The organism is Ruegeria sp. SATB045 (genome assembly GCF_059613525.1).
In genome coordinates, this window is record NZ_JBXWSR010000014.1 from 1 (window position 1) to 57,310 (window position 57,310).

Annotated in this window: 53 protein-coding genes (1 of these 53 cut by a window edge); 32 read left to right on the plus strand and 21 right to left on the minus strand. The window is 54.8% G+C overall.

Annotated features, from left to right (window positions below):
• Positions 1-71: 71 nt before the first annotated feature.
• Both AC2FNR_RS04205 and AC2FNR_RS04210 read right to left on the minus strand, forming a co-directional pair.
• On the minus strand, positions 72-962 hold the full coding sequence (locus tag AC2FNR_RS04205; protein WP_170625476.1) for an FAD:protein FMN transferase: 891 nt from the start codon (positions 960-962) through the stop codon (positions 72-74).
• Positions 959-3,004: a 4Fe-4S binding protein gene (locus AC2FNR_RS04210; protein WP_496848179.1), complete on the minus strand. Its 2,046-nt coding sequence runs from the start codon at positions 3,002-3,004 to the stop codon at positions 959-961. Before AC2FNR_RS04210 ends, AC2FNR_RS04205 begins: the two co-directional genes overlap by 4 nt.
• A 217-nt stretch (positions 3,005-3,221) precedes the next feature.
• Between AC2FNR_RS04210 and pqqA the strand changes: the two genes are divergently transcribed.
• The 13 genes from pqqA (at position 3,222) to AC2FNR_RS04275 (ending at position 12,877) form a co-directional block, all read left to right on the plus strand.
• Entirely contained in the window at positions 3,222-3,329 is a 108-nt protein-coding gene (pqqA, locus tag AC2FNR_RS04215) for a pyrroloquinoline quinone precursor peptide PqqA (RefSeq protein WP_170356425.1), read from the plus strand.
• Between the two features lie 26 nt (positions 3,330-3,355).
• Positions 3,356-4,243 (plus strand): pyrroloquinoline quinone biosynthesis protein PqqB, encoded by an 888-nt coding sequence (pqqB, locus tag AC2FNR_RS04220; protein ID WP_170356426.1) that lies wholly within the window; start codon positions 3,356-3,358, stop codon positions 4,241-4,243.
• Positions 4,240-4,968 carry a pyrroloquinoline-quinone synthase PqqC gene (gene pqqC / locus AC2FNR_RS04225; protein ID WP_480869914.1) on the plus strand — a complete coding sequence of 243 codons (729 nt, stop codon included), beginning with the start codon at positions 4,240-4,242 and terminating at the stop codon, positions 4,966-4,968. The genes pqqB and pqqC overlap by 4 nt, the downstream gene beginning before the upstream one ends.
• Entirely contained in the window at positions 4,965-5,252 is a 288-nt protein-coding gene (gene pqqD, locus AC2FNR_RS04230; RefSeq protein ID WP_170356428.1) for a pyrroloquinoline quinone biosynthesis peptide chaperone PqqD, read from the plus strand. The genes pqqC and pqqD overlap by 4 nt, the downstream gene beginning before the upstream one ends.
• On the plus strand, positions 5,249-6,343 hold the full coding sequence (pqqE, locus tag AC2FNR_RS04235; RefSeq protein WP_496848183.1) for a pyrroloquinoline quinone biosynthesis protein PqqE: 1,095 nt from the start codon (positions 5,249-5,251) through the stop codon (positions 6,341-6,343). The genes pqqD and pqqE overlap by 4 nt, the downstream gene beginning before the upstream one ends.
• 149 nt (positions 6,344-6,492) lie before the next feature.
• On the plus strand, positions 6,493-7,014 hold the full coding sequence (locus AC2FNR_RS04240) for a DUF4142 domain-containing protein (protein WP_480869920.1): 522 nt from the start codon (positions 6,493-6,495) through the stop codon (positions 7,012-7,014).
• Complete coding sequence (locus AC2FNR_RS04245; RefSeq protein WP_496848185.1) at positions 7,014-7,355, plus strand: plastocyanin/azurin family copper-binding protein; 342 nt, start codon at positions 7,014-7,016, stop codon at positions 7,353-7,355. Before AC2FNR_RS04240 ends, AC2FNR_RS04245 begins: the two co-directional genes overlap by 1 nt.
• A 139-nt stretch (positions 7,356-7,494) precedes the next feature.
• On the plus strand, positions 7,495-8,475 hold the full coding sequence (gene bioB / locus AC2FNR_RS04250; protein ID WP_480869924.1) for a biotin synthase BioB: 981 nt from the start codon (positions 7,495-7,497) through the stop codon (positions 8,473-8,475).
• A complete protein-coding gene (locus AC2FNR_RS04255; RefSeq protein WP_496848186.1) occupies positions 8,472-9,605 on the plus strand; it encodes an 8-amino-7-oxononanoate synthase in 1,134 nt (377 codons plus the stop codon). The genes bioB and AC2FNR_RS04255 overlap by 4 nt, the downstream gene beginning before the upstream one ends.
• Positions 9,602-10,222, plus strand: a complete 621-nt coding sequence (gene bioD, locus AC2FNR_RS04260; RefSeq protein ID WP_353394707.1) for a dethiobiotin synthase — start codon at positions 9,602-9,604, stop codon at positions 10,220-10,222. The genes AC2FNR_RS04255 and bioD overlap by 4 nt, the downstream gene beginning before the upstream one ends.
• Positions 10,219-11,505, plus strand: a complete 1,287-nt coding sequence (bioA, locus tag AC2FNR_RS04265) for an adenosylmethionine--8-amino-7-oxononanoate transaminase (RefSeq protein WP_496848188.1) — start codon at positions 10,219-10,221, stop codon at positions 11,503-11,505. Before bioD ends, bioA begins: the two co-directional genes overlap by 4 nt.
• Positions 11,502-12,122 (plus strand): pimeloyl-ACP methyl esterase BioG family protein, encoded by a 621-nt coding sequence (locus AC2FNR_RS04270; protein ID WP_496848190.1) that lies wholly within the window; start codon positions 11,502-11,504, stop codon positions 12,120-12,122. Before bioA ends, AC2FNR_RS04270 begins: the two co-directional genes overlap by 4 nt.
• Entirely contained in the window at positions 12,119-12,877 is a 759-nt protein-coding gene (locus AC2FNR_RS04275; RefSeq protein ID WP_496848192.1) for a methyltransferase domain-containing protein, read from the plus strand. Before AC2FNR_RS04270 ends, AC2FNR_RS04275 begins: the two co-directional genes overlap by 4 nt.
• 62 nt (positions 12,878-12,939) lie before the next feature.
• Here AC2FNR_RS04275 and AC2FNR_RS04280 read toward each other — a convergent pair whose 3' ends face one another.
• Together AC2FNR_RS04280 and AC2FNR_RS04285 are read right to left on the minus strand one after the other, a co-directional pair.
• Positions 12,940-15,729: a bifunctional aconitate hydratase 2/2-methylisocitrate dehydratase gene (locus AC2FNR_RS04280; protein ID WP_496848193.1), complete on the minus strand. Its 2,790-nt coding sequence runs from the start codon at positions 15,727-15,729 to the stop codon at positions 12,940-12,942.
• 139 nt (positions 15,730-15,868) lie between these two features.
• A complete protein-coding gene (locus tag AC2FNR_RS04285) occupies positions 15,869-16,714 on the minus strand; it encodes a Rossmann-like and DUF2520 domain-containing protein (RefSeq protein ID WP_496848194.1) in 846 nt (281 codons plus the stop codon).
• Between the two features lie 160 nt (positions 16,715-16,874).
• On the opposite strand from AC2FNR_RS04285, the gene paaA reads away from it, so the two are divergent.
• The 5 genes from paaA to AC2FNR_RS04310 are packed head-to-tail and all read left to right on the plus strand — an operon-like array spanning position 16,875 to position 20,469.
• Positions 16,875-17,870, plus strand: coding sequence for a 1,2-phenylacetyl-CoA epoxidase subunit PaaA (paaA, locus tag AC2FNR_RS04290; protein ID WP_496848196.1), 996 nt, complete (start codon positions 16,875-16,877; stop codon positions 17,868-17,870).
• Positions 17,871-17,873: 3 nt separating this feature from the next.
• Positions 17,874-18,164, plus strand: a complete 291-nt coding sequence (paaB, locus tag AC2FNR_RS04295; protein ID WP_170356441.1) for a 1,2-phenylacetyl-CoA epoxidase subunit PaaB — start codon at positions 17,874-17,876, stop codon at positions 18,162-18,164.
• The gene (gene paaC, locus AC2FNR_RS04300) at positions 18,164-18,928 is read left to right on the plus strand and encodes a 1,2-phenylacetyl-CoA epoxidase subunit PaaC (RefSeq protein WP_480869943.1); all 765 of its coding nucleotides are present in this window, start codon (positions 18,164-18,166) and stop codon (positions 18,926-18,928) included. The genes paaB and paaC overlap by 1 nt, the downstream gene beginning before the upstream one ends.
• Positions 18,929-18,930: 2 nt before the next feature.
• Positions 18,931-19,392, plus strand: a complete 462-nt coding sequence (paaD, locus tag AC2FNR_RS04305) for a 1,2-phenylacetyl-CoA epoxidase subunit PaaD (protein WP_170356502.1) — start codon at positions 18,931-18,933, stop codon at positions 19,390-19,392.
• Positions 19,393-19,401: 9 nt separating this feature from the next.
• Positions 19,402-20,469, plus strand: coding sequence for a 2Fe-2S iron-sulfur cluster-binding protein (locus tag AC2FNR_RS04310; RefSeq protein ID WP_496848198.1), 1,068 nt, complete (start codon positions 19,402-19,404; stop codon positions 20,467-20,469).
• On the opposite strand, the gene AC2FNR_RS04315 is transcribed toward AC2FNR_RS04310, so the two are convergent.
• The 3 genes from AC2FNR_RS04315 to paaI are packed head-to-tail and all read right to left on the minus strand — an operon-like array spanning position 20,448 to position 22,817.
• Positions 20,448-21,074 (minus strand): TetR/AcrR family transcriptional regulator, encoded by a 627-nt coding sequence (locus AC2FNR_RS04315; RefSeq protein ID WP_480869947.1) that lies wholly within the window; start codon positions 21,072-21,074, stop codon positions 20,448-20,450. The genes AC2FNR_RS04310 and AC2FNR_RS04315 overlap by 22 nt on opposite strands.
• Positions 21,075-21,078: 4 nt before the next feature.
• On the minus strand, positions 21,079-22,380 hold the full coding sequence (gene paaK, locus AC2FNR_RS04320; RefSeq protein WP_496848200.1) for a phenylacetate--CoA ligase PaaK: 1,302 nt from the start codon (positions 22,378-22,380) through the stop codon (positions 21,079-21,081).
• 11 nt (positions 22,381-22,391) lie between these two features.
• Positions 22,392-22,817 carry a hydroxyphenylacetyl-CoA thioesterase PaaI gene (gene paaI, locus AC2FNR_RS04325; RefSeq protein ID WP_170755955.1) on the minus strand — a complete coding sequence of 142 codons (426 nt, stop codon included), beginning with the start codon at positions 22,815-22,817 and terminating at the stop codon, positions 22,392-22,394.
• 370 nt (positions 22,818-23,187) lie between these two features.
• Here paaI and paaZ point away from each other — a divergent pair, with 370 nt between their 5' ends.
• From paaZ to AC2FNR_RS04345, 4 genes are all read left to right on the plus strand, one after another.
• Complete coding sequence (gene paaZ, locus AC2FNR_RS04330; protein WP_496848201.1) at positions 23,188-25,227, plus strand: phenylacetic acid degradation bifunctional protein PaaZ; 2,040 nt, start codon at positions 23,188-23,190, stop codon at positions 25,225-25,227.
• A gap of 83 nt (positions 25,228-25,310) precedes the next feature.
• Positions 25,311-26,048 carry a hypothetical protein gene (locus AC2FNR_RS04335; RefSeq protein WP_496848203.1) on the plus strand — a complete coding sequence of 246 codons (738 nt, stop codon included), beginning with the start codon at positions 25,311-25,313 and terminating at the stop codon, positions 26,046-26,048.
• A gap of 140 nt (positions 26,049-26,188) precedes the next feature.
• Complete coding sequence (locus AC2FNR_RS04340) at positions 26,189-27,043, plus strand: SGNH/GDSL hydrolase family protein (RefSeq protein WP_480869957.1); 855 nt, start codon at positions 26,189-26,191, stop codon at positions 27,041-27,043.
• A gap of 22 nt (positions 27,044-27,065) precedes the next feature.
• A complete protein-coding gene (locus AC2FNR_RS04345) occupies positions 27,066-27,950 on the plus strand; it encodes an SGNH/GDSL hydrolase family protein (protein ID WP_496848205.1) in 885 nt (294 codons plus the stop codon).
• 33 nt (positions 27,951-27,983) lie between these two features.
• Here AC2FNR_RS04345 and AC2FNR_RS04350 read toward each other — a convergent pair whose 3' ends face one another.
• The 4 genes from AC2FNR_RS04350 to AC2FNR_RS04365 form a co-directional block, all read right to left on the minus strand.
• Entirely contained in the window at positions 27,984-29,516 is a 1,533-nt protein-coding gene (locus AC2FNR_RS04350) for a sensor histidine kinase (RefSeq protein WP_496848206.1), read from the minus strand.
• Complete coding sequence (locus AC2FNR_RS04355; RefSeq protein WP_170755928.1) at positions 29,501-30,193, minus strand: response regulator transcription factor; 693 nt, start codon at positions 30,191-30,193, stop codon at positions 29,501-29,503. Before AC2FNR_RS04355 ends, AC2FNR_RS04350 begins: the two co-directional genes overlap by 16 nt.
• A gap of 12 nt (positions 30,194-30,205) precedes the next feature.
• Positions 30,206-31,732, minus strand: a complete 1,527-nt coding sequence (locus tag AC2FNR_RS04360) for a DUF4153 domain-containing protein (protein ID WP_496848207.1) — start codon at positions 31,730-31,732, stop codon at positions 30,206-30,208.
• Positions 31,733-31,876: 144 nt separating this feature from the next.
• Positions 31,877-32,254, minus strand: coding sequence for a DoxX family protein (locus AC2FNR_RS04365; protein WP_170356453.1), 378 nt, complete (start codon positions 32,252-32,254; stop codon positions 31,877-31,879).
• Between the two features lie 277 nt (positions 32,255-32,531).
• Here AC2FNR_RS04365 and AC2FNR_RS04370 point away from each other — a divergent pair, with 277 nt between their 5' ends.
• The 4 genes from AC2FNR_RS04370 to AC2FNR_RS04385 all read left to right on the plus strand — a co-directional run bounded on the left by AC2FNR_RS04370 (position 32,532) and on the right by AC2FNR_RS04385 (position 36,697).
• Positions 32,532-33,575 carry a zinc-dependent alcohol dehydrogenase family protein gene (locus AC2FNR_RS04370; protein ID WP_496848209.1) on the plus strand — a complete coding sequence of 348 codons (1,044 nt, stop codon included), beginning with the start codon at positions 32,532-32,534 and terminating at the stop codon, positions 33,573-33,575.
• 124 nt (positions 33,576-33,699) lie between these two features.
• Entirely contained in the window at positions 33,700-34,470 is a 771-nt protein-coding gene (locus tag AC2FNR_RS04375) for an AraC family transcriptional regulator ligand-binding domain-containing protein (protein WP_496848210.1), read from the plus strand.
• Positions 34,461-34,712, plus strand: a complete 252-nt coding sequence (locus AC2FNR_RS04380) for a helix-turn-helix transcriptional regulator (protein ID WP_496848212.1) — start codon at positions 34,461-34,463, stop codon at positions 34,710-34,712. The genes AC2FNR_RS04375 and AC2FNR_RS04380 overlap by 10 nt, the downstream gene beginning before the upstream one ends.
• A 365-nt stretch (positions 34,713-35,077) precedes the next feature.
• The gene (locus AC2FNR_RS04385) at positions 35,078-36,697 is read left to right on the plus strand and encodes a GMC family oxidoreductase (RefSeq protein ID WP_496848213.1); all 1,620 of its coding nucleotides are present in this window, start codon (positions 35,078-35,080) and stop codon (positions 36,695-36,697) included.
• Between the two features lie 64 nt (positions 36,698-36,761).
• Here AC2FNR_RS04385 and AC2FNR_RS04390 read toward each other — a convergent pair whose 3' ends face one another.
• The 5 genes from AC2FNR_RS04390 to AC2FNR_RS04410 all read right to left on the minus strand — a co-directional run bounded on the left by AC2FNR_RS04390 (position 36,762) and on the right by AC2FNR_RS04410 (position 43,208).
• Positions 36,762-37,229 (minus strand): acyl-CoA thioesterase, encoded by a 468-nt coding sequence (locus AC2FNR_RS04390; protein ID WP_496848215.1) that lies wholly within the window; start codon positions 37,227-37,229, stop codon positions 36,762-36,764.
• Positions 37,230-37,367: 138 nt separating this feature from the next.
• On the minus strand, positions 37,368-38,426 hold the full coding sequence (locus tag AC2FNR_RS04395; protein ID WP_496848216.1) for an acyl-CoA dehydrogenase family protein: 1,059 nt from the start codon (positions 38,424-38,426) through the stop codon (positions 37,368-37,370).
• Between the two features lie 3 nt (positions 38,427-38,429).
• Positions 38,430-39,617, minus strand: coding sequence for an acyl-CoA dehydrogenase family protein (locus AC2FNR_RS04400; RefSeq protein ID WP_496848218.1), 1,188 nt, complete (start codon positions 39,615-39,617; stop codon positions 38,430-38,432).
• 2 nt (positions 39,618-39,619) lie between these two features.
• Positions 39,620-41,680 carry a 3-hydroxyacyl-CoA dehydrogenase NAD-binding domain-containing protein gene (locus AC2FNR_RS04405; RefSeq protein WP_496848219.1) on the minus strand — a complete coding sequence of 687 codons (2,061 nt, stop codon included), beginning with the start codon at positions 41,678-41,680 and terminating at the stop codon, positions 39,620-39,622.
• A 376-nt stretch (positions 41,681-42,056) separates the two neighbouring features.
• Positions 42,057-43,208 (minus strand): porin, encoded by a 1,152-nt coding sequence (locus tag AC2FNR_RS04410; RefSeq protein WP_170755919.1) that lies wholly within the window; start codon positions 43,206-43,208, stop codon positions 42,057-42,059.
• A 488-nt stretch (positions 43,209-43,696) separates the two neighbouring features.
• Between AC2FNR_RS04410 and speD the strand changes: the two genes are divergently transcribed.
• Positions 43,697-44,095, plus strand: coding sequence for an adenosylmethionine decarboxylase (gene speD / locus AC2FNR_RS04415; protein ID WP_496848221.1), 399 nt, complete (start codon positions 43,697-43,699; stop codon positions 44,093-44,095).
• A gap of 76 nt (positions 44,096-44,171) precedes the next feature.
• Here the strand turns inward: speD and AC2FNR_RS04420 are convergent, their stop codons facing one another.
• The 5 genes from AC2FNR_RS04420 to AC2FNR_RS04440 all read right to left on the minus strand — a co-directional run bounded on the left by AC2FNR_RS04420 (position 44,172) and on the right by AC2FNR_RS04440 (position 48,860).
• On the minus strand, positions 44,172-45,584 hold the full coding sequence (locus tag AC2FNR_RS04420) for a polyamine aminopropyltransferase (protein WP_496848222.1): 1,413 nt from the start codon (positions 45,582-45,584) through the stop codon (positions 44,172-44,174).
• On the minus strand, positions 45,581-45,805 hold the full coding sequence (locus AC2FNR_RS04425) for a DUF350 domain-containing protein (RefSeq protein WP_170356464.1): 225 nt from the start codon (positions 45,803-45,805) through the stop codon (positions 45,581-45,583). Before AC2FNR_RS04425 ends, AC2FNR_RS04420 begins: the two co-directional genes overlap by 4 nt.
• Before the next feature lie 176 nt (positions 45,806-45,981).
• Positions 45,982-47,283, minus strand: coding sequence for a DUF4178 domain-containing protein (locus AC2FNR_RS04430; RefSeq protein WP_496848224.1), 1,302 nt, complete (start codon positions 47,281-47,283; stop codon positions 45,982-45,984).
• Entirely contained in the window at positions 47,283-47,798 is a 516-nt protein-coding gene (locus AC2FNR_RS04435; RefSeq protein WP_496848225.1) for a DUF4178 domain-containing protein, read from the minus strand. The genes AC2FNR_RS04430 and AC2FNR_RS04435 overlap by 1 nt, the downstream gene beginning before the upstream one ends.
• A gap of 171 nt (positions 47,799-47,969) precedes the next feature.
• A complete protein-coding gene (locus AC2FNR_RS04440; RefSeq protein ID WP_496848227.1) occupies positions 47,970-48,860 on the minus strand; it encodes a LysR family transcriptional regulator in 891 nt (296 codons plus the stop codon).
• Between the two features lie 112 nt (positions 48,861-48,972).
• On the opposite strand from AC2FNR_RS04440, the gene AC2FNR_RS04445 reads away from it, so the two are divergent.
• From AC2FNR_RS04445 to nadA, 5 genes are all read left to right on the plus strand, one after another.
• On the plus strand, positions 48,973-50,523 hold the full coding sequence (locus tag AC2FNR_RS04445) for a proton-conducting transporter transmembrane domain-containing protein (protein ID WP_496848229.1): 1,551 nt from the start codon (positions 48,973-48,975) through the stop codon (positions 50,521-50,523).
• Positions 50,524-50,537: 14 nt separating this feature from the next.
• The gene (locus AC2FNR_RS04450; protein WP_496848231.1) at positions 50,538-52,946 is read left to right on the plus strand and encodes a YbcC family protein; all 2,409 of its coding nucleotides are present in this window, start codon (positions 50,538-50,540) and stop codon (positions 52,944-52,946) included.
• Between the two features lie 229 nt (positions 52,947-53,175).
• Positions 53,176-54,207 carry an NADPH-dependent curcumin/dihydrocurcumin reductase gene (curA, locus tag AC2FNR_RS04455; RefSeq protein ID WP_496848233.1) on the plus strand — a complete coding sequence of 344 codons (1,032 nt, stop codon included), beginning with the start codon at positions 53,176-53,178 and terminating at the stop codon, positions 54,205-54,207.
• A 219-nt stretch (positions 54,208-54,426) separates the two neighbouring features.
• Positions 54,427-56,484 carry an adenylate/guanylate cyclase domain-containing protein gene (locus AC2FNR_RS04460; protein ID WP_496848234.1) on the plus strand — a complete coding sequence of 686 codons (2,058 nt, stop codon included), beginning with the start codon at positions 54,427-54,429 and terminating at the stop codon, positions 56,482-56,484.
• A 124-nt stretch (positions 56,485-56,608) separates the two neighbouring features.
• On the plus strand, positions 56,609-57,310 hold the 5' portion of the coding sequence (nadA, locus tag AC2FNR_RS04465) for a quinolinate synthase NadA (RefSeq protein WP_496848235.1). 351 nt of this gene lie beyond the right edge of the window; 702 of the gene's 1,053 nt are visible here — the first part of the coding sequence; the start codon lies at positions 56,609-56,611; its stop codon lies off the right edge, out of view.

Genomic DNA, 57,310 nt, shown 5'->3' on the forward strand with positions numbered 1-57,310 from the left:
ATGACCAAACGCGCCGTCCAAGCCTGTAGCTAAATCAAACGTCAGCCCTGAAGCAAAAAACAGGGCTGACTTTAGGAGTAAAATACCGATACTTCGCCGCTTTCATGGGTGCAAATGGCTTTGGGATTGCCCTTTGAAAGCGATAGTATCTCTGCAATTTCACTAGCTGGGACATGGCACAACGCTGTGGAGAGCGCGTCGGCCATTGTTGCGTTTGCGGCTTCCACACTGACAGTCGACCATAGTGCAGGACGTTCGTTTTTTGCATTCAGGATATGGAGATGAACAGGGCTCAAACGAAGCACAGAGGGGCTGGAAGTTGCGATAGCCCGATCCCGAAGCCTGACGGTTTGAACGATGCCATGCACCGGGTCTGAAACTCCCAGCCTCCAGATTCGGCCAGCGGCGTAATACTCACCGATATTTACCAGCACATTGGTCCAGCCTGCGTTCCGCAAAGTGTTGGCCACAAGGTCCGTGACAAAACCCTGAGCGATGCCGTTCAATGTAAGTTGCTGACCCTGCCCCAGAATAATTCTGTCTTCAGAGATCCGGACCCTATCCCAACCGATTAATTCTCGGGCAGCGTCAAGATTGCGACCGTTGGCGGCCGCCAGCCAAAGAGGTTGCACCGTGGGGTCAAACCGCCCCCCCGTCCGGCCATGTGCCCAATCACAAATACTTAACAACTCCAACATTTCCGGCGCTGGGTTCACTAATATCCCGGTTTGGTTCAGGCGAACCAAATCAGAGTCCGGCCGATACAGACTGAACAGAGACTCGGCCCGATCCAGGAGAGCCTGCACTTTAGTGATCGCAGACGCGGCTGCCTCAGGATTGGCATCGAAGGTCAGGCTGACTTCGGCACCCATAGCGTGACCACGCCACTGAGTCGGCTGAGCCGTAGCGGGAGCCCCAAGAGCCGCCGCTGATACGGCCAGGAATCGTCGGCGGTTCATCATTCTGCAGCAACCCTTCTGGATTGACGGCGTGCGGCTAGAATCAATGGGACACATTGGTTTCGGTCATCATGGATGGCAACGCAATCAAGACATTGGAAACACTCATTATATTGAATTTCCCCAGTCTGCTTAATAGCCCCGTACTTGCACTTGACCTTGCACAGTTGACACGGTGACCCGCATTCAGCTCGTCTTTCGATCCAATCGCGGCCACGAAGAAGGCCTCCGATCGCCATGACCGCCCCCAACGGACAAACATAGCGGCAAAACCCTTTGAACATTACCATGCCCAGAATAAGCCAAAAAATGGCATATGCGGCATAGTACCACTCGCGGATAAAGAAAGTAGTGATGGCGGTTTTGAAAGGTTCAACCTCAGCCACTTTGTCAACTTCGTCTGGGGCCAGAAACAGGACGCCAATCAAGCCACCAAGAATCACATATTTCAGCCATTTCAACCGTTGGTCCCACGCCCGCGATGGCTCGATCTGGGGCAAGCGGAGCGCTTTTCCCAGATGATGTGCAAACTCTTGAAGCGCGCCGAACGGGCAGAGCCACCCGCAGAACAAGCCCCTGCCCCAAGCGATTAACCCGGCAATCGAAACCGCCCAGATCAAAAGCGAAAACGGGTCGTACAGCAAAAACCCATAGCTGCCCCCGTCAATAGCTGTTCGGATAACACCCAACACGGTGACAATGGACAGTTGTCCCTGTCCCCACCAACCAATGAATCCCACGATGACCGCGAGAATAACGAGCCTATACGGTGTGAACAGCGGTTGCGCAGCAAAAGAATTCATCCGCAAACCGAGCGTCAGCACTAGACCGGCAAGCAATGCAGACAAAATGATCATGTCTGTCTGACGATTTCGCAGGGCCTCTAACCATGGTGGGGCGGGCGTGATCTGGACCGGACGCTCAAAGAACCGATCGGGCGTCACATGTCTCACTTCCAGTGTCACCGACCCCGTCTCGGGCTGGAACATGCCGTGTTCGCGAACGGCAAGAACCTTCAGAACCCACTCGCGTGAAGGATCAAAACCCAAACGACGGTCGGTGCGAAGGATCATTGCGACGCCGTCTGGCATTCCATCGGCCAATTCGACAAGCAGATCGGCGTCGCGCAATGCGACCGGTAACCCGTCTTGCTCTGCAGAAATCCAATCGGGTGCTGTGTTTCGCACGAACTTTTCGCTGACCAGCCCATGACGTGCAGTTTCGATCAGAAGGATTGGTTCATCATTGTCGGAAATCTCCAGAAAACCCTGCAGCTCGTCGAAACTGTCTTGGGACAATGCCGCGCGCGCAATGGATTTGGGCCCCAGATCGACCACCCACAAATCCAGATAAGCCTCGTCTGGATAATCCTGTGCCTCGGGATCGTCATCTTCCCACAATGTCCCCTCGAAAAGGGCGTCGACATCTGAATTCTTTATGATCTTGTTGGTTGCGATCCCCTTAGCGACCAGATCCTCCCAGCTGAGGGTCTCGTCATAGTCTGGGTTCGGAAAAGCGGGTGGCGCGGTTGCCAACCCTTGCATCTTTTCGCGCGCAACGGCCAGCGCCGCCCCCATGACGGATTCATGCGCTATACGGACACTGGCCGTGGCCTTCGTTACGCCATCCAGATAAACTAGCTGTGAACCGGACGCAGCATCGCCGTACGGCGTACCAACAACGATCGAGTCCGATATGGACAGCCCTCCAAATTGCTCAAAGAACTTGTGGAACGGTGCCTGGCCCAAACCAGACACAAATATGGGTTCGTTATGTTCAATCAGCTGGACGTCCATGAACCGTCCTTCAAGATCCAAGACAACCAGCACGTTGATCGGGGCACCGGAGAACCCCGGCAAAGGCGCTAAGGGTTCGGTTTCAAACACATAACCCGCCTCGATTCCGCCTGAGTTCAACAGCGAATAAACCCCGTTTTCGTTGAGGCGCTCCCCCAGAGAAAACGGGGCGCGGATAAATGTCTCGATGCGTTCGCGCGGCAGCGGCTCGGCCGCAGCCATCAGGCTGCCGAGCATCAGCAGGATCATTGCTATAACCGCGCGCATGGCCGCAAGACTATAAGCCCATCTTACCCGACGACATTCGACAAAAGTCCTAAGCTGGCAATCTACGACCTAAAGCCTGTTGACCTCGGCCGAAATGGGTTCAAAACTACCGCTCGAACCGTACGACCAAAGAAGCATTTTCTGAATCTGGCCCGAGATGTACGGTCTCATCAACGCCAGTGATTTATGGGAGGTAGCAATGACCTGGAGCGCACCGAAGCTGAAAGAAGTAAATTGCGGCATGGAGATCAACATGTATTCTCCGTCCGAGGATGAAGGCCGCGAGCACGAGCGCGACCTGTTCTGATTACGTAAACGCAGCGGAGGCCCGAGGTGCATTTTCTGGTTCTTGGGGCTTCTGCAGGCGGCGGACTGCCGCAATGGAATTGTGGATGCCGGAACTGCGAGGATGCCCGTTTGGGAGTCATCCCGCCGTCTGGCCAATCATCTTTAGCGGTCTCGCCCGATGGTGAAAGTTGGAGCATACTGAACGCTTCACCTGACATCCGGCAACAAATGCTGGACTGCCCCAAACTACATCCCAGAACACTGCGCGATACGCCTGTGGCTTCGGTATTGCTGACAAACGGAGATATCGACCACATTGCAGGGTTGCTTAGCCTGCGTGAACAAACCCCGTTTTCATTGTTCGCCACAGGGGATATTCTGAACGTGCTAGCGCAGAACCGTATTTTTGATGCGGTCAATCGCGACAAGGTTTTGCGGACCCCGATTTCACTTGATCAGGAATTCGCCCTGCAGCCCGGCCTCAGCGCGCGCTTGTTCGCCGTGCCCGGTAAAGTGCCGCTTTTCATGGAAGGTGATACCGTTCAAACCGATCTAATCGGAGAGCAAACAGTGGGCGTTCGCCTGACTGCAGGCGACAAGATTGCCTATTATATTCCTGGTTGCGCCCAAGTGACCCCTGCCCTGATGGATCAACTCTCGGACGCGGATCAGCTGTTTTTTGACGGCACGCTTTGGGACGATGATGAGATGATCCGCTCGGGAACAGGGGTGAAGACAGGGCAGCGGATGGGGCATATCTCGGTCAGTGGCCCGGACGGTTCGGTCGCGCAATTGGCCGGGATCGACGCGGCCAAAACCTTTATCCACATCAACAACACCAACCCGATGTTGCAGCCCGATGGGCCCGAGCGCGCCTTTGTCGAATCTGCAGGCTGGACCATTGCCTATGACGGGCAGGAGATCACGATATGAGCCGCGAAACTCTCGAAGCACGGCTGCGCCAGATCGGGGCCGAGCGGTATCACGACAAACATCCGTTTCACCACCGGCTTCATAGCGGTCAATGCTCCCCGGATCAGGTACGCGCATGGGTGATCAATCGTTGGGCATATCAGGCGGCGATCCCCATGAAAGACGCTGCTTTCATGTCGCGTTGTACCGACCCAGATATCCGCCGCGAATGGCGGTCCCGGATCGAAGATCACGACGGGGACGTGAAAGAGGGCGGCGGCATCCGACGGTGGCTGAAACTGGCCGAGGCAGTCGGGTTGGATCCCGACTACGTCGCCTCGGGGCGTGGTGTTCTGCCCGCAACTCAATTCGCCGTTGATGCTTATGTGCATTACGTCCGCGAAAAGCCAATGCTTCAGGCTGTAGCGTCTTCACTGACAGAACTTTTCGCCCCAAAAATTCATGAAAAACGGATCGAAGGTCTGCTCGAGCACTACGACTTCGCCAATGCGGACAGTTTGTCTTACTTCCGTAAACGACTGTCGCAGGCACCTAAAGATGTGGCTTTTGGCCTAAATTGGGTTTTGGATCACGCCGACACATCCGAGAAAGAGGACATGGCCTGCGACGCCCTTATTTTCAAAACCAACGTGTTGTGGGCACAGCTCGACGCGCTGTGGTCTGCCTATGTCGAACCCGGCCTGATCCCGCCCGGTGCCTGGCAACCCGGGGAAGGCATGAAATGACGCTGGTTTTCTCTGCATCGGACCGCCCTTATCTACCGCGCGGCGTGCGGATTCAACGCGACGCAGTACGTGATCGCACCGTTCTGATGGCACCAGAGAAAGTGATTGAACTGGACGATATTGGTGTCGCAATCCTGTCGAGGGTCGATGGGCAAGCCCGGTTTGGCGATATCATCGCGGATTTGGCTGCTACATTTGGAGCTCCGGCCGAGACCATTGAGAAAGACGTTCAACAGTTTTTACAAACTTTGCGCGGGCGTCTGTATGTGATGGTAAAGCCATGAGTATCGCACCGCCTATCGCACTGCTGGCCGAGCTGACCCATCGATGCCCCCTTAGTTGCCCCTATTGCAGCAATCCGGTCGAACTTGAACGCAAAGAGACCGAGTTGGACACCGACATATGGAAAGATGTCTTCTCGCAAGCGTATGACCTTGGCGTTCTGCAACTGCATCTGTCTGGAGGCGAACCAGCCTCGCGCCGCGATCTAGAGGACCTGACCCGTCATGCAGCCCAACTGGGTTTGTACACCAACCTGATTACGTCGGGCGTAGGATTGACACCCAAACGGCTCGATCGGCTTGAGGACGCGGGCCTGGACCATATTCAGTTATCGCTGCAAGGCACCAACGCGGCACTTGCCGATCGGATCGGAGGTTATCGCGGCGGGTTCGATCGCAAGATGAAAATCGCCCGCGAAATCCGCGATCGGGGCATTCCGCTGACTCTGAACGCCGTGATGCACAGCCAAAACCTGGACGACCTGGATCGGACGATCGAAATGGCTGTCGAACTCGGTGCCCGCAGGCTAGAGGTCGCCTGTGTGCAGTTTCACGGGTGGGCCTTGAAAAACCGACACAATCTGATGCCGTCGTTTGAACAAACCTTGGCTGTGAAAAAAACGGTGGCGAAGGCCGCACAGCAACTGCAGGGCGTTTTGGCATTCGACTTTGTCCCGCCTGACTACTATGCAGATTATCCCAAGGCGTGCATGGGTGGATGGGGGTCAACCGGGCTGAACGTAACTCCGAATGGTTCGGTACTGCCCTGTCATGCCGCACAAACCCTGAGCCATCTGCATTTCGACTCTGTAAGGGATCGGCATCTGAGTGACATTTGGTATGATAGCACGGCCTTCAATGCGTACCGAGGCACCGACTGGATGCCTGAGCCATGTAAAAGCTGCGACCGCAAAGAGGTGGACTTTGGCGGGTGCCGATGCCAAGCGCTGGCATTGGCAGGCGACGCGTCCGCGACTGATCCAGTTTGCCAAAAATCCCCAGAACACGCTCGGATCAAGGCGATTTTACAAAACGCATCACCGCAGGAGGACCGCGGCTTTGTCTATCGAACACTGGACCCGACCCGGACTTGACCGCACGAGTACATAAAGTCCGGGTCACAACCGCGCGATAGTTCCTGTTCGTAGACGATCTGTCAGGTTATTCGGACGCCGAGCAATATCGAATAACAAGAGAACGTCGATACTCGGAGATACAAACCATTCGCAATGGAGTATCTTTGATGAACCGCTTCTTCTCCGCCGTCGCCACCGCTTTGATTTTGTCAGTACCAGCCTATGCTCAGGACGTTTCTGGCATGAACGATCTGGAATTTGCGCATATCGCTTATACTGCTGATGTCATCGACATACGGTACGCTCATCTGGCGCTGGCGCTCTCGGACAACCCCGACATCCATGAATTCGCCAATACCATGATCCGCGACCACACCGCCGTAAACGAAGCGGCGCTTGGGTTGCTGAATAAACTCGGCGCGACGGCGCAGGACAATGCCTTCAGCCAGACTCTCAATGCTAACGCAGAAGAGATCATCAACACGCTATCACAGTTACGCGGTGCAGAATTTGATGCGGCATATGCGGCAAATGAACTTGCATACCATCAGGCGGTTAATGATCTGGTAGAGGGTAGCATGATCCCGAACATCGACAATGCAGAGGTCAAGGCCTTGTTTGAACAAAGCTTAGAGATTTTCAAAGCCCATGAAGTTCATGCCGAAAAGATGGTAGAGTCGCTGAATTGATGCAGCGCTTGCTATCGCGACGTCAGGTTGTGACCCAAGCGGCTGCGTCAGCAGTCGCTTTTAACCCGCCCGCGCAAGCATCCCGAGCATCTTTACTACATATGGTCAGGATTCACCGATTTGAGTTTCAGCCCGCGCTGGCAACGGTCCACGTTGGAGATCGCATCAAATGGACCAATCTGGATATCGCGCCACACACGGCCACGGCTGACGCACATAGTTGGGACACGCAGGAGCTGTCTAAAGGTCAGAGTGCAGAAATCCTTGTAACCGAGGGTATGGAGCTTGGATATTTCTGCGCCTTCCACCCCCATATGAAGGGCACCATTGAAATTATCTGAGTTCAATACCGGGTTTACGTGATCAAACCTGCCCGAGATGGTCGGAAACTCGCCAAATGCACGGGTTGAGGCTTGTTATACAAATTTTTATCTATAAACATCCACATCAGCCTCAAGATGATGGGTTTTTATCTATAAAATGACTGTTGCCACGACGAACTGGACCCGCGAAGACGCTCAGACCCTGCATGATCTGCCCCTTATGGACTTGTTGTTTCGTGCTCAATCCGTTCACCGCACGCATTTTGATCCCAATAAGGTGCAGACCTCCAAGCTCTTGTCGATCAAGACAGGTGGATGTGCCGAGGACTGCGCGTATTGTTCTCAGTCCGCACGGAACGGATCAAAACTTTCTGCCTCCAAACTGATCGAGGTCGAACGTGTTCTGACCCAAGCTCGACAAGCCCGCGACGGCGGCGCAACGCGGTTTTGCATGGGCGCAGCATGGCGCGAACCCAAGGATCGTGACATGGATGCACTGGTTGCCATGGTCGAAGGCGTTCGGTCACTGGGAATGGAAACCTGCATGACGTTGGGAATGCTGGACGACAATCAAGTAATCCGTCTTCGCGATGCCGGGTTGGATTATTACAACCACAACATCGACACGTCGGAACGATATTACCCCGAAGTGATCACAACGCGCACGTTCTCGGACCGGATCGACACGATGAACCGCGTGCAAGAAGCTGGGATCAAAGTGTGTTCCGGCGGCATCCTCGGCATGGGCGAGGAAACGCAGGACCGCGTCGACATGCTGGTGACTCTGGCAAACATGAATCCGGCTCCGGATTCGGTCCCGATCAACATGCTGATGCCGCAAGAAGACACACCCTTGGCCGATGCCAAACCGATCGACCCTATTGATTTCGTACGTGTGATTGCAACAGCTCGGATCATGATGCCAACCTCATATGTCCGATTGTCCGCCGGGCGCAGCGACATGAGCGATGAACTGCAGGCGATGTGTTTCTTTGCGGGTGCAAACTCGATCTTTGTAGGAGAGACCCTTTTGACGGCCGAAAACCCCGAAGAGGATACAGATGCAATCCTGTTCGCAAAACTCGGCCTGCAGTCAGAGACCGTAGCAGGACAAAGCAGCAGGGAAGCGGCTGAATGAAAGCACATCATCGCCTTGACGCGATACTTGGGACCCTTACGGAACGGCATCGCAGACGTAGCCTGACCGCAGCGCAGGGTTTAGACTTTGCCTCCAATGACTACTTGGGGCTGGCCCGGTCCGAGTTTCTGGCCGACGCCGCGCGCAACGCACTTGCCCGCGAAGTGCCTGTCGGGTCGGGCGGGTCACGCCTGTTACGCGGCAACCACCCGGAACATGAGGCGCTTGAGCAGTCAGCGGCCCGCTTTTTCCAGTCCGAGGCTGCTCTGGTCATGGGCGGCGGCTTTCAGGCAAATCAGGCAATATTTTCGACCCTGCCCGCAGCCGAAGATCTGATCCTTTACGATGCGCTTGTTCATGCCAGTGCACATGAAGGAATGCGCCTCGGCCGCGCTGAAACTCGGGCTTTCAAACATAATGACGTGGAGGACGCCCGGCGTATCCTTGAGGAGTGGCGCGCGAAAGGCGGGACCGGACAAATCTGGATGGCCGTAGAAAGCGTCTATTCGATGCAAGGTGATCTGGCACCTCTGACAGCGCTAGCTGATATCGCTGTTGCGTTCGATGCCATTCTGGTTGTCGACGAAGCCCATGCGACCGGAGTATTTGGACAGAACGGACGTGGGCTGGCCCATGGTTTGGAAGCAGAGCTTGTCACGCTACATACATGCGGTAAGGGTTTGGGGGTTGCTGGCGGATTGATCTGTGGCCCTCGGGTGATGATTGACACGCTGATCAACCGTGCCCGACCCTTTATTTTCGCGACTGCGCCCTCTCCGCTGAATGCTGCGCTGCTGCAAGCTGTGCTTGAACGATTGCAATGTGAGGCGACTCTTACCCAGTCGGCCGTCTCCAGAATGCATTTCGCGCATGCCTGCGCCCGGCGCATCGGCCTGCCCAACGCCAGCCTAAACAGCCAAATCATCCCGATTATCTTGGGCGATGACGCTTTGACAATGCGCATCGCGTCCGAGCTGCAAGCCCACGGGTTCGACGTTCGCGGAATTCGCCCACCGACGGTTCCACGCGGGACATCTCGCTTGCGTATCTCCGTCACCGGCAATGTCAGCGATGCAGATATCACTGCCCTTTTCGACATTTTGTCCAACCAGTTGAAAGCAGCCGCATGAGCGCCATTATCGTCACAGGAACTGACACCGGCGTTGGCAAGACAGTTTTTGCAGCTGGCCTGACCGCCGCACTTGGCGCGCGGTATTGGAAACCTGTTCAATCCGGCTTGGAAGACGCGACCGACACAGAAACCATACGCGCTTTGTCTGGCGCTGAGACTCTGCCCGAGGCATACCGGCTATCCCTACCCGCTTCTCCACATTTGTCGGCCGAAGATATGGGCGTGGAAATCACGCTCGACCAGTTGGCACTGCCGCAAGTCGACGGCCCCTTGGTCGTCGAAGGTGCAGGCGGCGTGATGGTACCGCTGAACCGTGAACATTTTTATTTGGATCTGTTCGCGCAATGGAAAGCCCCGGTTGTTTTGGTCGCCCGCACAGCACTTGGCACGATCAATCACACCAGCCTGTCCGTGATGGCGTTGCGGAACGCAGGATGCAATTTGGTCGGCGTTGCATTCGTGGGCGAAGCTGAACCGCCTGTCGAGCAGACCATTGCCCAGATGTGCTCGGTCCGGCATCTGGGCCGGCTTCCGCATTTGCCATCATTGACACCCCAAACACTGTCGGACGCGTTTGAAGCCATCGACACCGCCACAATCCGGAGCGCACTGTGACCCCGCTGGAGTTTGACGCCAACCACCTGTGGCATCCATACACGAACATCGCCAATCCCGGCCCAATGCATCTGATCACAGAGGCAGAAGGCGTCTGGCTGACCCGCGACGATAGGACAAAAATGATCGATGCCATGTCTTCGTGGTGGTGCGCTATCCACGGCCATCGTCATCCGGCACTGATCGCGGCGATGCAGGCGCAACTAGATCAAATGCCCCACGTCATGTTCGGTGGGCTGACGCATACCCCCGCGATCGAGCTGGGGCGGAAGCTGGTCGATCTGCTGCCTGATGGGCTAGACCGAATTTTCTACAGTGACAGCGGATCGGTTGCCATTGAGGTCGCGCTCAAAATGGCGGTGCAGTACCAGATGGCGCAAAACCGCACCCAACGCACCGAGTTCGCCACCATTCGCGGCGGATATCACGGCGACACATGGAAAGCGATGAGCGTTTGCGACCCGGTCAACGGGATGCACGGCCTGTTCCGAGGCGCGCTGTCAATTCAGCATTTTCTGTCGCGTCCGAAAATCCGGTTCGACGAAGACTGGTCCGAAGACGACGATACCAACGGCCTCAATGAGTTAAAGGAATTACTGTCTGAACAAGGTGACAAGATCGCCGGGCTTATCCTTGAACCCGTGGTCCAAGGCGCAGGCGGAATGTATTTCTACCACCCCGAATGGCTGCGGCGCGCGCACGCGTTGTGCCGCGAGCATGACGTCTTGGTCATCTTCGACGAGATCGCTACGGGGTTCGGACGCACGGGAAAACTGTTTGCGATGGATCACGCTGGGGTAGTCCCTGACATCCTGTGTCTTGGGAAAGCCTTGACCGGGGGGCACATCACGCTGGCAACGACGATCACGTCGCGGAACGTCGCACATCGTATCGGACAAAGCGAAGCCGGTGTTCTGATGCATGGACCGACCTATATGGCAAACCCGCTGGCTTGTGCTGCGGCTTGTGCCAGCCTCGATCAGATCTCGACCCGGGATTGGCAAGGTGAAGTTCAATCCATCGCGGATCAGCTGACACAAGAATTGGCCCCCGCGCGAACCCTTGCCGGTGTTGCGGATGTTCGCGTGCTGGGTGCGATCGGTGTTATCGAGATGATGTCGCCGGTTGACCCTTCGGTTGCACATCAACTGGCTCCGGAAACGGGCGTTTGGCTGCGCCCCTTTGCACGCAACATCTATTGCATGCCGCCTTATGTAATCTCCTCGGACGAACTGAGCCGGGTAACACAGACCATGGTTTCCCTGGCCCGAGGACATTCATGAAAAAGCAATGGCTGGCACGCTCTGGTACGGCAGACTTGGTCCTGATCTTTGGGGGATGGACTTTGGGCCCTGCCCCGTTTCAACAACTTTCCAGCGACCATGATCAACTGTTTATTGACGATTATACCCGCCTAGACGCCCCCCTTCATGAAACCTCCGACTATGATCGGGTCACACTGGTTTCATTTTCCTTCGGAGTCGTTTCGGCCGCCCATTGGGTGAACGATTTTAATTTCAGACCGACAAGGCTTGTTGCTATTGGCGGTACTTTACACCCAGCTGATCCGCGCCGGGGCATAGCACCCGAGATGATTAGGGCAACTGCCGACAACCTGACCGAAGCGAGCTTTTCCAAATTCTGCCGCCGCGCGGGATTGGGCATGCCCGCCCCCATTCTCGACGTTCCTCAGGCCCGTGCAGAGTTGAACGCAGTTATCGCACGGGGGCCAGCGCCAGAGCTTTCGTTCGACCGTATCTGGGTTCCGCAGCGCGACCGGATCATTCCAACCTCTGCACAAGAAGCCGCCTGGAAGGACCAGGCAAGCGTGGTGCGCGGCGTGGATGCGCCACATGTCCCTTTTCATAAGGGTCAAAACTGGACGGAGTGGTGTTCATGACGTTTCAAGCCACAGATCGGGTGCAGCGCAGTTTCAGCAGAAGTTTTCATTCCTATCACGGAGAGGCCAGCCAACAGGCACGAGTCGCGGATCGTTTGGTGACAGCCCTTGGAGCGGCAGGCGCGCCTGAACGATTCAACAAAACGCTCGAACTTGGATGCGGCACAGGTCACCTTACTCGACGCCTGCTTGAAACCTTTGATTGTGGCGCTTTAACGCTTAACGACCTGACCCCCGCAGCCACAGAAACCGCAAATCGTCATCGCGCCAAGTTTCTGTGCGGCGATGCTTCAAAAGTCAGCTTGCCGACGCAGCCTGACCTAATCGCGTCGGCCTCGATGATACAATGGCTACAGAACCCCGCAAAGTTTCTGCGTCAGGCTGCCAACGCATTGTCGCCCGGTGGATGGCTTGCCATTTCCGGGTTCGGGCCATGCCAATACACCGAATTGGCACAGATTGGTTCGTCTGCAGCCGCACCTGGCCTGATGGATCACTCGGATATGGCGTCGGCCGTCACCGAGTGTTTGGAGGTCATCAATACCGGGGAAGCATTAGAGCGCGTGTTCTTCGCAACTCCAAGAGATGTCCTGCAGCACCTTCGGAAAACCGGAGTAAATGGCCGGGCCCAAAAACCATGGACCAAAGCCACGCTCAGACAGTTCAGCGATGACTATGAAAGGCTGCACCGGACTCCGGAAGGGGTCAGTCTGACGTATCACGCAACATGGATTGTTGCGCGCAAAGCGCGCTGAACGTCGAACTAGACAGGGAAAAAACGGGCCGGATCACCAGTTTGGTGACCGGCCCGCCGTGTTTAGAAATGAGCCGAGCGGCTGTTGGCCAGTTTTTCAACCGGAGGCGCAAACCGGGTCAGGTCAATGCCTTCGACTGCGGCTTTGTACTCGTCGATCTTGGGCGTACGACCCAGAATGGCCGACAGCACCACGACCGGGGTCGAGGCCAGCAAGCTTTCGCCTTTCTTGTCCGGCGCATCGGCCACAACGCGACCTTGGAACAGGCGTGTAGACGTCGCCAGAACCGTATCGCCTTTAGCGGCTTTCTCTTGGTTGCCCATGCACAGGTTACAGCCCGGGCGTTCAAGGTACAGGATGTTTTCGTACTCGGTGCGCGCCTTTTCTTTCGGGAACAGGTCGTCGAATTCGAAGCCCGAATACTTCTCGAGCACGTCCCAATCGCCTTCTTCCTTCAACTCATCGATGATGTTGTAGGTCGGGGCGGCCACCACCAGCGGGGCTTTGAACTCTACCTTCCCCGACACTTTTTCGAGGTTTCGCAGCATCTGGGCAACAATCTTCATGTCACCCTTATGCACCATGCAAGATCCTACGAAGCCCAGATCAACTTTCTTGTCACCACCGTAGAAAGATACCGGGCGGATCGTGTCGTGTGTATAGCGCTTGGACACGTCCGCATTGTTAACATCCGGGTCCGCGATCATCGGCTCGACGATCTGATCCAGATCCACGACCACTTCGGCGGAATACTTCGCGTTGTCGTCGGGACGCAGGGCGGGTTTTTCACCGGACTTGATCTCGGCAATGCGGGCATCCGCAATCGCGATCAACTTCTGCAGCATGCCACTCTCATGCTCCATACCCTTGTCGATCATAATCTGAATACGCGATTTAGCCAGTTCCAGAGAACCGATCAGAGTGTCGTTATCCGAAATACAGACCGAGGCTTTGGCCTTCATCTCGGCAGTCCAGTCAGTGAAGGTAAAGGCCTGATCCGCCAGCAGCGTTCCGATATGAACCTCGATCACGCGGCCCTGGAAGACATTGTCGCCATGTTGTTCCAACATCTGCGCCTGTGTGGCGTGTACCACGTCGCGGAAGTCCATATGGTCCGCCATTTTGCCTTTGAAGGTCACTTTTACTGACTCGGGGATCGGCATCGAGGCTTCACCGGTCGCCAGCGCCAAAGCCACGGTGCCCGAGTCCGCGCCGAACGCCACACCTTTGGACATACGGGTGTGGCTGTCCCCACCGATGATCACCGACCAGTCGTCAACAGTGATGTCGTTCAGAACCTTGTGGATCACGTCGGTCATCGAATGATACACGCCCTTCGGGTCGCGACCGGTAACAAGGCCGAAATCATTCATGAACTTCATCAGACGCGGCGTGTTGGCCTGAGCTTTGGCATCCCAGACCGACGCAGTGTGACAGCCCGACTGATAGGCACCGTCAACACTGGGCGCCACAACTGTTGCGGCCATCGCTTCGAGTTCCTGCATGGTCATCAGGCCGGTGGTGTCCTGCGAACCCACGATATTGACCTTTACACGGACGTCCGAACCAGCGTGCAGGGTCTTACCTGGGGTCGCCCCAACTGCGTTCTTGTTAAAGATTTTCTCAACCGCAGTCAGGCCCTGACCTTCATGGCTGACTTCCTTGGACGGTGCAAAGACCAGCGGGGCCTCGACACCCAGCGTCTCGGCGGCCAAAGTCTGCAGTTTTTTGCCAAAGACAATGGCGTAAGAGCCACCGGCTTTCATGAATTCGACTTTTTGCGGAGTGAACGAGGCCGACACATCCACCAGCTCATCGCCATCTTCGCTCAGCAGTTTGTGGCTTTTGGTGTTGATCTTCAGAACGGTACCGGTCGCGACCGAATACTGCTCTTCAAGGATCGGGTTGCCGTCATTGTTCAGGATGGCATTCCCGTCTTCATCGACCTTCTTGACCCAGTTCTTCAGGTCCAAACCAATACCACCAGTCACACCGACGGTAGTCAGGAAGATCGGGGAAATGCCGTTCGTACCCGCGACAACAGGCGCGAAGTTGACGAAAGGCACGTAGGGGCTCGCCTGCTTACCCGTCCACAGGGCCACGTTGTTGACGCCCGACATCCGAGACGACCCAACACCCATGGTGCCTTTCTCTGCAATCAGCATCACCCGCTTATCGGGGTGTTGCAGTTTCAGCGCCTCAACTTCTTGCTGCGCTTTGTCCGAGATAAAGCACTTGCCGTGCAGTTCCCGATCCGCGCGCGAGTGCGCTTGATTGCCGGGCGACAACAAGTCGGTCGAGATATCACCTTCGGCTGCAACATAGGTGACAACTTCGATCTCTTCGTCGATTTCGGGCAGTTTGGTGAAGAATTCAGCCTTGGCGTAGCTTTCCAGAATCTCTTTGGCGATTGGATGCCCGGCTTTGAAAGCCTCTTTCAAGCGATCTGTATCGGCGTCATACAAGAAAACCTGAGTCTTCAGGACTTCGGCTGCCTGCTCGGCAATTGCTGCATCTTCGCCCAAAGCAAGATCCAACAAGACCCGCACCGACGGGCCACCTTTCATGTGTGACAAAAGTTCAAACGCGAAAGGAACCGAGATTTCGTCGACCAGAGTGTGACCCAAGACGATTTCTTTCAGGAACTCAGCCTTTTCACCTGCGGCGCTCGTGGTTCCGGGCAGGGTGTTGTAAATGAAAAAGTTCAGCGAGTCCTCGCGATGCACGTTTCCGGCATCTTTGATCTGCTCAACGATCTCTTTGACCAGCGCACCATCATCAATGGGCTTGGGGTGCAGGCCCTGTTCTTTGCGCGTTTCAATTTCACTGAGGTAATCTGTGTAAAGGCTCATGGCGGTCCCGACGATTAGGCGTTAGAAGAAGCTTGAGACCCGGCAAAGACTGGTTTTCCAGACCCACAGGATGCTCTTTGTATGCGGCGGTATACTATTTTCCACTGAGGATCAATAGACCAAAGCGATGGTTGTGGCGCTAACGGGTTTTGCCGCTTGATTTAAGGGACCGCGCCAGATCACTTAGTTGTGCATACAACTCCCCAGCTGTCGGGTGCCAACCAGCCACGACTCTGTTTTGTTGAGCAACGACGTCAGTATCCCCGCGTGCAGCAGGACCAGTCAACGCGACCTGTGGCCCCTGCGCGGCTACGTTTTCGCAAGTTCCGGTCAACAGCTTTTCATTCAGGCGTGCTGCCATATCCTCGGAAACGCCCGCTTCGGCCCACGCCTCACGCGCCAAGGCTTGCAGGACTACCGTGAAGTTATTCGAGATTACCGCAGCAGCATGATACAGGCTTTTCGCATCCGACCGGATGGAAAAGCACTCGGCGCCCATCTCTTCGAACAACGAAGTAGCGATCCTTGCCGCATATGGGTCACCTTCGATGCCACAAGGGACACAGGAGAACTGCGATGCTGCAGTTTCGGGATCTGAAAAGGAAAGCACTGGATGCGCACTCGCCAAACCCCACCCATATTCGTTTAAGGCATCCATTTGGGCGGCCGGGTAGAATCCACTACAATGCAGTGCAACAGGGCGCGATCCCTGCAACACACTATCTGGGTTCGAGTCGCTTAAGGTTCTGGCCACCTCGGCGATTTTCGTATCGGGTACGGCAAGTATCCAGATGTTTGCTGGCCGCATATCGGCCAAGTGCTCAACAGCCCGCGCGTTACGACCGAATGCGGCAGCATCCGTAGCGGATTTAAGACGACGGCTGCTTACATCCTGCAGAACATAAGACTGCGTTGCCGGCAATACACGAGCCAGTGTCTGGCCAACCCGTCCTGCCCCGATGAGATTAACAGTCGTATTGCCCAATTCTGAGCCCCCCCTTTATGGCGCACAACAGCTATTAAAATGATCGCCAATTATCTCAAAGGAATTGATCAAGCAAAATACGTTACAGTTTGCTTGTTGTTTTATTTTTCTGTAACATATTGATCAAGGCAAGCGGAATGGGTTTGAGGAGGACAAGGCCATGTACGCCCAAATGGTAAAATCAACGGGCAAAGGGGTGCAATCTCGTGACGAGATGAGCCCCGAAGATCGGGTATTTCAAGATCGCATCGACCGCGGTGAAAAGATCGAACCCAAGGACTATATGCCTCCAAGCTATCGAAAAACACTGATCCGTCAGATCGGCCAGCACGCGCATTCTGAAATTGTAGGTCAACTGCCCGAAGGCAATTGGGTCACCCGTGCGCCCACTTTGGAACGCAAGGCCAACCTTCTGGCCAAAGTTCAGGATGAGGCAGGCCATGGGCTGTATCTTTATTGCGCCGCTGAGACACTGGGCGTCAGTCGGGATGAGCTGGTCGAGATGCTGCACTCCGAGCGGATGAAGTATTCGTCCATCTTCAACTATCCCACCCTGACTTGGGCAGATATGGGCGCGGTCGGATGGCTGGTTGATGGGGCTGCGATCATGAATCAGGTGCCACTGCAGCGCACCTCGTATGGCCCCTATGCGCGGGCAATGGTGCGCATCTGCAAAGAAGAAAGCTTTCACCAACGCCAAGGCTATCACATAATGATTAGGATGGCGAAAGAAGGTACTGACGATCAAAAGCGCATGGCGCAGGACGCTCTAAACCGGTTCTGGTATCCTGCCCTGATGATGTTCGGTCCGTCGGACAAGGACAGCGTACATTCCGCCCAATCGATGGCTTGGCGGATCAAGATCAACACAAATGATGAGCTGCGTCAGAAATTCGTCGATGAAACCGTTCCGCAAGCCGAGTTTCTGGGCTTGTCAATTCCCGACGAGAACCTGCGCTGGAACGAAGAAACCGGGCATTATGATTTTAGTGAACCAGACTGGTCCGAGTTTTTCGATGTCATCTCGGGCAATGGCCCCTGCAATGCCGAGCGTCTGAGCGCCCGCCGTAAGGCTTGGGAGGATGGCGCCTGGGTCCGTGATGCCATGCTGGCCCACGCGCGGAAAGCCCAAAACAAATCCAAAGCGGCGGAGTAGTCGATGTCACACCAAAACGAATGGCCCCTGTGGGAAGTCTTTATCCGAGGCCAACACGGCATGAGCCACCGGCACGTCGGCTCGTTGCACGCGGCGGATGCCGAGCATGCCATACGGAATGCGCGAGACGTTTATACGCGCCGCAACGAAGGCGTCAGTATCTGGGTGGTCGAGGCTGAAAAGATCACGGCCTCCAGCCCTTCGGACAAAGGGCCCCTGTTCGACCCATCCCGCGACAAAGTTTACCGGCACCCCACTTTTTACGACATTCCTGACGAAGTTGGGAAAATGTGATGGACGCGGCGCAAAAACCACTGTTCGAGTTTCTGCTGAGACAAGGCGACAACGCTTTGGTTCTGGGGCATCGAACCTCGGAATGGTGCGGGGTCGCTCCGATTTTGGAAGAGGATATCGCGCTGGCCAATATGGCCTTGGATCAGATCGGGCAAACCCAGTTGTGGCTGGGATATGCGGCTGAGGTCGAAGGGGCCGGACGCTCTGCCGACGATCTGGCGTTTCTACGTGACGTTTATGATTTCCGGAATTTGCTGATGCTTGAGGTCCCGAACGGCGATTTCGGGCGTACTCAGATGCGGCAATTCCTGTATGACGCCTTTCAAGTACCATGGTTGACGCAACTGCAAAATTCCACCGACACCCGAGTGGCTGAAATCGCCGCAAAATGCTTGAAAGAGGCCCTCTATCACTTGGACAGGTCTTCTCACACAGTAATCGCCTTGGGGGACGGCACCGCGGAAAGCAACAAGCGCATGGATGAAGCGCTTGCTTTCCTGTGGCCGTATAGTGGTGAAGTCTTTGTCGATGACGAAACCGATCATGCCATGGCGACAGCGGGTGTCGCGCCATTGCCTTCAGAAATAAAACCTCTGTGGCTTGAAACCGTACAGACTGTGCTGGCGCAGGCGTGCTTGACTTTGCCGGAAGGCGACTATGCCCAAAAAGGAGGGCGAACCGGATTTCGGCACACTGAACACCTGGGCCATATGCTGGCCGCGATGCAAACCCTTCAACGCTCGTATCCAGGCGCGACGTGGTGACGATGATGGCGGTGACCGAGGCTCAGGTCTGGGATTGGCTCGACACCGTGCCTGACCCTGAAATCCCAGTCATCTCGGTTGTGGATCTCGGCGTGATCCGCGAGGTGCAGGTCGCGCAGGACCATGTGACTGTGACGATCACACCGACCTATTCCGGCTGCCCGGCCATGGCTGTTATCGCGTTGGACATCGAAACCGAACTTGCAAAAAACGGCATCGGCAAGCTGGACATTCAAACCCGCATCGCACCGGCGTGGACGACTGACTGGTTATCCGAAAAAGGCCGGGCCCGACTGGAAGAATTCGGGATTGCCCCACCCCAAGCTGCGGGTGGTCCCAAACGATGCCCTCATTGCAAATCCAAGCGGGTAGAAAAAATCAGCCAGTTCGGTTCGACCCCCTGCAAGGCCCAATGGCGATGTCAGGATTGCATGGAACCCTTCGACTATTTCAAGTGTATCTGAGGTCCCGATATGACCAACTTCCACCCTCTGAAAGTCACCGATATTCAAAAGACCATCCGCGACGCCGTGGTGGTCACTTTGCAAGCTGAAAACGCGGCAGAGTTTGGTTTTGCACCTGGTCAATACCTGACATTCAAACGGGATTTCGAGGGCGAGGAACTGCGCCGGTCATACTCTATCTGCGCGGCACCGCATGAAGGCATCCTGCAGGTTGGGATCAAAAGTGTGGATGGCGGGGCGTTCTCAACATGGGCCAATACCGAACTGCAGGTTGGGGACGTAATGGACGCCATGCCTCCGATGGGCAACTTTCATGCCGCAGTCCAAGACGACGCGCCGCACTATCTGGCGTTTGCTGGCGGCTCGGGCATCACTCCGGTCCTGTCCATTCTCAAGACCGCCCTGTCCGAGGACGCATCGACACGGTTCACTTTGGTCTACGCAAACCGCACACCAAATACGATCATGTTCCGGGAAGAGCTTGAGGACCTGAAAAACCGCTACCTTCATCGGCTGAACATCGTCCACGTTCTTGAGGATAACAGTCAGGACATTGAATTGTTCAAAGGCCGGGTCGATCAAACCAAATGCGCCGATCTGTTTCGACACTGGATCGACATTAAATCGGTCTCGATGGCTTACATCTGCGGGCCCGAGCCAATGATGCTGGCCATTTCACAGGCGCTTAAGGATCATGGGTTGCGAAAGGACCAAATCCGTTTCGAACTTTTCGCGTCGTCTCAACCCGGGCGCGCCAGGAAACGCGCTGTCTCAAAAGCCGCCGAAACAGGCGGCGTCAAAGGTCGCGTCACGTTGGGCGGTGAAACCAGAAGCCTTATCATACCTAAAGACACGAGCTTGCTGGAAGCGGCTTTGGCCGAAAACTTGGATGCGCCCCACGCCTGTAAAGCGGGTGTTTGTTCGACCTGCAAGGCCAAGATCCTTGAAGGTGAGGTTGAAATGGTCGCCAACCACGCCCTTGAGGATTACGAGGTTGAAGCCGGTTTTGTTCTGACCTGTCAGTGCTTTGCAGTGTCAGAGAAAGTTGTTTGGGACTATGATGAGGCCGGGCATTGAACGTTGACTAACACTCCGGGCAAGCCCGCCACGGTGAAACGGGCAACCGTTTTCGCATATCCTTCGCGATCAGCACGTGTCGCCTTTGGATGCCACATGTAGTACCAGTTCAGCATTCCGAAAACGGACATGGTCACCTCACGCAGCAGGCTGCCATCGTCTTGCAGCTTGCCACCACTGATCGCGTTCAGAATGTTGCTCATCTGCGCTACCATGTCTTTTTGATAGGCTTTAAGCACCTTCTGCATATGCTCGGGCAGCAGAGAGACACCTTCGCTTTGAATCGTGTGTTCGTAATCCATCCCTTCATAGGCCAGCAGATATTCGCGCAGGATCAGATGCAACTGTTCTTCGGGTGGGTACCCGTCCAGATCAATTGCGGAGACGCGGTTCTTCAGCTCGGACAGATAGGTATCCAGAATGTCGAACAGCAGTGCTTCTTTGCTGTCATAATAGTGGTAAATATTCGCCTTCGATATACCCGCGGCTTTGGCGACCTGATTCATCGAAGCCCGTGCGATGCCTTCATGGGCGAACACATTTGCAGCCACCGCGAGGATGCTCTGACGCTTCTTGTCATGGTCCTTAGCGATCGTCCGCGCCACGGGTTTACTCCTTTGGCCTGTTGTCAACTACTCGACGGGCTTTGCCCTGGCTGCGCTCGACACTGCCCGGAGCGCCAACGTTCACCGATGCGCCGATCCCTATGGTGTCTTTAATCTTCTTGGACAAGGCCCCGGCAATACCTTCGCGCATGTCCTCTGGCGCGCCGGTTTCAACGCGTACTGTCATATCGTCCATCCGGCCCGTGCGGGACAGCTCTATTTGGAAATGCGGCGCCAGATCCGGGGCTGCCAGAACAAGCTCTTCAATCTGGGTCGGAAAGACGTTCACGCCCCTCAAGATGATCATGTCATCGGATCGGCCGGTGATTTTCTCCATTCTACGCATTGATCGCGCCGTTCCCGGCAAAAGCCGCGTCAGATCGCGAGTGCGATAGCGGATCATTGGCATGCCCTCTTTGGTCAGGGTCGTAAAGACCAGCTCACCCAGCTCGCCATCTGGCAGCACTTCACCCGTCTCCGGGTCAATGATTTCCGGGTAGAAGTGGTCCTCCCAGATATGCAGCCCGTCCTTGGTCTCGACGCACTCATTTGCAACGCCTGGCCCCATGATTTCGGACAGGCCATAGATGTCGACTGCATGCATGTCGAAAGCATCCTCAACCTCTGCCCTCATTGCGTTCGTCCAGGGTTCGGCGCCAAAGATTCCCACATCCAACGAGGTATCGCGCGGATCAATACCAGCCGTGTGAAACTGCTCCAGTATGTTCAGCATATAAGACGGAGTGACCATGATGGTGCTGGGCTTGAAGTCCTGTATCAGCATAACTTGGCGTTCTGTCATACCGCCGGAAACCGGAACAACCGTGCAGTTCAGACGCTCGGCCCCGTAATGCGCGCCCAACCCCCCTGTGAACAGGCCATAGCCATAGGCGATGTGCACTATTTCTCCTGGTTTGGTACCGCTGGCCCGCATGGATCGCGCCACAAGTCCGGCCCAGTTATCAATATCTTTCGGCGTATAGCCCACCACCGTCGGTTTACCCGTCGTCCCGGATGATGCATGGACCCGCACGATTTCTTCCCGAGGAACAGCGAAAAGCCCAAATGGATAGTTGGCACGCAGATCGTCTTTGTGAGTAAACGGGAATTTCGACAGGTCGCTTAGAGATCGCAGATCATCCGGATGGACCCCCGCCGCGTCGAACCGTTGGCGATACATCGGAACGTTTTCGTAAGCGTGGTGCAGAGACCATCTCAGACGGTCCAACTGCAGGCTTCTAATTTCGTCGATGGAAGCAATCTCTATCGGATCAAGCGTGTTTCGGGCCGGTGTTAGGTCTTTCATGAACTCCTCCGCTATTCCTCGAACACGTGACCGCGCACCGCCCGAGAGCAACCGCGAAACACTGCTACAACTGTGTTCGTCTGATTGACCACGGTCACATCATAGATTCCGCTCCGCCCAGTCAGGCTGACCTCGGTCGCTGTTGCGGTCAGGCGATCGCCCAACTGACCGGGCGCGATGTAGGTAATTGAGTTGTGTTGCGCGACCGTCGATTGGTTCCGGCTGTTGCAGGCAAACGCGAATGCACTATCGGCCAGCATATAGATCACGCCTCCATGACAAATGCCGTGCCCGTTGGTGTGGTGCTTTTCTACTGTCAGCGTCAGAACCGCCTGCCCTTCATCCACTGCTTCGACCTGCATTCCCACCCAAGGGCTTGCCTGATCATTACCCCACATCGTTCGGGCCGCCTGTTCCGCGCGTTCCTTGGGCGTCATAACTGTACCCTTGGGCTTTTGGCCGTATCCGTGACCACTACGATACCACATGCCAAGGCGATGATCGTCTTGTCCTGACAGCCGAGCTGTTTACGGCATAGGCGTCTGGTTCAATGCGCTGCTGCCTCGCCTCACTGATCAAAACGTTTTGCGCAACATTCGCGCAATTCAAGGCATCACGAAAGGTACGGTGCATTTCATTGGTCAAATTGCTCATCTGATCAGGTCGATTCACTGTGAACCCGTCCCAACCTGCGTGTCGCGTGGCAAGCACTGTATACTCCTTGATCTTAAGCAACCTTCAATTTAAACATTTCATAAACCGTCCGGTTGGTCAATTAATGAACGACACCATTGTAGAGGTCCCGAAATGGCAGTTCAGAACGTTGAAAGTTATGTAGCCGGTCAATGGATTGGCTGTGACAGCGCCGCGCGGGATATCCATTCCGCGGTGACCGGAGATTTGATTGCACGGGCAGGCAACAGTGCTTTGGACACCGAAGCCATGCTGAAATATGCGCGTGCCAAAGGCGGTTCGGCGTTGAGGGCCATGACTTTCCATGATCGAGCCCGCATGCTGAAGGCACTTGCGCTGCATTTGGGCCAGCACAAAAAGGCACTTTATGACGCCTCTTTCGCGACCGGGTCTACGCACAAGGACCACCTGATCGACATTGATGGGGGGATCGGCACGTTGCTGGTCTTTGCCAGCAAAGGTCGGCGTGAGATGCCAGATGATACGATCTATCTGGACGGCAATATCGAGCAACTGTCCCGCAGTGGAACCTTTTTGGGGCAACATATCTGCACCTCGTTGACGGGCGCCGCTGTCCACATCAATGCGTTCAATTTTCCGGTCTGGGGCATGCTGGAAAAGCTTGCGCCCACCTTACTGGCCGGGGTGCCGGCAATCGTCAAACCGGCGACAGCCACCTGTTACGTAACCGAGTTATGTGTTCGCATCATGCTCGAAAGCGGCTTGTTGCCAGATGGTGCAGTACAGCTGATCTCGGGCGATATTGGTGCGCTGCTAGACCACGTCGGATCGCAAGATGTGGTCAGCTTTACCGGCTCGGCGCAAACGGCTCTTGAACTGCGTAGCACACCGAGCATTTTGAATTACGCAACCCGTTTTATTGCCGAGCAAGACAGCCTGAATGCCTCAATTCTCGGACCCGATGCGGAAGTAGGCACGCCCGAATTCGACCTATTCATCAAGGAAATTACCCGCGAGATGACGGCAAAGGCTGGGCAGAAATGCACTGCCATTCGTCGGATTATTGTGCCTGAACCACAGGTCGAAGCGGTGATTACAGCGTTGCGGAAAACCCTTGAGCGGACAATTATAGGCGATCCCTCGGACACGGCGACGCAGATGGGGCCGCTGGTCTCTCAGGCGCAACGCCGGGACGTTTTGCAGAAGGCCGCCCTGATCGAGCAGGATGCGACTCGCGTTTTTGGCCACCCAGAAAAGTTTCAGGTTTCGGGTGCGGACCGCGAAAAAGGCGCGTTCGTGCCACCCATGCTGTTTTATTGCGAGACCCCAGATACAGCGCAATACGTTCATGATGTCGAAGCCTTTGGGCCGGTTTCGACCGTCATGCCTTACCACGATCTTGATCATGCCCTTCGCCTGACCAACAAGGGCAAAGGCAGCCTTGTTGCCTCGGTCATCACCAACGACGGCGACTTTGCCCGACAAGCCGCCTTGGGTGCGGGCGCGTTTCACGGTCGACTGTACTTCAACAACCGGCAATCTATGAACGAAAGCACGGGCCATGGCTCTCCGCTGCCGCACATGGTGCATGGTGGCCCAGGACGCGCGGGCGGCGGCGAAGAGCTGGGAGGCGTTAGGGGCGTACTGCACTACATGCAGCGCACTGCGGTTCAGGGCAGCCCCGATATTCTGACGCGGATTAACCGAAAATGGACGGCCGGCTCATCAGAGGTCACCCGCGATGCACACCCCTTTACCCGCACCTTCCATGAACTAGAAATAGGTGAGACGTTACACACCGCGTCCCGAGAAATCTCTTTGGCCGACATTGAAACTTTCGCACATTTTACCGGCGACACATTCTATGCGCATATGGACGAAGCTGCCGCAAAGCGGAACCCGTTTTTCCCGGGACGGGTGGCACATGGGTATCTGTTACTCAGCTTCGCTGCGGGGTTGTTCGTGCAACCAGATGAAGGGCCAGTTCTGGCGAATACCGGGCTCGACAATCTGAGGTTCCTTAAGCCCGTACAAGCCGGAGACAGCATTCAAGTTCATCTGACGGTCAAGCAGAAAACTCCGCGCAACCAAGACTATGGAGAGGTTCGCTGGCATGTGACACTGACAAACCAGAATGGCGACCGGGCAGCCGAGTACGAACTTCTGACAATGAATGCATATTCCCGAGGTTGAGCATCGGTTTTCCGTGGCCACACAAGACATTGGCATGATATCCAATAGGCCAGCCTGCGAACCGGCCATTTGGAAACCTAGATTTGAATTCAGCCGAAAAACTGATTGAAGAACTTGTTGCGCTAGTACCGATCAAGACCTGGTCGCTGATCGTTACCCTTTTCGGTGACATGAATGGCAAAGAAATTACAGGCAAAGACTTGGGGCTGCTACTTGGTCGTGTTGGGATCAAAACCGAAGCCATGCGTGTCGCCTTGCACCGCCTTAGAAAAGACGGCTGGATCGAGTCAACAAAATCGGGGCGCGAAGTTACCTATCGCCTTTCTTCACATGGCCTATCAGAAACCCGGGCCGCCCATGAGGATGTATATCGTCAAGACGCCAAATACCCCGAAGGCTGGGTAACCTGCTGGGTTCGTCAAGGATTCGCAGCGCCACCCTTATCGATTCCAATCGACAAAGCGCTGGTTCTGATGCCCGCCTCAGCTGCTGCCAAAGCCGAAAACGTCGTGACGCTAAAGTTTGATGACTACCCTCCGCCCGAGTGGTTCTCGAGCGGTCTTGTGCAGGACAATGTTCTACGTCAGGCGTCGCGCATCTTTGACCTTGCAGCTTCTGCCGAAATTCATCGCATGCAATCCTTGCCCCAAGCTGCGATACGACTGATGCTTTTGCACCACTGGCGGAAAATGGCACTGCGCCCTGCAGTATGGGCCCATATTTCCCTAAACCCAAAAGGACCGCTGGCACTGTGCCACGGCAGGGTCACCGATCTACTGTCCGCGTTGCCCAACTTGTCGCCCGAACGATTTTCCCGATAACTCACGTTCCAATCTGAGTGGCTCCGCTAACTGTAACCGGGTCTTGATTGGTATTTCATCGCCGGTTAGGCCATGTTTTACCGATCAGTTAGGATTTGGATGCACAGTTGGTTCTCATCGAAGGTAGCCGCGTGACACACATGGGACGATCAATCTTGCGCACTGCGCTTGTGGCGATACTGTCGCTGGGTTCAGTGCCTGCGCTGGCGCAACCCGACATTTTGGTGCTGGGCGACAGTCAGATCTCTTTTGGGGCAGGAAAGGAATACACCCGATTCTTCCAAGACTTGCCACAACGCTGCAATATGACAGCAGAACGCACTCGGTTGCTGGAAAAGCTTGGCGCGCGTCAAACGGCGGCGATCGGTGTACGGTCCACCTCGTTGCAATCTTGGACATCCGTCAGCGGGCCGACACGCGGTGCAATCTGCGATGTAGACAAGAAATTTGGTGTTAACGCTGGTGCCTATGGGATCGATGGAAACCCTGATCGTGTTTTCATCCAGATCGGAAAAGGTCCGTCTTATCAGTTCTGCAAACCCAAACAAACCGCGTTTGAGGCTATGTTTGCCGAAAACTACTATGATCCCGGTTTGTTGGTCCTGACTTTTCTGGGCAACTCGGCCGATCGCTGGGCAAACTCACCAGAAGCGGTCGCACAGGATGTGTCCAAGACTCTGGAACAGGTGCCCAAGGATATGCCTTGCGTCTTTATCTCAAGCGCGCCGGTCTACCTGAAAAAAACAAACGACAAGCGGATGAAAGCTCAAACGGCCATTGCCCGGGCGTTCGAGCGTGCCGATGCCCAGTGTATTGCCGTGGAAGGGTTTAATGCAAAGACGCGCGCGGCCATTGAGGGCAAACCAAAATATTTTCGCCGCAACGAAGCCGGTCGTGTCAAAGATCCGCATCATCCAAGTCCGGCTGCAATTCGCCAGTTTTTGAAGATCAACACGGTCGATTTCTGCGATGCGATCTTCGAAGCCCTGAAATAGAGAAACCGCATAAGGGGGAAACATGCAGTTTCTGAACAAAGCCGCGGGCATGGCCATTGCCCTTCTTTTGCAAGCACTTCCGGTCAGTGCCGAGCCGTTTGACTCGCCTGAAATACTGATCATCGGGGACAGTCAGATATCGTTCGGCTCGGGGCCAGCATTCCTGGAGTTCTTCAGTAATATCAAAACTCATTGCAAACCGAACGCCGAGCAAAAGCAGCATCTTGAGCGACTTGGAAAAATGCGGGTTGGTGTAATCGGTGTGCGCTCCAGCTCTATACCATCGTGGACAGCACGATCTGGCAAGGGTAAGGATACGATCTGCAAGGTTGATCCCAAATGGCGGGTTAATGCGGGAGCTTATGGCTTCGTAAACAAGTCCGGCAACAAATACGTCCAGATTGGCGAAGGGCGCGACTACCAGTTTTGCGCAGCAAACACGTCTCCGCTGGAAGAGATGTTGCGCGACGATTATTACGACCCAAAGCTGATTCTGATGTCTTTTCTGGGCAATTCCGCCAAACGCTGGGCCAACAGCCCCGAGGCTGCAATCCGCGATGTTCAAAAGTTGAAAACCCAGCTTCCACCTGACCTGCCCTGCATTTTCATGACCACCGCCCCGGCTTACAAAAAGAAAATCGTAGACTTGAGATTGCGGGCGCAAAAGAACCTAATGGACGCCTTCAAAACATCAGGCTTGCGTTGTTCGTTAGTGCCGGGATCCACGCCGGAAACTGTCGCCGCCAATCAAGGGAACAAAGAGTATTTTCGTCTGAACAAAAAAGGCTTGGTGAAAGATCCGTATCATCCGAACGAAGCTGCAGCCAAAAACTTCTTTGCCCTAGAAATGGATCAGATTTGTACGGCGATCTTCACGCAAATTTCGCCGACGAAGGAACAAAGCTGAATCCTAATCGTGCTCTTTAGCGCGACAGTCGAGTCAGCCGAAGGTCAAGAGAAAACATGCCCCGCGACTGGAGGGGTCCAAACTTAGGCGTCCACCGATCGCCTCGGCGGTTGCCGTCACAATATTCAAACCCATACCCGTCCCACCACTGTTTCTCCGCGTGGTGAAAAACGGCTGCATTATCTTTCCTGCATTCCCATCGCTAACCCCCGTGCCATTGTCTGCAACGCGCAGGGTGGTCGCATCGTTGACTTGACCTGCTGTCAGAACGATTTCGTTGGCGTCGTGTTGCTGTGCATTTTCAAGCAAATGCGTCAGTATAATCCTTAGCGTTTCTTCAGCCACGGGCAGAGGGAGATCTCCGTTTTCGACTTGCACCGAAAGGTTGGGAAAGGTCTCGGTCACGAAGGGAACGACATCATCCAGACGACAACTTCCGGTCAAAGCACTTTGATCGGCAAGGCTGAACGCACGCATATGGGCCAGCAAGTCCTCCAAACGCTTGCCGCCTTTATCTACGGTATCCAGAAGCTTGTTCCGTTGTTCCACAGGCAAGCTGTTGTCCCGCAGCAGCTCGGTCGCACCTTTGAGGGCAGTCAGAGGAGACTTCAACTCGTGCGTGACATGGGCGGTATAGGTTTTTAGCGCGTCTTGTTTGTTTTGCAGACGTGTGGTGAGAGACTGAAAGCTCTGACTCAGCTCCTCAATTTCGCGAGTGCCTAAATGCTCTGGTGGCTCCCACGCGTCAACGCCATAGCCTGCCGATTGCGTCCTTTCTATCAAAAGGCGGATGGGCCGTGTGATAAAGCGCCAGAACACAAACCCGATCAACGCAGTGGACAAAGCGACGAATACGGCCGCTTTGGCCAAATTAAAGCGCTCGCCATAAAGAAATCGGAAGATATGGTTTGGGGTCCGGCTCAGATAGACAGCCCCGATCTGCGCCTCTTCTACGAACACCGGCATCGCAACAAACACGCGAACACGGGCTGCCCTGCTGAGTGTATAGACCGCAGGCGTTCTGTCCTCGCGCAGACGCGTTCGAGCGACCGACGCGATGTTCCCCTGCATAGCTTCCTGTACTTCGGCCACCTGCCCCAGATTCTCTCCGAGTTCGGCGGTTCCGGCGAAGACATTTCCGAACGTATCCAGAAACCGATACCCCACCAGCGTTTGCGTCTGTGCTCCAGCCGCGATCCGCGATAAAGGAGCCGCTATTTGCTTATAAACGCGGCCGGGGTCCAGTTGCATTGCCTGCGCATCGGGGCGCGGAGGCAAAACTGTTTCCCGGTTTACAGACAATGCTGGAAAGACTGCCCGATCGACCGAAATTGCGCCGCGCTTGGGCGGATCAAGCCCTGCTGCCTCAGCATATAGCTCGGAATAGGTCGCCGAGAGGACAGCAGCTTGTGTCAGCAGGCTTTCTTCGGTTTGCTGGACCAGCTGGCTGTCGTAAAATCGGAACAATGCCAGCCCAGCAAACGGCAGACAAAGAACAATCCCCAGAACAAGCAAGACAACAGTCCAAAGCTTGGGACGTTTTCTAGGCTTTACCCCGCCTTGCATGGTCCCATCCTCAGGCCAACACCATGCACGGTGACAATTCCGTCGGTGCAGCCGGCTTGTGACAGCTTGGCGCGAATATTGCGAATATGACTGTCTATTGTTCGGTCCGACACGTGGATGTTGTAGCCGTACAGCGCATCCACCAACTGAGGTCGGGACATAACGTGATCCGGTCGAGACATCAAAGTTGCCAACAACCGAAGCTCTGATCCTGTCAATACTACCTGCTCTGCGCCGTACAGGCACGAATGGCGCCGCGCATCCAGAGTCAGCTTCCCTTGCACGAGGACTTGTTCCGCCGGGGTGGCTGGCGGGACGCTGCGTTTGAGGATGGCTTTGATACGTGCCACCAGTTCGCGCGGGGAAAAGGGTTTGGTAAGATAGTCGTCTGCTCCGATCTCAAGCCCGACGACCCGGTCAACCTCATCATCCCGAGCTGTAAGAAACAGGATCGGGACATCCGAGGACTTGCGAATTTCGCGACACACTTCAAGCCCGTCACGTTCAGGCAGACCGATATCCAATACAATCAGTTCAGGTTGCTCTTGTCGAGCAGCGTCAAGTGCGGCCAAACCGTCACTGGCAAACATCGTCTGAAAACCCGCGTTTTCAACTGCAAACCCTGTCACTTCAAGAATGTCCGGATCGTCGTCGACGATGAGAATACGTGCGGGCATCAAATAGGGTCCTCAGCTCTGATCCTGATAATAGGCTTGGATGCGCCACCTGCGAAAGCCCCATTCTCGCCAGTTGGAAATGGCATCCTGGGACATGAGATAGTCCAGTCTTTTACCGCAAATACGCTCGCCGGTTTTGGCTTCAAAAGCGTGTATGGCAGCGTATGCATCGGGACCTAATCTGCAGATGTAGTAGGTATCGCGAAGCGCCAGATCCTGACCGTGCGTCAGGTTGTAGCCAGCGATCAGGTGCGCGAAATTGACAAAGCAGCAAACATAGACTGTGACGACAACGGTGGCCAGGCACCGTCGCAATAGCCAATCAACTCCCAACCCTCGATGAACTTGAATGACCGTCAGCACCAAGCCGATCAATACAAGGCCCATCCAGATAAAGGCGGCCACGCGCAGATAAGTCAGGGCATATGCCTCAACATATAGCTGCAGGCGGAAGGCTGCGGTCATCACCAAAAAGATATTCTGAGCCAACCAAAGATAAACCAGATTCCGCAAGACCCTATCCTGCGCGATCATGCTGCGTGTCAACAGGACGAATACCCCTGCTAGCAATGCCGTCACGACCAAAGGATAGGCACCGCGATGGGCATAGGAAGCATAAGTCATACCATCGGGCAAGGCGACACCGCCGGTAAAAATCCCGATATCCATACCTGTCTGCACAAAGAACAACAGGTTGAACAAAAACAGAGAATTCCGAACAGAAAGAGGGTTGATCAGAAATGTAACCCGTCCGGGCCCGGCCCTCCGGAAAGAGGGTTTTTGCGCTTCGGAACCCAACCAAGACTTACTAAGGTTCAAACACGCCCAAACTTGAGACCCGATCAGACACCAGAACAAGACGCGCAACCAAAAATCGGCTGTGAACAAATGAGTTGGGTCCAGCCCATGTAGGTAGCCTTCCAGAACTGGGTTTGCGGCGGCCAGCAGTATCAGGAAAATGATGCCCATCATGAAGGGAAGCAAGGCCGAAGATGCCTGACGACGAATGCCCTTGCCCATATCTGCCTCAGGCAAATCACGCAGCGCGGCCCAACTCAGCAACAAGTTTCCGATTGTAGGCAATCGCATTGCAACCCTAAAAAACAAGCGTTCGTTCAACGGCAATCCGTAGACCGACCACCCCACCAGCAAAACCAACCCGGCCAGACTAAATAACACCGACAAGAATTGCAGGTCGATGCACAACGGCAAATTGCACACTAGGGCAATGCCCATGGCCCCGACCCACTCACGCCGATTGGTCCGAGGGGTCTTCAATGCCACTATTGCTGCCGAAAGGATCATCGCAAACAAGGCAAGAGAGATTCCAATCGGCTGGTGCCAGAACAGCCAATCTGCCAGTGTCACCAAAACGCCAAGCAAAGGTATCTTGTGCCGCATTCCAAGTGAGGAAAACAGCGATTTATCGCTTTGCGCCCGTGGGTTTGTTTGCGCGGATGTTGTCTCTGACATGCTTAGCCACCACGCATCTCGTTTAAGGCTATCCGGCACTCCGTGGATTATCAGCTCCTGCCTCATTACGCGCCTCCTGATTGCGGTTGTTCTTCCCATCAGGTTGACAGACGCAATTGCAGAGCTGGGGCGAGTCCTGAACAGGTTTTGAAAGGCTATTGTGCAGATTTTGCGCACACTTTTGACGAGTCCACCCAGTTGACCAAACGGTCAGACCCAGCGACGGTCGCGTGTCGACCACCAGATACAAACCAACAGTAGGACTTGAATAACCAGGCGTAAGTTCAGCTGCCATTCGGTAGCAAATGGGTAAAGCTCAGGGTTCAATGACATATGAATGTTGGCCGGGGTCACGGCCAATGTCAGTAAAATCAGACAATTCCCAGCGAGTTGGCGGGCCTGCGGCAATAGAATGCCAATCGCCCCCAGGATTTCCAGAACTCCTGACACATAAACCACCGCCAACGGCCAAGGAACATAAGGTGGCGTAATGCTTAGGAAGAACTCTGACACGACAAAATGCCCGATCCCGCCGCAAAAAAACCATAGGAAAACGAGTAAAAGACCCAAGTAATAAAATCTGACCATGTTCCCCTCAGACTCGCAAGCGCATTGGTTGTCGGGAAACCGCCAGGCATTGAGGAACTCCAAGCTGAACCAAGTCGGTTTGAAGCCACGTCGTTGTAGGCTCAAGCTGTTTGCGACAATGGCACATGACCTATTTTCATCGATAAATATCCGCAACCGGAGGCCACAGTAAATTGAACACCGAAACCACTGATCAAACGACGCTTGGCAGAACTTTTTATCGCATGAAAACCTGACTAACATGCTGCCAAAGCAACCACTACCGCGGGACTGACCAATGAAAGCCGTTCTCTACGAAAATTTCTCGCAGCCTCCTAAGCTGGTCACAATAAGCGACCCCTCACCGGATGCAGATGGTGTTGTGATCCGCGTTGAGGCGTCGGGTGTATGCCGTTCGGACTGGCACGGTTGGATGGGGCATGACGACGATATCGAATTGCCACATGTCCCCGGCCACGAACTGGCCGGCGTTGTGGAAGCCACAGGCGTAAACGTCAAGAAATGGAAACCAGGTGACAGGGTAACAGTCCCCTTTGTCGCAGGCTGCGGCTCTTGCCCGGAATGCCACGCGGGACATCAACAAGTGTGTCTGGATCAGCATCAACCCGGCTTTACGTACTGGGGTTCATTCGCCGAATATGTTGCGGTTCATCAGGCCGATCTGAACCTTGTTGCTTTGCCCGAGGGCATGGAATTTGCAACCGCGGCCAGTCTTGGTTGCCGCTTTGCGACGTCGTTTCGCGCTATTGTCGACCAAGGGAAAGTCGGCGCAGGTCAATGGGTCGCCATTCACGGTTGCGGCGGGGTCGGTCTGTCTGCCGTGATGATCGCCAGCGCGTTGGGCGCTCAGGTCATTGCCGTGGATATTGATGACCGAAAGCTTGACCTGGCTCGGAACCTGGGCGCGGTCACCACAATCAATGGCACCGGGACAGATGTCGCAGCAGAAGTTATCGAATTGACACGTGGCGGTGCTCATGTCTCAGTTGACGCACTGGGACATCCGGCGACCTGCTTCAATTCCATCCAAAACCTACGACCCCGAGAGAAACATGTGCAGGTTGGGCTTATGCTGGGCGAACAAGCGCAACCTCAGGTGCCAATGGCAAAAGTTATCTCGAATGAGCTTGAAATCTTGGGCTCTCACGGAATGCAGGCCCATCGGTACGGCGCGATGTTGGACATGATCGCTTGTGGCAAGCTAGCGCCAGAAAAACTGGTAGGCAAAACGATCAACCTGTCTCAGGCGCCGCAGGCCTTGATGGAAATGGATCGCTTTCAATCCATCGGCGCGACAGTCATCACTGATTTCGACCGTTAACGCGACTAGCTCTTGTCGATAAAAACGGATTGTCATCACCAAGATTCTTGTGTGATCAGATAGATATAGGCCATAGTCTTGCTCAACCCGGTTACGAACGCAGTGGAACCGAGTGGGAGGAGTTTTGAAAGAAAGGCATTATACAGCCGCAAAACTGAATGCGGCGCTTCGGGTATTGGATCGCTATCAGATTCAATCTGATTGTGTTTTCGAACGAACAGATATCGACCGAACTCGCTTAAAAGACACAGAGTATCGTGTCTCGCTGCGTCAGGTCATCGATGTGCTGAATAATATCGCGCAGCAGCGCTGGCACCCCGAATTACCTTACGATATCGGAAGAAACCTCCATATCTCGGATTATGGGCTTTATGGATATGCTGTTCTAAGCAGCACAAGATACCGGGATACTGTAGATTTCGCGCAGAGGTTTCACTATCTTGCGGCGCCTACAGCCGAAATGTCCTTTGACTTTGATAAGGACAACCCCGGTTGGGAATTTGAACCGGTCTCGGTGATCGAACAATCGCCTGACTTCTATGCCTTTCTGACCAATCTGCAGGCCGGAATATTTGCCTCACTGCATCAGGACGTGATTGGTCAGGATTTCCAGTGCAATTTGCTTGAGTTGCGATACCCTAGGGACAGTTATTACACCATTCCGGCACACGCCGCAGATGCCATCAAATTCTCGGCTGAGAAGAACCGGTACAGTGTTCCACCCAAATGGATGGACCAAAGACTGGAACTGGGAAACCGGATGACTTTTCAGCAAATCGTCCAGATTTGCGAACAAGAGTTGTCCGAATTGCTCAGCCGCGATGAGGGGCGCGTGTCTGGAGAAGTTCGAAAAGCGCTTGTTCAAAGCCTCTCTTTTGGGCCAATATGGAACTGATTTCACGTCAGATTGGATTGACTAGCCGAACCCTGCGCCGCCATCTGAAACGAGAAAACACGACGTTCAGCGATATCGTCGATTCCACGCGGTCTGAACTAGCACTTCGGTATCTTCGGGATGCCGAACTCAGCACACAGGAAATCGCCTATGTGCTAGGTTTCTCAGATTCTGCCAGCTTCGTGCGCGCCTTCAGAAGGTGGACAGGAAAAACACCGAAACACTATAGGGTCGGTTTCTGAAGGCGGAATCTGACGCTACGTTGTCCTCGATTGTCAATCTTATGACCCGATGTGGGGTTTACGCACTGGGGTCGACTGGCAATATTTTCCACTAAGTCGAAACATCCGCAGATCAGTCTTTCTGTTGGGTATCGAGTTGTTGCTGGCTAGGAGAGAGGCTGGGGCATCCGAGAAACGGCCGGAGGATAACTATGTAATTGCTACGAACAAAACCTCATCCAACAAATTGGCTTGGCTTTAAGAGTTTGTTCTTGCAGGGAAATCCCGACTGGCGGGCGCACCCTGGTCCGAACCGGATCAGCTTATGCACTAATCCTCGCGCCACATATAACCCGCAAAAGAGCAGGTAAACTGGAAGGAAATCTATGCAGTTCGATTACGTCATAGTAGGTGGCGGCTCCGCCGGGTCGGTTCTTGCCGCACGCCTTAGCGAAGATCCGAAAGTTTCGGTTTGCCTGCTCGAAGCCGGCGGGGGTGGCAACGATATATTCGTACGTATGCCTATGGCAGTCGCAGCCATGGTCCCAAGCAAGCCGATAAAGATCAACAATTGGAGCTTTGAAACGGTCGAACAACCCGGCTTGAACGGGCGCAAGGGCTATCAGCCGCGCGGGAAGTGTCTGGGCGGGTCCAGTGCGATCAATGCCATGCTTTATGTCCGCGGCCAACGAGAGGATTACGATGCTTGGGCCGATCTGGGCTGCGAAGGATGGGATTGGGACAGTGTGTTGCCCTATTTCCGAAAAGCCGAAAGCAATGAACGCGGCGAAGATGACATGCATGGCGGCAGCGGACCGCTGCAGGTGTGTGACCAGAAATCCATCCATGTTTTATCTGAAGCCTTTGTTGATGCCGCCACGCAGTTGCAACATCGCAGAACTCGCGATTTCAACACGGGCGACAACGAAGGGGTTGGATTTTATCAGGTCACACAGTTCTTTGAAAAAGACAAAAACGGTGAACGCTGCTCGGCGGCCGCAGGCTATGTGTTTCCCAATGCCGACAGACCCAACCTTACGATTGTGACCCGCGCTCATGCACGTCGCGTCACCTTTGAGGGGAAACGTGCCACAGGCGTGATTTATCAACACAAAGGCCAAGACATTACGGTTACCGCAAAACATGAAGTCTTACTTTGTGGGGGGGCCTTTCAGTCGCCGCAACTGTTGCAACTGTCTGGGATCGGTAATGGTGCAGATCTGTCCAAGTTGGGCATTCAGGTCAGACATGATCTACCGGGCGTCGGCCAGAATTTGCAGGACCACCTGGATTTTATTCTTGGCTACAAGACCAATCGGCACGACAACCTTGGGATCAGTTTGAGAGGTGGTATCCACATCGTCCGCGAAATCCTGCGGTGGCGCAAAGACGGAGTTTCTCTTGCCGCGTCACCCGTTGCCGAAGCTGGCGCATTCTTAAAGACCGATCCGGCGCTGGACCGGCCGGATATTCAGTTTCACTTTGTGCCAGCCTTACTCGACGACCACGGGCGCAAACAACATCTGGGACACGGCTACAGCTGTCACGTCTGCCAAGTACGACCGTACAGCCGCGGCTCGGTCTTTTTGCAAAGCACGAACGAGCTGGCTGCACCGGGTATTGATCCATCTTTCCTGTCCGATCCTCGCGACATAAAAGTCATGGTCAAAGGCGCGAAGATGATGCGCGACGTCCTTGAGACAGAAACTATGACCCAACACCGAAAAAAAGAGATGTTCGGATCTGATAAATTGAGGACTGATGAAGATTGGGAAAACCACATCCGGTCTCGCGCAGACTCAATCTATCACCCCGTCGGCACGTGTAAAATGGGCGTGGATGAGATGTCGGTCGTTGACCCTGAGCTACGCGTGCATGGGATTCAGGGGTTACGTGTAGTTGACGCTTCGGTCATGCCCAATCTGGTGTCCGGGAACACTAACGCCCCTACGATTATGATCGCCGAGCGCGCCTCGGATCTGATTAAGGCTGCCCGCGCAGCCTGATATCTGAGTCCAAAAGGCACTGGTCGAAACGCGGACCAGTGCCGGAACTCACTCGTGCATAATTCTAACGCTGAACCGAGACTTTCACGTCATAGGCCGTCTTGAATATCTCTGGCATTCGTGTGGGGCGACCGGTGCTCAGTTTGGTGCATACGTAGTGGGATTTTGCCCGCAGGATCGTTTTCATGTCTTGCAACCGGATCACCTGAAAAGACCGGCTGGCGCGCAACCGTTGGTCGTTGGCAGAGATCCAGTTGTAAACAACGATCTCATCTTCCAGAAAAGCAGACGCGATGTAGTCGATCTCGTGACGCGCGGCCGCCATGCCGCGGTCTAGCTCGAGGCAGGCACGTTCACCCAACCCCACGGCTCGTGTGTGCTCCCATACTGTCGCGTCCAGCCACTTCAAATAAACGGCATTGTTGACATGGTTAAAGCCATCGAGATCGTCTTTCGTTACGACAAAGCGTTTCCAAAACGCATCAGGACAATCTGACAAGGTCGACAGGTCTTGGTCGTGACGGGCATTCATGAAATAGCCTTTGCGTTCAAATAGGGTTCCAGACTTTTGTGGTAGAACACGTCAGGAAACAAGACCCAGTACCCGATAGTTTTGATACATCTTAGCTACGCACCTACACGATGCCTTTACCCCCAGTCAAAACGCAGGTTACATCTCGATCACGCGCTGCAATTGCGCGTAGCGATCGCCCAGTTGATGGTCGATCATTACCAATCGTTTGGCATAATGTGATCCCGGGTATTCCCATGTCATTCCGATACCCCCATGCAACTGAATACTTTCTTCGGCGATCATGGTGCCTGCACGTCCAATGAGGTTTTTCGCCATGGCGACGTATTTTTCAGCTTGATCGGTTCCCAGCTTACTGGCCGCCAGAATAGTGATCGACCGACATTGTTCGATCTCGATTGCCATATCTACAGCGCGATGCTGCAACGCCTGAAAGCTGGCGATTGGGCGACCAAACTGTTTTCGCTGTTTCAAGTATTCCACAGTCATGTCTACAAGAACCTGCATAACGCCAACCGCCTCGGCACAGAGTGCCAGACGGCCCGCATCCAAACTCGCTTTGATGCTCTGGGTTGCATCTTCGACCAGACAGATGGCCGGAGTATTGTCCAAAATCAACTCGCCTGCACCGCCACCGTCAATCATGGCATAGTCGATGGTCTCGGGCGCCTCGACCAGAAACAGTCCGAATTCCGCTTCGACACGCGCTGCCACCAGTACGCCATCCGCGCCGGGCAAGCCGTATACCACAGATTTTCGACCGGTCAGAACCCAACCCTCATCGGACTTGTCTGCACTTGCCCTAATCAAAGAAAGACCATCAGCATCCGGCTCGAACACCGCAAAGGCGAACCTTCTGGTGCCCATGATCATCTCATCAACCAACGCCTGCGCCCCGCAATCGGCAGCGACACGCGCGCTCATCAACGCGGCCAGCATCGGCTCGGGGCACAGGCCCCGTCCCAGTTCCTCGAAAACGGTGGCTATATCGAATCCAGTGCCACCGAAACCGCCTTTGTCCTCGGTCACAAAAGCGGCGATCAGGCCCAGTTCGGACAATTCCTCCCATTTCTCAGCAGAATGGTACGGAGCGGACGCAGTCGCTGCGGCCCGGACTTTGAAATCATATTGGTCCGCCAAATAGCGGCGCACAGTATCGGACAGCATCTGGCGGTCTTCGGTCAGGTTGAAATCCATGTGTCAGACTCCAAAAAGATCTTTGGCGATGATGTTGCGCTGAATCTCGTTTGACCCACCAAAGATCGAAAGCTTGCGGTTGTTGAAGTAACTGGCTGCAGCACGCGCTGCTTCTTCGGGCACGGACAGCACGTTCTCTGGCAACTCATCTGCAGGGAATGGGGCAGCCGCAGACCCAAGCGCTGAACGGGTCAAGCTTAGAATTCGTTGGCGGATCACGGTTCCCTTGATCTTGAGCATCGAGCTTTGTGTTCCGGATGCAGCACCTTCTTTGGCCGCCGACAGCATACGCAGGTTCATAATTCTCAGCGCCTCGAGGTCAATTTCGACCTCGGTCATTTCCGCCGCAAACAACGGATCCTGGGACAATGGCCTGCCCCCCCGAACAAGGGTTTGGGACAGCATTTTCAGCTTATCAAGGTCGCGGGTGGAAAACCCGACACCCGCAATATTTGTCCGCTCATGTGTCAGAAGGTATTTGGCGATGGTCCAACCTTTGTTTTCCTGACCGACCAGATTGGTCACGGGCACATGCACGTCCGTAAAGAACACCTCGTTCACTTCGTATCCGCCTTCCAACAACCGGATCGGACGCAGTTCAACCCCCGGTGTGTCCATATCGACCAGAACGAAGCTGATACCTTCCTGCGGTTTCCCTTCATTCGACGTCCGCACGAGGCAGAAAATCTTGTTGGCATACTGCCCCAGCGTCGTCCATGTTTTCTGCCCGTTGATTACATAGGCGTCACCTTCCCGCACAGCACGGGTCTTGAGGCTAGCAAGGTCGGAGCCCGCGCCGGGCTCGGAATAGCCCTGACACCACCAATCTGAGCCATCCAGAATACGCGGTAAAATTTCAGCTTTTTGGGCTTCGGTTCCGAACTTGATCAGAACCGGCCCTAACATGTTCAGGCCGAAGGGAACTGTACGAGGGGTATTGGCCAGAGCGCATTCTTCCTCGAATATATGGCGCTCGACCGCACCCCACCCGGTGCCGCCATATTCCGAAGGCCACGTCGCGGCCAACCATCCTTTTGCGTTCAGCTTCGCATGCCAATCTTCCATATCCGGCTTGCTTAAAGCTGCAGAATTACGGTTTTTTCGAACAAGATCATCAGACAGGTTATCATCCAGAAACGCGCGTACCTCAGCACGAAACGCTTCTTCTTCCGGGGTAAAATTCAGGTCCATGTTCACGCCCCTTTGTTAAGATCGCCGAAGGCTTTACCCGCTTCAGCCAGTTCGCGCAGCAGGTCTGGAACCTGCCAGTAAAAAGGGTCTTCTCGCGCGTATGCCTCAATGCGTTGCACCAGAACATCCAGCCCCGTCATATCGGCATATTGCAGAGGTCCACCCCATACGCGCGGAAAGCCGTAACCGAATAGAAATACAGCATCTACATCAATGGGACGCAGGGCTATTTTGTCCTCAACGACCCGAGCGGCTTCGGACACCATCGCCGCCATGTATCGGTCGACAATTTCCTGATTGGTAAAGCTGCGCCGAGTGATCCCTTTGGCGTTTCGTTCAGCCTGCGCAAATTCGGCCACCGCTGGATTAACACTGCGGGTTTTGCCGTCGTACAAGTAGAACCCTTTGCCTGTCTTGCGTCCGAACCAACCCTGTTCGCAAATACGGTCGGCAATCTCGACATATCGTTCCTGCGACGGACGGAAGGCAGCTTTGCGTTTCCGCGTGGCCCATCCAATATCCAAACCAGCAAGATCCGAGACGGCGAAAGGTCCCATAGCGAAACCGAACTCTTCCAACGCAGTGTCTATTTGAGCAAACGGCGCCCCATCAAGATGCATGTATGACGTTGATTTCAGGTAATGCGCCAGAATTCGGTTTCCGATAAACCCGTCACACACCTCGGCCCGAACCGCAATCTTTCGGAGTTTCTTCGCAAGTTTGAAACAGGTGGCGACCGTCTCGGGCGCGGTTTCTTTACCAACCACAATTTCAAGCAATCGCATGACATGAGCAGGTGAGAAAAAGTGCAAACCGATGACATTCTGAGGCCGCTTGGTCGTTGATGCGATTTCATTGACATCAAGATAGGAGGTATTGGTGGCAAGGATGGCACCGTGTTTGCAAACCTCATCAAGCTTTCCGAAAACCTCCTGCTTGACCTCCATGGATTCAAAAACAGCCTCGATCACAACGTCCACATCTGCCAGCGCGGCCATATCCGTGGTACATGTCAATGCGGCCAAGGCCGTGTCCCTTTGCGCCTCGGTCAGTTTGTCGCGCTGGACGGCACCGGCAAGATTTTTGGTGATCGTATTGCGAGCGAAATCCACACGATCCTTTTCCATCTCAACCAGCGTAACGGGCATCCCGGCCAGAAGCATCGCCGTAGCAATGCCCGAGCCCATGGTACCACCCCCAATCACCCCGCCCGAGGTCAGCTCTCTTGCTTCGGCCTTGGCTTCGGGAATATGGGCAACTGCCCTTTCCGCGAAGAAGGCATGCTTCAGCCCTTTGTGTGCGTTGCTACCCATCGCTTCCACGAAAAGCTCACGTTCAATATTTAGACCTTCGGCGAGCGGTAGCTTACTTGCTTCAGCAGCCTTTAAGGCGCGTTCAGCGACCTCACCGGTGATCTTGCCGCGAAAGGCGTCGATTTCATCAGCACTGAGGCGGTTGTCCTGATCGGCGGTTGCGCGGGTTTTCAGGGTGCCGTCCAACACCTTTTGCCCTGCAGCCAACGCTACCGCTTCGGGATCACCCTCTTGCAGATCATCCAGTAACCCTGCATCCAGCGCGACGTTTGCCGATACCGGTTTACCAGAGGTGATCATTGTAAGCGCCGTTTGCCCATCAACCAGGCGCGGAAGGCGTTGCGTTCCGCCCGCACCGGGCAACAGGCCGAGGTTAACTTCCGGTAGGCCCAGTCGAAGACCCTTTATGCCGACCCGCGCGTGACAACTAAGCGCGATCTCAAGCCCTCCACCCAGTGTTGTTCCATGCAGAACGCATACAATAGGCTTGGCGCTGGCTTCCAGTATCTCACACACTTCGGGCAAAACCGGCTGTTTCGGCGGCTGGCCGAACTCGCGAATATCAGCACCGGCGACAAAAGTCCGCCCCGTAGCATAAAGTACTATAACGCGAACGGTTTCGTCCCCGGCCAGATCACGGACTGCGTTCACCAGCCCGATACGCACACTATACCCCGCCGCGTTGACCGGCGGATTGTCGATTTTTACGAGCGCTAGGCCATTTTCTTTGCGTATTTCAACTGACGCCATGGGTTCCTCCTGATTTCACTCGCATACGCCAAGGCCTCCGTTGCCTTGTGTGCTGTCATCGCGAGGTGTCAGCCCTAAACTTCTGCTGCATTCTGTCAGCACCCACAAAACAAGTTTTGGAGTTTCGACACCAGAGGGTTTCTCGTCAGTCACTGATTTAAGAAATGAAGAGCAGCGCGGCCAAAGGCACGAAAGAACCCGTGTTAATCGTAATCGGATTCAATACACCTTCAGTAGCTCCCGCGATAGCTGAAGCAGAGTAAGCAATTTTATCCGCGCAAAGCGCCTTGGGATAGTCCGGAAACAGGGCCTATGATCGTTCGATTTCATCCTTTTGCGGGCCAGTCAAAGAAGGGCCCGCAAACGTGAATTGGCTTCAAAAGCGCCAGCGTGCGCCCAAGACGACTGTGGACAGGTCATCAAACTCATCGGATGAGTCGTCATAGGCATAATCCTGGTACGAGAAGTAAGCTTCCATATTGTACTGGTCGATTTTTTGGACGACACCAATGCCCCAGACCTCAGAATCCGAACCATCCGCGTTAAAATCTGAGCCGTCCCAGTAATGAAGCCCGACACCGGTTTTACCAAAGTTGAACCAGTCGCCCTCGTAGCCGATTTTGAGATAGTAAAAACTGGGATCTGCCGAGGCATCATCGTCCACATCCCTCTCACCGATGGCGACCGCGAAGCTTAAGCCGTTATCCAACAGAACCGAGGCCGATCCAACAACGTCCTCACGCTTTTCGCTTTCACTGCCGCCTGCACCGCTGTTGCCGGATCCACGTACCTGATAGGCTAGTCCGGCAGCAACTTCGACACCGTTGGCAAACGTGTTTCGGTAGTAGGCTGCAAAGTCATAATAGTCGCGGTCATCGTTGAAATCTTCTTCCAACACGTTCTGGCCATAAGACAGACTGAACGAAAACCCATTAAACGACGGCGTGTCATAGCGCACCCGTGTGCGCCGCGCGCCATCAAAGTTATCGGTTGTTCCAGAGACCGTCGGCCCACTCAGAATGCCGCCATCGTCACGGAACAGGAAGGATGCGTTTGAATCCGCGGTGAACGAATACAAGACCAGAGCAACCAGCGACAAATCCTGTTCGGCGACACCGTCAGCGGCCATGCTGCCCTGCCCGGCCGAGAAAGTGCCCCAGTCTCCCTCTAGGGACAAATCTACATGCCGAATGTCTTCGCGTGTCCAGCCGCTAAAGTCGTTGCCGTTCTGATCCGTTTCGGTCGAATTTGGCAAACCTAGTGCAGTTTCAAAGCGGAACCGGAACGTGTTGGCGCCATAGGGTTGCTCGAGCCGTAGTCCAACACGGCTGTTGGAGGCGTCAAAGTCGCGAACATTGGTTTCGGTCTCTTCTCCGTCATCAACCGAGATGATAGCGGGGTTCAACTGTCCATACAGCACAACAAATCCGCCCGAGTTGTTGTCGTACTTTAACTCGGCCGCAGCCGGCAGTGCAAAACCCAGAGCCAGAACGGCAGCCGAAGATATCAATCTGGTTTTCTGTGTCATCTGTCATTCCCTCATTTTTAAATATCGCAACGCACCGGATCATCTCTGCGTTTATTGTCCGGTCAGTGTCAGAAAAAGGTGCGCAGCGGATGTGCAGATATGTCTTGTCTGAATTTCGGCTCCTCCGTGTTTCAATGAAACACCGCGCCTGCTTCAGAACTCCACTCGTTGCCGAAGCCACAGAGTTCCTGATACAGGCAACAGCTTAAATGCCGTGGCCCATTGCGCTGCTCCTATGGGAATTTCCTCAGAGTCCCAACGGGCGACCGCATATTATATGCCTTCAAGTATTTACGTATTATGTTTTTTATTTTCGTTTTGAGATAAGCTAACCCAAGCGCTTCCGGTGTGTCACGTGATTTTTCGACACGCCACGTCAGAGAAAATCGGACTTTGAAAACAGGCGACCGCTCGCCATGACCAGACATGCCCCCGAGCTAGGCAGCCGGGGGTTTTCGTGGCCCGCTTTTTCCGTGTAAACGCAAGACATGATCAGGAAGAATCCCGTCGGGACACACATACTATTGGACCATCATGGCGGGTCGAGGCTGACGGACTCCTCGTATCTAGAGAGCGCGCTGAAATCTGCGGCCCACGCTGCAGGGGCGAAAATCCTTTCAAGCAGCTTTCACACTTTCGGAGGCCATGGCGGCATTACGGGCGTTCTGTTGCTGGCTGAGTCTCACATCTCGATTCACACGTGGCCCGAGAAATCTTATGCCGCGATCGACATTTTTGTGTGCGGGGGCACCTATCCCGAACGCGCCGTGGACTGCCTTGCAGAATTGCTGCACCCCGAGAGTGTGGACATCACTCGTATTCACCGAGGCGCCTTAACGGAACCAGAAATCCCACCCGTCCAAATAGTAGCCGACCAAAGCATGTGACTGCAACGTATTCGGATCAGCCGCGATACGCGCGGTATCGGCTCCGAATACCTGCGTTGCACGCCAAACATCTTCATCAAGATATCGCAACCCCCCCCGGCAACAAGATCTTTCGGCCTGACACAGGCTCTGGCGAGGCCAACACAAACCCCCACTCACCGAAACTGGGCACGTAGCTGTGATAGGGCAAAACACTTAGCCCCTGCCCCGGTCGCTGAGGATTCCGGCTGGACTCGATCGTTCCAACAACGGACCAAAACGCCTGTCGGGCAAAAAAAGGTGAACCGGCTTGAGTCACAAGCATTCCTTGCGCGCTGAGGCGTTCGACCAGAATGGAATAGAACTGCCTAGTATACAGGCGTGACAAGCTTATGGATTTCGGGTCAGGCAAATCTACAATGATCACATCATAAATCTTGTGATCCTGTTCCAGGAATTTCCACGCGTCATTGCTTAGGATAGTTACGCGAGGATCCCTTAATGCAAAATCATTCAAACTCGATAATGCAGGATGATCGCGAAGCAACTCGGTGACTCGTGGATCAAGGTCCACCAAAGTGACATTGTGAACATCTGGGTAGCGGAGCACCTCTCTGACGGCCATTCCGTCCCCCCCGCCCAGAACCAGCACCTGAGCCCTGCGCGGTGCCAAAGCCATTGCAGGATGAACCAAAGGTTCGTGATACCGATGTTCGTCAAGGCTGTCGAATTGGATTGAGTGGTCCAGAAACAGCCGCACTCTGTCTCGATACCGCGTAACAGTAACCTGTTGATATGGGGTGTTTTCCGACAGGACTATGTCATCTTCAAACAACTCAGCCTCGGTTATGGAGACCAACCGTTCGGATTGCCATAGGCCCGCAACCGTTGCCAGCATGGCCAACGTCCAGACTGTGACTTGCCTGCGGGTCGCCAGCTCCCGAAACACCAGCAATGACAGCCCCGCCACCGCAAGATTTAACGCGCCGAATGCAAGACTTGCGGACATCAATCCCAAATGCGGAATAACCAACAACGGAAATGCCAGTGAGGCCACCAAAGCCCCCACGTAATCCACGCTCAACACGTTTTCGAAACGGAACTTTAGCGCCCCGATCTCCTCCAACACACGCGCGATTAAGGGCAATTCCATGCCCGACAAGATCCCGATCGCAACCAGTGCCGCGTACAAAGGCAAGGCCACCTGACCTATCCACGCGTAGTTCAGGAACAGAACCGGGGCCATGAAGCCACCGACAATGCCCAACAGGATTTGCGCCCAAACAAACCCCGAAAAAGCATGAGTAACAAAGCGCGACAGCCACGCGCCGACCCCCATTGCCGACAGGAAAATCCCGATAACCAGCGAGAACTGACGCACCGAGTCGCCCAGCAGATAACTAGAAAGAGTTGCGGCAATCAGCTCGTAGATCAGGCCAGCCACGGCCACCAGAAAGGTCGCCGCCAGCAACCAAACCGCCCGTGCCTGAACCGCCGGAGCGGGTGTCATGACAGGATGACAGCTGCGATGATAATTGAGACGGCCACGAATAGCAGACCGATCAGAATTGCCAGCGCAATGTTCTGGTCCTTCTCGATCTCGCGCACGATGGAAAACGGCGTCAGCCAGTCGATCACTTTCCAGACACCCCACATCAACGAGACACCAAGAACAGTGTAGAAGATGGTGCTTACAATCTCGGCGATCTGAATCGCTGCCAGATATTCCATTGGTTTTCCCTTATTTTACACGACCTGTTCGATAATATCCGCCGCCACTGCTACCGACGCGAACCGAAGTATCCAAATCCCGGCTCTCGGCGCCATAGCCGTGCCATGCGACGTACCCCACTGAAGCGATTGCGGTGGTTGAAATGACAATAAAAATAGCTCGGAACAGGTTCACGTTAATCCTCATCCACCCAATCGGTTCCGGACCAACGGGCGCGCTGGTGCAGCCATTTACGTCCGAATTGCAGCAAGAACAACAACCCGAAGCCTCCGGCCAACGCAAGCGTCCACATGCCGCTGGACAGACCGGAGCGCACATTGATCGTGAGCTGGTTGAAAGGATAACTCGGAACCGAGGATGCCCCCGGCCCGGTCCAGACCCCTTGGTCGGGCACGTCCACTGTTAGTGTGTAATCGCCTGTACGTTCTGGCCGAAACGACAGGTTGGCGCGTCTTGAGCCTTCGCTCCATGATCCGTCGGCGTCGCGGCCCGAATAATACTCGATGGTCCGGCCTGCGAGGAAGACAGGAGTGTCATCTGGATCCAGCAATTCCAGATCCAGATACGCCCAACTGTTGCGAACATCGGCCGAAAAAGAAATACGCGTAAGCTGACTGTCGGCTTCCAGCGGGAACGTGATTTCTGCGGGAAAATCCGCCCGCGTCAGGACATGCGCGCCCAGCACATCTTCACCCGTGCGGCTGGCAAAAACAAAGGACATGACAAGGCAGATGATCGCAAACACGCACGAGGCAAACAGTACAAAGCCATAGTTCGGTCCGGCGACAAATGGCTCAAGCGGGTGAACGCGAAAAGGTTTCTGATCAAGCTGAACATCGAATGCGTCTTCGACTGTTTTTCTGGGGACATAAATTGAACGATAGCTCTCGCGTTCAGAGCCAGTCGTAGAAAATCCCAGCATCGCCGCATCAGACATCGCTGATATGGTTGTGGTTTGCTCGCCTATTTCTGGCCGCCACGTGAATTCACCTTCGACATAGGTGATCGAGCTTGTCGTCGTTTCGAAATAAACAAACCGCTCTCCATTTACGCGGACAATCGGCGGATATTCTGATATTTCCACTGCCCGCTCAGATATCCAACCTGGCCCACGGTGGCGTCGGGTAAACACCAAATGGCCAGCTTCCAACGTTAGCCACGCATAACCATGTGTGGGCGAATAAAGCTGGTGATCAATCCACGTGTAAAACCGCCCGCCCCACCGTTCTGAGTGCTCGATCAACCCGATAATGGTGAAATCGACCCCATAGAGCGCGCCGGTCATCCCGATCGAAAACGGTGTCTTGGGACGCGTAAGTCCCTTGAACTGCCTAAGAGTTCTGTAGTTGTCCTGCGCGTCCAGTTCGCTACCACAATAAGGGCAGATTTGTACCACGACACGACCGCCACCCAACACATCCAGTCCCGCGCCGCAGCTCGTGCAGTTGATCGACAGTATCTCGGGGTTTCTGGTCATTACTGGCGCTCGACCTGTATGTCGAAAGGATCGTACCAGCGACCATAGAACCAAGCGGCGGACTGACCCCAAAATTCACCGGACAGCAACGCTTCGTCACCGGCAGACGCGTTTACGAATTGATAGGTTTCTCCCACGGTCAGAGCTTCGTCGAACTGCCCCCGCAACGCGATACATTCGGCACTTTCCACTTCTGTCACCGTAAACGTCGCCGAGTCGAAGTATAATGTTTCGCCGGGTTTGAAGGGCGGTTGGTTCTTTGGTGCGTCGTCCGCCTGCAAACGGGTTTGCCGCACGACGTCACCCTCGTCGACTGAAATCCAGCAGGTTTTTCCGGCTTCATCCACACCGCAGAACTCATCCCAAAACCCGCGACCGTAAGAATATCGGGCGTGACCATGAATTCGGGTCGAAGTCCGGCCCATCACCACCCGTTCGCCAATCCCGAATAGTAGAGGTGCATCATGCATCACGCCTTGGTCACCCGCGACCGAGGCCGTTTCGTCGTTCAGCATCAGCGTGGTTCCGCAAGACGGACAAACAACGACCTTAATCAACGTCAGTGAAATCGGGCAGTCCGTCCCGCAATTCGGACAATTCAAATTCTCCATACCGCCAAGTTGCTTATGGGTTGCCAAAGCGCAAGAACAGTTTGACAGAGCAAGATGACGAATGTTGCTTTTTGATCAAGTCAAGAATGCAGAGCCGGAATTCTGCTCCAAAATATGCTGCACCAAAGGATTTGCAAACCGCCGTCGTAGAGTGACCGCGTAGAACGTTTCCTTGATCCGGGGATGCTCTTTGGCCTCTTTCAATCGACCCGAAGTCAGTTCGTCTGTCACAACGATAGGCGCCACAAGCGCAAGGCCAATATCTTCGCGCGCGAGCAGTCGCATCATCGCCATATCATCCACCTCGGCGGCGATTTGAGGACGGACCGATAACCGGCTGGCCAGCGCGTCAAAGGCCGTTCGAACGCTGCTGTCAGTTGTCGGCAGAATAAACGGTTGTTTATGCAACAACTCGCGCAAAGGTGCATCAGGCTGCAACCGTGCCGGAGTGCCCACGATGCTAACCTCTTGCTCACCGATCGAGTGAATTTCGAAAGGGGTCAGACTATCATCAGGGGGAGGCCTGTTCATCAAGGCAAGGTCCAGATTGTGCGCTTCTAACCCCTCTAACAATTCGGTCGGGCTGCCCGATCTTAGGATCACCTCCACATCCATACGAGACAAGATGGGCCTTAAAAACCCAATCTGAAAGTTGCGTGACAGGGTCGCCAGCGACCCCACCCTAAGTGCCTTTCGGTTCTGAACTGTTCCTTCCATCGTGGCCACAAGCTCTTGTCCCGTGGCGAAAATCGCGTCTGCATGGTCCAGTGCGATGCGACCAGCCTCGGTCAATTGCAACTGCCGACCGCGGCGTTCAAACAAGGCGTGACCCAGACGTTCCTCCAGTTGTTTGATTTGCACAGAAAGAGCCGACTGAGACAGGTTCAGACGCTGCGCCGTGCGGGTCAGGTTACCGTCATGCGCAACGGCCCAAAAATATCGGAGATGGTGATAGTTCAATGGCATATTGTTCTATTTATTAGAACGTAATCTTACAAACAATGAATTTTTATTGTCACTAATTCAGTCCTATCTGCCACAAAAGGCCCTTTGGCCGCGAAACAGAAGGAAATTGACTATGGCTTACGTTTTTTTGCCGCTTCTTGGCCCGCTCGTTTTACTTGGGGCAGCTTGGCTTGCGTCGCGGCAACCGGGAAAACGGCCGGGAAACATAGCAGGCCTGACTGAAGTTGCCGCATTCGCGGCCTTTGTTTCCTCGATCCTTGCAACCATATTTCTGATGATAAACGGGCCCGGCACATCGGCATTGATCGGGATGTTCGGCGTCGGCCTCTCGGTTCACCTGGATGCGGTGAGTTCCGTGATGCTGCTGCTAGTCAGCTTCATCGGCTGGATCGTGATCCGCTATTCCAGAACTTACATGGATGGCGAAGACCACCAAGGTGCCTTCGCGGGCTGGATGTCAGTCACACTGGCGTCGGTTCTTCTATTGGTCATGTCCGGCAATCTTGTGCAGTTCTTCGTGGCTTGGGTCGCGACCAGCCTGGCATTGAACAAATTGCTGCTATTCTATCCGGAACGCGCCACCGCGCAGCGCGCAGCACGTAAAAAAGCCCTCGTTGCACGGCTAAGCGAGGCGACCTTGGCGTTGGCTTTTGTGCTGATCGTTGTCGCCACCGGGACTACAGACATAAAAACGATCCTTTCGGTCGTAGAACCAAACTGGCTGACGATGTCTGCTGCCTTTCTGATTGCCGTGTCTGCTGTCCTGGCTTCAGCGCAGTTCCCGCTGCATGGATGGCTGACCGAGGTTATGGAGGCCCCAACGCCCGTTTCAGCCCTACTGCATGCAGGTGTCATCAATGCTGGCGGTCTGCTGCTAATACGTTTCGCCGACGTAATGTTGCTTGCGCCGGGTGTGATGGCGTTGTTGGTCATGTTGGGAGGGTTCACCGCCTTGTTCGGCGGGTTGGTGATGCTGACACAACCAGCAGTAAAAACATCGCTTGCATGGTCGACCATTGCCCAGATGGGCTTCATGGTCATGCAATGTGGCTTGGCGCTGTTCCCGCTGGCATTGCTGCACATTGTGGCCCATTCGCTGTATAAGGCACATGCGTTCCTAAGTGCAGGCGAAGCGGTGCGAAACGTCGCTGCAATTCGCCGCCCTGGACCGATTGCCGTCCCAAGCGCGCGTAACGTGTTGTTGTCTTTTGTGATCGCGATAGCAATCTACGGACTTGTTGGCATGGTCGTTGGGTTTGGCGGAAAATCGGTTCAGGCCATTGCACTGGGAGTCATCCTGATTTTCGGCGTCGCTTATCTCTTGGCCCAAGGGTTTGCTGATGCTGCCCCAAGGGCGTTGATGCAACGCACTGTCGCCTATGCTCTGGTCACTTCGGTCAGCTATTTCGCCCTGCAGGTCATCGCACAGAAACTGACTGCGGGAACCCTGCCAGCTACTCCGGCCCCCGGCCCGCTTGAATGGGCTTTGATTATCCTCGCATTGATCAGCTTTGGCTGTGTTGCCGTGGCACAGGCGACATTCCCGTTATGGGCCTCGCACCCAGCAGCGGCAGGGCCAAGGGTTCACCTGACCAATGGTCTTTATGCAAATGCAGTTTTCGATAAGTTGCTGGACGGTTGGTCCAAGCGTTCGATCGTGTGAAAGGAACTTTCCTCATGTTTGCGAAACTTGAAACCTACCCCGCCCCTTTGTTGGAACTTGTGACCGAGGCCAACGACGCCTCCAAAGCGATCCCGCCCCTGTTCCCGCTTTCCTCTAGCGTTGCGGTGAACCCCTTTCTTGGCCAGATTGATGAGCCACTTTCTGTCACCGCGGCACGCCTTGCACGGGTTGCCGGAACACGGATCACCCCTGCTCGCGAATACTGGAAAGCCAAATTTAAGAGCGACGAAATCTCGCAAGAAGATGTGCGCGCCGCTGTGTTGGCGGTTGAAGGGCAATTTAACGCACCAAGCCTGCAAGACGTACTGGACGCACTAGACACACCTCATGACACGCCGCAGCCACTGGCAACCGTCGCCGAACTTGCTGCCGATGTTTCTGGTATTGATTGGCCTGGCTTGATCGAGGATCGCATCGGCGCCTGGGCTGCGGGTCATTTTGATCAAGGTCAGGCGCTTTGGCAGCAGGCCGATACAGGCGGCGTATTCCAGTCGTGGCGGGAATTCGCCACGCGTGACCTGACGCCTGAAATCCACGGTTTGAAAGGCTTTTGCGCCTTTGTCACTCGAACCAACAGGTCGCATTGGCGCGCCATAGGACGGGCGTCCGAGCGGTTGGGCGTCGACTCTGAGGCCGCCAAAACGACGTTCCATCGCTGGTTGATAACCTTGGGAGGTTGGGCGCAGTACGGCCGGTATCATTTGTGGCAGGCCGAATTGGACGGACGCCCGGACAGCACTGTGGCCGAGTTGCTGGCCGTTCGCATGGCGTTTGATGAGGCGCTATATGACCTCTACCAAGACCAAATCGCCGCCCGTTGGGCCGAGGTCGTAGCCAAGCACCGCACACCCGTCACGCCGTCCAAGTCCGAGGTTATCAACGCTGTCCTGCAAGATGCAGCTGAACGCGCACAACAACGCGCTTTGGCTATTAAACTGAAAAAAAGCGAACCCGTCGCCTCCAATGGACGCCCTGACATACAGGCAGCGTTCTGCATCGACGTCCGCTCTGAGGTTTTCCGCAGGGCGCTCGAAGCGCAGGATGCCAAAATCGAAACCATCGGCTTTGCTGGGTTCTTCGGTTTGGCCAGCGCACACAAGGCCGCAGGGTCGGACGTGACCGAGTTCAGGGGTCCGGTTCTATTGAAAGCCGGGGCAACCTCGGAAGCTGTTGAACCTGTCAAAGCGGACCTGAACCGCCGCTACACGGCGCGGGCTAAACGCGCATGGGGCCGGTTCAAGCTGGCCGCCGTGTCGTCCTTTGCCTTTGTCGAGGCCACCGGCCCGGTCTATGCCGGTAAACTTGTGCGGGATTCGCTTGGTCTGGGTGACAAGGCCAAACCGGAACCGGCGCCAAGACTGGACCCTTCCCTAAGCTTTGAAACGCGGGTCGGTATGGCCAAGTCTGTTTTGTCGGCTATGTCGCTGACCCATAACTTCGCACGAATTGTCATGTTGGCGGGCCACGGGGCCGACGTCACAAACAACCCCCATGAAAGCGCATTGCAATGTGGGGCCTGTGGTGGCTACGCCGGAGATGTGAACGCTCGCCTCTTGGCTGGGCTGTTGAATGATCCAGACATTCGAAGCGGTCTTCAGGCTCAAGGGATAGATATACCCGAAGACACCATGTTCTTACCTGCGTTGCATCACACGACGACTGATATGGTCACTTTGTTCGAACAGGACTTACCATCAGGCACCGCAGCGGCAGAGATTGCGCAGCTCAAAACCTGGTTGGATGCCGCAGGGGATCTGTCCCGCGCAGAACGCGCGCAACGCCTGCCGCGTGCAAACGAGTCTGCAGCAGTTCTGCATCGTGCACGTGATTGGGCTGAAACACGGCCCGAATGGGGTCTTGCCGGGTGTCGTGCGTTTGTCGCCGCTCCACGTGACCGGACCAATGGCGCGGACTTGTCCGGGCGGGCATTTCTGCACAACTACAACTGGCGACAGGATGATGGGTTTGGCGTCCTTGAATTGATCATGACTGCTCCGGTTGTCGTGGCCAGCTGGATCAGCTTGCAATATTACGGTTCGACCGTTGCGCCCGACTTGTTCGGAGGAGGCAACAAGCTTCTGCACAATGTGGTTGGCGGGATAGGCGTGCTGGAAGGCAATAACGGCGCCCCCAGGCCGGGCTTGCCATGGCAGTCCGTGCATGATGGCAACGGATTCCAGCATGATCCTCTGCGCTTGACGGTGGTCATCGAAGCCCCGCGCGAGGCGATGTCAAACATCTTGGCACGTCACCCTGACGTCAAGGCGCTTTTTGACAATGGGTGGCTTCACCTGATCGCCATGGATGACAGCGGACAACTGGCTTGGAGATACGACGGCGACCTTGAGTGGTCCCCAATCCGCGAAATTCCAGACACCTCAGGCGCAATTGCAGCAGAATAAGAACAGAGCAGCAAGACACAGTAATTTTGGCGGTTAGGTCCATTTGAAATTGGACTTAGCCAGCCTGTCTATCTTGCCTGGCTTGAAACAAGACTGCGAGGGCAAAGAGGCTAAATATCCAGAATATTCTTGGCCAGTCTCTGCCGGTTTCCCTTTTACCTGCATTGTTTCCCTTGCACCTTGCTCGCTTAAGGTTTCTGGTGCGGGTAAATATTTGCAAGAGGTTCCAATGCCCCAAACATCCGATACCAACCGTCGTATCGTTCTTGCTGAACGCCCTGTTGGTCAGCCCGACGAAAACACGCTTCGGCTTGAAACCACAGATATCCCGTCACCGGGCGCTGATGAGATGCTAGTGCGAACGGTCTTTATGTCGCTCGACCCCTACATGCGCGGCCGCATGAACGACGCAAAATCCTATGCCGAGCCTGTCGAGATTGGCGGCGTCATGACCGCTCAGGTTGTGGCTCAAGTGATCGAGTCGAACCTGGATGGGTACGAGGCCGGTGACTATGTCTTGAATATGAGCGGCTGGCAGGACTACGCGATATCGAACGGAGAACAGGTGGTCAATCTGGGCAAAACACCAGACAATCCATCCTGGGCTTTGGGTATTTTGGGAATGCCCGGCTACACGGCCTATGCGGGTTTGTTGAAAATTGGCGAGCCCAAGCCCGGTGAGACCGTCGTTGTTGCAGCGGCTGCGGGACCGGTCGGGGCAACTGTGGGACAGATCGCCAAGCTTAAAGGATGTCGCGTCGTCGGCATCGCAGGCGGGCCGGAAAAATGTGCGCATGTTGTCCAGAACCTTGGCTTTGACGCCTGTATAGACCACAGATCCGACGATCTGGCTGCTCAACTGCGCGATGCATGCCCAGATGGCATCGACGTCTATTTCGAGAATGTTGGCGGTAAGGTGCTTTATGCAGTTCTGCCGTTGCTAAACCCGTTTGCGCGGGTCCCTGTCTGCGGAATCGTAGCCTGGTACAACCTGCCCGGTTTGCCGGAAGGGCCGGATATGGGCCCTGCGATCTTGGGCACCTTGCTGCGGATGAAAGTCAAAATGCAGGGGTTCATCATTTTCGACAATTTCGGCCCCGAGGTTTATCAGGAATTTGTACGAGACATGACAGGCTGGCTTAAGGACGGCTCGGTATCGTACAAAGAACACGTAGTGGATGGGCTGGAAAACGCGCCAGAGGCCTTCAATCAACTACTCGCTGGGGGTAATTTCGGCAAAATGGTCGTGAAAGTCGGCTGATTGGCATTCGAAAGCAGGCGTTGCGCCTTTGATGCGCAACGCCAGTAAACATTCGGCGAATTGTCGGCCGATCGCCGTTTTGGCCGCTCACGTTTCCGCCAGTCGATATGGCATCAACCTAACAGATGCGTGAATTTTCGGGCGTTTAGCAAAGCAACCTTTGCGCTTGGCAAATTCTCAATCCAATACTGCTTTACCGGTCATTATTGTGGAGATGTGATGCGGATAAGTGTAGGCATCGCTGTATCTATCCTGGTCGCCCTGTCCATTGGCATGTCAACTTTTATTGTTCATACGCTTTGGTGGACAACGGCACGGGACAACAGCCGTATGCTGGCTGCTGAAATCAACACTCAGATCGCCAATACCGTCCGGACCGAGGTCGGCGCGACACTCAGCTCGGCCGAAGCGGCCTGGGCCGCAGTGCGCACCATTTTCGTGCAGAATGTCATCGCCACGCGCCAGGCAGACAAGCGAGAATTCGTATTCCTGTCGCAACTACAAGCGCAGCCCAATATCTCGTGGATATTCTTCGGCTGGCCCGACGGCAATTTCTTCGCCTCGCACCGCCTTGGGGATGGCGGCCTTGAGATGGTCGAAATCGATAGGAACATCCGCGATCGGCAGTTGCGAACCGACCAATACATTTTCATTCCAGGTGACATCCAGTTCGAAGAGCGAAAATTCCGTGAAACAAAATATGATCCACGCGACCACGCCTGGTTCAATAACTTTATGAGCCTGAACTCATCGGGATGGATCGAAGCGCGGGATCTGCCAGGAAGTGAAAAAACGGTCTATGCTTATGCCGGTCCCATTGACGTCAACCGCGGGCGACAGGGTGTTCTAGCGGTCGCAATCGAAACCGACCGTTTGTCGCGGTTCCTTGCGACCTTACATCCGGGCGAGTTCGGAGCAGCCTATATTTTGGATGCTGATGGCAAGGTGATCGCCGTTCCCGACGCCATGGCAGATGAAACGACACCGGCCCGAATGGGCGAAGGCGAGTTGTACGAGGCCGCCATGATATCGGGCGAACGGCTTTTGGGTGACCCTGCCAAAAATCCTGCCGGCGGGGCAACGACTCGGGTTGTAATAGACGGCGTTCCCTATGCAGTTGCCCTGACCCCGTTGGGATTTTATGGCTGGCGCGTTGCTACCGTAATACCGGAATCCGCATTCCTGTCTGGGATCGACAAAACTCTGATCAACCTTCTTTATATTCTGATTGGGGTAGTCGTTTTCGCCACCGGGTTAGCCATCTGGCTGGTCCGTAGGGTTGTGGCGAACCCTTTGGCGCGGATCGCCGAAGACCTTAACAAGATCGAACGTTTCGATGTTGAGCGTATTTCACGCAGGCCCTCAAAGCTGTCAGAACTGGCCAACCTGTCTGCGGCAACGGCCAGTATGGCTGCGGGTCTGTCAGCGTTCCGAAAATATGTACCAACCGATTTGGTTCGCATGCTGGTTGCCGAAGGCATCAAAACGCAGCCGGGCGGTGATATGAAGCAAATCTCGGTTTTGTTTTGCGATGTGACTGGCTTTACCGGACTGTCCGAGAAACTGGGCCCAGGAATTGTTCAGTTGATGGAACCGTTCTTCACCGCCGCTTCGGCGGCGATTGCAAGGCATGACGGCACTATCGACAAGTTCATGGGTGATGCAGTGATGGCCTTTTGGGGGGCACCACGTCAGGATAAAAACCACGCGGAAAACGCCTGTCGTGCGGCGCTGGATCTTGTCAAAACCGTCGACGCGGCAGGCATCAAGGACAGTCAGGGTATTCCTCTGCGGCTACGGATCGGGGTAAATAGCGGCGAGGCGCTTGTGGGGAACATAGGATCCGAACAGCGCCTGAACTATACGGCGATCGGCGATGTGGTGAATGTCGCAAGCCGACTGGAAGGCGCGAATAAAGTCTACGGCACCCTTATCCTGATCGGCCCAGAGACCCGACGCGAAGCCGGCGATTCTGTAATTGTGCGCGAATTGGATACGCTCACAGTGTTCGGCCGCAGCGAAGAGCTTGTGGTTTATGAACTGATTGCAATGACCGAAAGATACAACCTCTCACGCGATTGGATCGAGGCATATGAACGCGGCCTAACGCTTTATCGCGCCGGGCAATTCGAAAATGCCCTTTCAGAATTTGAAACCGCTGACCAAATCCGGGGCGGGGACCTTGCCTCGCTCGCGATGGCCGACAAAATGCGAGAACTTCTGGCAAGCCCACCCGCTGAGGGATGGAAGCCCGTAACCATCACTGAAAAATCCTAAATAAGTCAGCTGGTTCTACAGAAGCTGCAAAAAACAGCACATTTTCCTTTATTGACTGGTGTTCAATATAAACGAAATCCGATAGTCAGAGCGCCAAAAGATTGTAAGGCAGAAAAACAGCCCCGTGTTCGACCTACCTGCGCAGCGCGCGCATCTCTCCGAAAAATATGACCTGACCCCGTCGCCCGAGCTTGCCGCAAGCATGAGCGATATCTACGACCGCATGTCGCGTGTGGTCTCACCAGCGGATTGGGCGATTTATGCGCCATATGTAAAGGCGATCAATGAACTCAAGGTCAACCGCAACGCGGTCATCTTGGGACACAACTACATGACGCCCGAGATCTACCACGGAATTTCCGATTTCGTCGGTGACAGCCTGCAATTGGCGATCAAGGCCACCGAGGTCGAGGCCGAGGTGATCGTTCAATGCGGCGTTCATTTCATGGCCGAAACGTCCAAAATTCTCAGCCCCGAAAAAACGGTTCTGATGCCGGATATGGAGGCAGGGTGCTCCTTGGCAGAATCGATCACCGCCGAAGGCATCGCGGAAATGCGCCGCCGGTATCCCGGTGCACCGGTTGTGTCCTATGTGAATACAACAGCCGAGGTAAAGGCAGCCTCGGACATCTGTTGCACCTCGTCCAATGCGGTACAAATCGTGGCGGCACAGGACAGTGAGACCGTCATCATGACGCCCGACCAGTATCTGGCGCAGAACGTGGCACGCGACGTTCCGCAGAAAAACGTCGTGTGGTGGGAGGGTTCGTGCATCGTTCACGAGCAATATTCGGCCAGTGACCTGCGCGACTTTCGCGAATGGAAC

Coding starts and splice junctions, on each gene's coding strand:
- AC2FNR_RS04275 (WP_496848192.1), top strand. CDS start 12,119: ATGACGTTTCAAGCCACAGATCGGGTGCAGCGCAGTTTCAGCAGAAGT.
- paaK (WP_496848200.1), bottom strand. CDS start 22,380: ATGAAAGACCTAACACCGGCCCGAAACACGCTTGATCCGATAGAGATT.
- AC2FNR_RS04435 (WP_496848225.1), bottom strand. CDS start 47,798: ATGCTGAACGACGAAACGGCCTCGGTCGCGGGTGACCAAGGCGTGATG.
- AC2FNR_RS04345 (WP_496848205.1), top strand. CDS start 27,066: ATGCAGTTTCTGAACAAAGCCGCGGGCATGGCCATTGCCCTTCTTTTG.
- AC2FNR_RS04205 (WP_170625476.1), bottom strand. CDS start 962: ATGATGAACCGCCGACGATTCCTGGCCGTATCAGCGGCGGCTCTTGGG.
- AC2FNR_RS04245 (WP_496848185.1), top strand. CDS start 7,014: ATGCAGCGCTTGCTATCGCGACGTCAGGTTGTGACCCAAGCGGCTGCG.
- pqqE (WP_496848183.1), top strand. CDS start 5,249: ATGAGTATCGCACCGCCTATCGCACTGCTGGCCGAGCTGACCCATCGA.
- AC2FNR_RS04410 (WP_170755919.1), bottom strand. CDS start 43,208: ATGACACAGAAAACCAGATTGATATCTTCGGCTGCCGTTCTGGCTCTG.
- paaC (WP_480869943.1), top strand. CDS start 18,164: ATGGACGCGGCGCAAAAACCACTGTTCGAGTTTCTGCTGAGACAAGGC.
- AC2FNR_RS04430 (WP_496848224.1), bottom strand. CDS start 47,283: ATGACCAGAAACCCCGAGATACTGTCGATCAACTGCACGAGCTGCGGC.
- AC2FNR_RS04270 (WP_496848190.1), top strand. CDS start 11,502: ATGAAAAAGCAATGGCTGGCACGCTCTGGTACGGCAGACTTGGTCCTG.
- AC2FNR_RS04405 (WP_496848219.1), bottom strand. CDS start 41,680: ATGGCGTCAGTTGAAATACGCAAAGAAAATGGCCTAGCGCTCGTAAAA.
- AC2FNR_RS04370 (WP_496848209.1), top strand. CDS start 32,532: ATGAAAGCCGTTCTCTACGAAAATTTCTCGCAGCCTCCTAAGCTGGTC.
- AC2FNR_RS04400 (WP_496848218.1), bottom strand. CDS start 39,617: ATGGACCTGAATTTTACCCCGGAAGAAGAAGCGTTTCGTGCTGAGGTA.
- pqqD (WP_170356428.1), top strand. CDS start 4,965: ATGACGCTGGTTTTCTCTGCATCGGACCGCCCTTATCTACCGCGCGGC.
- AC2FNR_RS04450 (WP_496848231.1), top strand. CDS start 50,538: ATGTTTGCGAAACTTGAAACCTACCCCGCCCCTTTGTTGGAACTTGTG.
- paaI (WP_170755955.1), bottom strand. CDS start 22,817: ATGACGCCCAAGGAACGCGCGGAACAGGCGGCCCGAACGATGTGGGGT.
- AC2FNR_RS04365 (WP_170356453.1), bottom strand. CDS start 32,254: ATGGTCAGATTTTATTACTTGGGTCTTTTACTCGTTTTCCTATGGTTT.
- bioD (WP_353394707.1), top strand. CDS start 9,602: ATGAGCGCCATTATCGTCACAGGAACTGACACCGGCGTTGGCAAGACA.
- paaD (WP_170356502.1), top strand. CDS start 18,931: ATGATGGCGGTGACCGAGGCTCAGGTCTGGGATTGGCTCGACACCGTG.
- curA (WP_496848233.1), top strand. CDS start 53,176: ATGCCCCAAACATCCGATACCAACCGTCGTATCGTTCTTGCTGAACGC.
- AC2FNR_RS04425 (WP_170356464.1), bottom strand. CDS start 45,805: ATGGAATATCTGGCAGCGATTCAGATCGCCGAGATTGTAAGCACCATC.
- AC2FNR_RS04350 (WP_496848206.1), bottom strand. CDS start 29,516: ATGCAAGGCGGGGTAAAGCCTAGAAAACGTCCCAAGCTTTGGACTGTT.
- AC2FNR_RS04355 (WP_170755928.1), bottom strand. CDS start 30,193: ATGCCCGCACGTATTCTCATCGTCGACGACGATCCGGACATTCTTGAA.
- AC2FNR_RS04460 (WP_496848234.1), top strand. CDS start 54,427: ATGCGGATAAGTGTAGGCATCGCTGTATCTATCCTGGTCGCCCTGTCC.
- AC2FNR_RS04445 (WP_496848229.1), top strand. CDS start 48,973: ATGGCTTACGTTTTTTTGCCGCTTCTTGGCCCGCTCGTTTTACTTGGG.
- paaB (WP_170356441.1), top strand. CDS start 17,874: ATGTCACACCAAAACGAATGGCCCCTGTGGGAAGTCTTTATCCGAGGC.
- AC2FNR_RS04390 (WP_496848215.1), bottom strand. CDS start 37,229: ATGAATGCCCGTCACGACCAAGACCTGTCGACCTTGTCAGATTGTCCT.
- AC2FNR_RS04210 (WP_496848179.1), bottom strand. CDS start 3,004: ATGATCCTGCTGATGCTCGGCAGCCTGATGGCTGCGGCCGAGCCGCTG.
- AC2FNR_RS04310 (WP_496848198.1), top strand. CDS start 19,402: ATGACCAACTTCCACCCTCTGAAAGTCACCGATATTCAAAAGACCATC.
- AC2FNR_RS04440 (WP_496848227.1), bottom strand. CDS start 48,860: ATGCCATTGAACTATCACCATCTCCGATATTTTTGGGCCGTTGCGCAT.
- AC2FNR_RS04255 (WP_496848186.1), top strand. CDS start 8,472: ATGAAAGCACATCATCGCCTTGACGCGATACTTGGGACCCTTACGGAA.
- pqqA (WP_170356425.1), top strand. CDS start 3,222: ATGACCTGGAGCGCACCGAAGCTGAAAGAAGTAAATTGCGGCATGGAG.
- speD (WP_496848221.1), top strand. CDS start 43,697: ATGATCAGGAAGAATCCCGTCGGGACACACATACTATTGGACCATCAT.
- AC2FNR_RS04240 (WP_480869920.1), top strand. CDS start 6,493: ATGAACCGCTTCTTCTCCGCCGTCGCCACCGCTTTGATTTTGTCAGTA.
- AC2FNR_RS04380 (WP_496848212.1), top strand. CDS start 34,461: ATGGAACTGATTTCACGTCAGATTGGATTGACTAGCCGAACCCTGCGC.
- AC2FNR_RS04420 (WP_496848222.1), bottom strand. CDS start 45,584: ATGACACCCGCTCCGGCGGTTCAGGCACGGGCGGTTTGGTTGCTGGCG.
- paaZ (WP_496848201.1), top strand. CDS start 23,188: ATGGCAGTTCAGAACGTTGAAAGTTATGTAGCCGGTCAATGGATTGGC.
- paaA (WP_496848196.1), top strand. CDS start 16,875: ATGTACGCCCAAATGGTAAAATCAACGGGCAAAGGGGTGCAATCTCGT.
- pqqC (WP_480869914.1), top strand. CDS start 4,240: ATGAGCCGCGAAACTCTCGAAGCACGGCTGCGCCAGATCGGGGCCGAG.
- AC2FNR_RS04360 (WP_496848207.1), bottom strand. CDS start 31,732: ATGAGGCAGGAGCTGATAATCCACGGAGTGCCGGATAGCCTTAAACGA.
- AC2FNR_RS04395 (WP_496848216.1), bottom strand. CDS start 38,426: ATGGATTTCAACCTGACCGAAGACCGCCAGATGCTGTCCGATACTGTG.
- bioB (WP_480869924.1), top strand. CDS start 7,495: ATGACTGTTGCCACGACGAACTGGACCCGCGAAGACGCTCAGACCCTG.
- AC2FNR_RS04385 (WP_496848213.1), top strand. CDS start 35,078: ATGCAGTTCGATTACGTCATAGTAGGTGGCGGCTCCGCCGGGTCGGTT.
- AC2FNR_RS04280 (WP_496848193.1), bottom strand. CDS start 15,729: ATGAGCCTTTACACAGATTACCTCAGTGAAATTGAAACGCGCAAAGAA.
- AC2FNR_RS04340 (WP_480869957.1), top strand. CDS start 26,189: ATGGGACGATCAATCTTGCGCACTGCGCTTGTGGCGATACTGTCGCTG.